General features: G+C 37.7%; 48 protein-coding genes and 1 pseudogene (1 of these 49 running past the window's edge). 16 read left to right on the forward strand and 33 right to left on the reverse strand.

Features of this window, described 5'->3' with window-relative positions; translation table 11 throughout:
• Window positions 1-282 precede the first annotated feature (282 nt).
• The gene (locus VLZ86_RS05270) at window positions 283-933 is read right to left on the reverse strand and encodes a fasciclin domain-containing protein (protein WP_325449458.1); all 651 of its coding nucleotides are present in this window, start codon (window positions 931-933) and stop codon (window positions 283-285) included.
• Between the two features lie 295 nt (window positions 934-1,228).
• Here VLZ86_RS05270 and VLZ86_RS05275 point away from each other — a divergent pair, with 295 nt between their 5' ends.
• From VLZ86_RS05275 to VLZ86_RS05325, 10 genes and pseudogenes are all read left to right on the forward strand, one after another.
• The gene (locus VLZ86_RS05275; protein ID WP_325449460.1) at window positions 1,229-6,229 is read left to right on the forward strand and encodes a translocation/assembly module TamB domain-containing protein; all 5,001 of its coding nucleotides are present in this window, start codon (window positions 1,229-1,231) and stop codon (window positions 6,227-6,229) included.
• A 63-nt stretch (window positions 6,230-6,292) separates the two neighbouring features.
• Window positions 6,293-8,575: a BamA/TamA family outer membrane protein gene (locus VLZ86_RS05280; protein ID WP_325449462.1), complete on the forward strand. Its 2,283-nt coding sequence runs from the start codon at window positions 6,293-6,295 to the stop codon at window positions 8,573-8,575.
• Between the two features lie 64 nt (window positions 8,576-8,639).
• Window positions 8,640-8,819 (forward strand): annotated as a pseudogene (locus VLZ86_RS05285) (AbrB/MazE/SpoVT family DNA-binding domain-containing protein); the annotation flags it as partial.
• Window positions 8,820-8,882: 63 nt separating this feature from the next.
• The gene (locus VLZ86_RS05290; protein ID WP_325449464.1) at window positions 8,883-9,362 is read left to right on the forward strand and encodes a nucleoside deaminase; all 480 of its coding nucleotides are present in this window, start codon (window positions 8,883-8,885) and stop codon (window positions 9,360-9,362) included.
• 114 nt (window positions 9,363-9,476) lie between these two features.
• The gene (locus VLZ86_RS05295) at window positions 9,477-9,812 is read left to right on the forward strand and encodes an arsenosugar biosynthesis-associated peroxidase-like protein (protein WP_129017385.1); all 336 of its coding nucleotides are present in this window, start codon (window positions 9,477-9,479) and stop codon (window positions 9,810-9,812) included.
• Window positions 9,813-9,963: 151 nt separating this feature from the next.
• Window positions 9,964-11,016, forward strand: a complete 1,053-nt coding sequence (gene arsS / locus VLZ86_RS05300) for an arsenosugar biosynthesis radical SAM (seleno)protein ArsS (RefSeq protein ID WP_325449467.1) — start codon at window positions 9,964-9,966, stop codon at window positions 11,014-11,016.
• A gap of 382 nt (window positions 11,017-11,398) precedes the next feature.
• Complete coding sequence (locus tag VLZ86_RS05305) at window positions 11,399-12,073, forward strand: TIGR04282 family arsenosugar biosynthesis glycosyltransferase (RefSeq protein ID WP_325449469.1); 675 nt, start codon at window positions 11,399-11,401, stop codon at window positions 12,071-12,073.
• Window positions 12,070-12,882, forward strand: a complete 813-nt coding sequence (locus VLZ86_RS05310; RefSeq protein ID WP_325449471.1) for a purine-nucleoside phosphorylase — start codon at window positions 12,070-12,072, stop codon at window positions 12,880-12,882. Before VLZ86_RS05305 ends, VLZ86_RS05310 begins: the two co-directional genes overlap by 4 nt.
• A gap of 3 nt (window positions 12,883-12,885) precedes the next feature.
• Window positions 12,886-13,047, forward strand: coding sequence for a hypothetical protein (locus VLZ86_RS05315; RefSeq protein ID WP_325449473.1), 162 nt, complete (start codon window positions 12,886-12,888; stop codon window positions 13,045-13,047).
• 869 nt (window positions 13,048-13,916) lie between these two features.
• Window positions 13,917-14,804, forward strand: coding sequence for a sterol desaturase family protein (locus VLZ86_RS05325; RefSeq protein WP_325449477.1), 888 nt, complete (start codon window positions 13,917-13,919; stop codon window positions 14,802-14,804).
• Between the two features lie 12 nt (window positions 14,805-14,816).
• Here the strand turns inward: VLZ86_RS05325 and VLZ86_RS05330 are convergent, their stop codons facing one another.
• Both VLZ86_RS05330 and VLZ86_RS05335 read right to left on the reverse strand, forming a co-directional pair.
• Window positions 14,817-15,587: a metallophosphoesterase gene (locus tag VLZ86_RS05330; RefSeq protein ID WP_325449479.1), complete on the reverse strand. Its 771-nt coding sequence runs from the start codon at window positions 15,585-15,587 to the stop codon at window positions 14,817-14,819.
• Window positions 15,584-16,561 (reverse strand): glycoside hydrolase family 113, encoded by a 978-nt coding sequence (locus VLZ86_RS05335; RefSeq protein WP_325449481.1) that lies wholly within the window; start codon window positions 16,559-16,561, stop codon window positions 15,584-15,586. Before VLZ86_RS05335 ends, VLZ86_RS05330 begins: the two co-directional genes overlap by 4 nt.
• Window positions 16,562-16,697: 136 nt before the next feature.
• On the opposite strand from VLZ86_RS05335, the gene VLZ86_RS05340 reads away from it, so the two are divergent.
• From VLZ86_RS05340 to VLZ86_RS05360, 5 genes are all read left to right on the forward strand, one after another.
• Window positions 16,698-17,996 (forward strand): FAD/NAD(P)-binding oxidoreductase, encoded by a 1,299-nt coding sequence (locus tag VLZ86_RS05340; protein ID WP_325449483.1) that lies wholly within the window; start codon window positions 16,698-16,700, stop codon window positions 17,994-17,996.
• A gap of 62 nt (window positions 17,997-18,058) precedes the next feature.
• Window positions 18,059-19,657: a 4Fe-4S binding protein gene (locus tag VLZ86_RS05345; protein ID WP_325449485.1), complete on the forward strand. Its 1,599-nt coding sequence runs from the start codon at window positions 18,059-18,061 to the stop codon at window positions 19,655-19,657.
• Between the two features lie 363 nt (window positions 19,658-20,020).
• On the forward strand, window positions 20,021-20,713 hold the full coding sequence (locus VLZ86_RS05350) for a glycosyltransferase family 2 protein (protein WP_325449487.1): 693 nt from the start codon (window positions 20,021-20,023) through the stop codon (window positions 20,711-20,713).
• Complete coding sequence (locus VLZ86_RS05355; protein WP_325449489.1) at window positions 20,710-22,200, forward strand: cellulose synthase family protein; 1,491 nt, start codon at window positions 20,710-20,712, stop codon at window positions 22,198-22,200. The genes VLZ86_RS05350 and VLZ86_RS05355 overlap by 4 nt, the downstream gene beginning before the upstream one ends.
• 359 nt (window positions 22,201-22,559) lie before the next feature.
• Window positions 22,560-23,951 carry a mannosyltransferase gene (locus VLZ86_RS05360; protein WP_325449491.1) on the forward strand — a complete coding sequence of 464 codons (1,392 nt, stop codon included), beginning with the start codon at window positions 22,560-22,562 and terminating at the stop codon, window positions 23,949-23,951.
• Between the two features lie 2 nt (window positions 23,952-23,953).
• Here VLZ86_RS05360 and VLZ86_RS05365 read toward each other — a convergent pair whose 3' ends face one another.
• The 26 genes from VLZ86_RS05365 to msrB form a co-directional block, all read right to left on the reverse strand.
• A complete protein-coding gene (locus VLZ86_RS05365; RefSeq protein WP_325449493.1) occupies window positions 23,954-24,322 on the reverse strand; it encodes a hypothetical protein in 369 nt (122 codons plus the stop codon).
• 136 nt (window positions 24,323-24,458) lie between these two features.
• Complete coding sequence (locus VLZ86_RS05370; protein ID WP_325449495.1) at window positions 24,459-24,872, reverse strand: VOC family protein; 414 nt, start codon at window positions 24,870-24,872, stop codon at window positions 24,459-24,461.
• 205 nt (window positions 24,873-25,077) lie between these two features.
• The gene (locus tag VLZ86_RS05375; protein ID WP_325449497.1) at window positions 25,078-25,443 is read right to left on the reverse strand and encodes a hypothetical protein; all 366 of its coding nucleotides are present in this window, start codon (window positions 25,441-25,443) and stop codon (window positions 25,078-25,080) included.
• Between the two features lie 2 nt (window positions 25,444-25,445).
• A complete protein-coding gene (locus VLZ86_RS05380; RefSeq protein WP_325449599.1) occupies window positions 25,446-26,426 on the reverse strand; it encodes a deoxyhypusine synthase family protein in 981 nt (326 codons plus the stop codon).
• Entirely contained in the window at window positions 26,413-27,357 is a 945-nt protein-coding gene (gene speB, locus VLZ86_RS05385; protein ID WP_325449499.1) for an agmatinase, read from the reverse strand. The genes VLZ86_RS05380 and speB overlap by 14 nt, the downstream gene beginning before the upstream one ends.
• Before the next feature lie 71 nt (window positions 27,358-27,428).
• Window positions 27,429-28,838, reverse strand: coding sequence for an arginine decarboxylase (locus VLZ86_RS05390; RefSeq protein ID WP_325449501.1), 1,410 nt, complete (start codon window positions 28,836-28,838; stop codon window positions 27,429-27,431).
• Window positions 28,839-29,290: 452 nt separating this feature from the next.
• Window positions 29,291-30,202, reverse strand: coding sequence for a pseudouridine synthase (locus tag VLZ86_RS05395; RefSeq protein ID WP_325449503.1), 912 nt, complete (start codon window positions 30,200-30,202; stop codon window positions 29,291-29,293).
• A 67-nt stretch (window positions 30,203-30,269) separates the two neighbouring features.
• Window positions 30,270-31,172 (reverse strand): geranylgeranylglycerol-phosphate geranylgeranyltransferase, encoded by a 903-nt coding sequence (locus tag VLZ86_RS05400; RefSeq protein WP_325449505.1) that lies wholly within the window; start codon window positions 31,170-31,172, stop codon window positions 30,270-30,272.
• 60 nt (window positions 31,173-31,232) lie between these two features.
• Complete coding sequence (locus VLZ86_RS05405) at window positions 31,233-32,162, reverse strand: mevalonate kinase (protein ID WP_325449507.1); 930 nt, start codon at window positions 32,160-32,162, stop codon at window positions 31,233-31,235.
• Window positions 32,163-32,292: 130 nt separating this feature from the next.
• A complete protein-coding gene (locus VLZ86_RS05410; protein WP_325449509.1) occupies window positions 32,293-33,411 on the reverse strand; it encodes a diphosphomevalonate decarboxylase in 1,119 nt (372 codons plus the stop codon).
• A gap of 77 nt (window positions 33,412-33,488) precedes the next feature.
• On the reverse strand, window positions 33,489-34,034 hold the full coding sequence (locus VLZ86_RS05415; protein WP_325449511.1) for a DUF1697 domain-containing protein: 546 nt from the start codon (window positions 34,032-34,034) through the stop codon (window positions 33,489-33,491).
• A gap of 2 nt (window positions 34,035-34,036) precedes the next feature.
• Entirely contained in the window at window positions 34,037-34,309 is a 273-nt protein-coding gene (locus tag VLZ86_RS05420; protein ID WP_325449513.1) for a hypothetical protein, read from the reverse strand.
• Window positions 34,299-34,544, reverse strand: a complete 246-nt coding sequence (locus VLZ86_RS05425) for a hypothetical protein (RefSeq protein ID WP_325449515.1) — start codon at window positions 34,542-34,544, stop codon at window positions 34,299-34,301. Before VLZ86_RS05425 ends, VLZ86_RS05420 begins: the two co-directional genes overlap by 11 nt.
• 336 nt (window positions 34,545-34,880) lie before the next feature.
• Entirely contained in the window at window positions 34,881-36,104 is a 1,224-nt protein-coding gene (locus VLZ86_RS05430; protein WP_325449517.1) for an NAD(P)/FAD-dependent oxidoreductase, read from the reverse strand.
• Window positions 36,101-36,889 carry a glycerophosphodiester phosphodiesterase gene (locus VLZ86_RS05435; RefSeq protein ID WP_325449519.1) on the reverse strand — a complete coding sequence of 263 codons (789 nt, stop codon included), beginning with the start codon at window positions 36,887-36,889 and terminating at the stop codon, window positions 36,101-36,103. Before VLZ86_RS05435 ends, VLZ86_RS05430 begins: the two co-directional genes overlap by 4 nt.
• Window positions 36,890-36,903: 14 nt before the next feature.
• Window positions 36,904-37,767 (reverse strand): acyl-CoA thioesterase II, encoded by an 864-nt coding sequence (locus tag VLZ86_RS05440; protein WP_325449522.1) that lies wholly within the window; start codon window positions 37,765-37,767, stop codon window positions 36,904-36,906.
• 65 nt (window positions 37,768-37,832) lie between these two features.
• The gene (locus VLZ86_RS05445; protein WP_325449524.1) at window positions 37,833-39,149 is read right to left on the reverse strand and encodes a DUF2254 domain-containing protein; all 1,317 of its coding nucleotides are present in this window, start codon (window positions 39,147-39,149) and stop codon (window positions 37,833-37,835) included.
• Window positions 39,150-39,188: 39 nt separating this feature from the next.
• On the reverse strand, window positions 39,189-42,890 hold the full coding sequence (locus VLZ86_RS05450) for a metallophosphoesterase (protein WP_325449526.1): 3,702 nt from the start codon (window positions 42,888-42,890) through the stop codon (window positions 39,189-39,191).
• Between the two features lie 210 nt (window positions 42,891-43,100).
• The gene (locus VLZ86_RS05455; RefSeq protein ID WP_325449528.1) at window positions 43,101-44,321 is read right to left on the reverse strand and encodes an alpha/beta fold hydrolase; all 1,221 of its coding nucleotides are present in this window, start codon (window positions 44,319-44,321) and stop codon (window positions 43,101-43,103) included.
• Between the two features lie 12 nt (window positions 44,322-44,333).
• On the reverse strand, window positions 44,334-44,852 hold the full coding sequence (locus VLZ86_RS05460; RefSeq protein ID WP_325449530.1) for a peptide-methionine (S)-S-oxide reductase: 519 nt from the start codon (window positions 44,850-44,852) through the stop codon (window positions 44,334-44,336).
• Window positions 44,853-44,858: 6 nt separating this feature from the next.
• Window positions 44,859-45,140 (reverse strand): DUF427 domain-containing protein, encoded by a 282-nt coding sequence (locus VLZ86_RS05465; protein WP_325449532.1) that lies wholly within the window; start codon window positions 45,138-45,140, stop codon window positions 44,859-44,861.
• 116 nt (window positions 45,141-45,256) lie between these two features.
• Window positions 45,257-45,751 (reverse strand): peptide-methionine (S)-S-oxide reductase MsrA, encoded by a 495-nt coding sequence (gene msrA / locus VLZ86_RS05470; RefSeq protein ID WP_325449534.1) that lies wholly within the window; start codon window positions 45,749-45,751, stop codon window positions 45,257-45,259.
• Window positions 45,752-45,810: 59 nt separating this feature from the next.
• A complete protein-coding gene (locus VLZ86_RS05475) occupies window positions 45,811-47,373 on the reverse strand; it encodes a protein adenylyltransferase SelO (protein ID WP_325449536.1) in 1,563 nt (520 codons plus the stop codon).
• 98 nt (window positions 47,374-47,471) lie between these two features.
• The gene (locus tag VLZ86_RS05480; protein WP_325449538.1) at window positions 47,472-47,741 is read right to left on the reverse strand and encodes a GNAT family N-acetyltransferase; all 270 of its coding nucleotides are present in this window, start codon (window positions 47,739-47,741) and stop codon (window positions 47,472-47,474) included.
• Between the two features lie 24 nt (window positions 47,742-47,765).
• Window positions 47,766-48,350, reverse strand: coding sequence for a peptide-methionine (S)-S-oxide reductase MsrA (msrA, locus tag VLZ86_RS05485; RefSeq protein ID WP_325449540.1), 585 nt, complete (start codon window positions 48,348-48,350; stop codon window positions 47,766-47,768).
• A gap of 18 nt (window positions 48,351-48,368) precedes the next feature.
• Window positions 48,369-48,827, reverse strand: a complete 459-nt coding sequence (msrB, locus tag VLZ86_RS05490; protein ID WP_325449542.1) for a peptide-methionine (R)-S-oxide reductase MsrB — start codon at window positions 48,825-48,827, stop codon at window positions 48,369-48,371.
• A gap of 148 nt (window positions 48,828-48,975) precedes the next feature.
• Here msrB and VLZ86_RS05495 point away from each other — a divergent pair, with 148 nt between their 5' ends.
• Window positions 48,976-50,253 carry a Pycsar system effector family protein gene (locus VLZ86_RS05495; protein WP_325449544.1) on the forward strand — a complete coding sequence of 426 codons (1,278 nt, stop codon included), beginning with the start codon at window positions 48,976-48,978 and terminating at the stop codon, window positions 50,251-50,253.
• On the opposite strand, the gene VLZ86_RS05500 is transcribed toward VLZ86_RS05495, so the two are convergent.
• The 4 genes from VLZ86_RS05500 to VLZ86_RS05515 all read right to left on the reverse strand — a co-directional run.
• Window positions 50,250-52,622, reverse strand: a complete 2,373-nt coding sequence (locus VLZ86_RS05500) for a GAF domain-containing protein (RefSeq protein WP_325449546.1) — start codon at window positions 52,620-52,622, stop codon at window positions 50,250-50,252. The two genes, VLZ86_RS05495 and VLZ86_RS05500, sit on opposite strands and share 4 nt — an antisense overlap.
• 144 nt (window positions 52,623-52,766) lie before the next feature.
• Complete coding sequence (locus VLZ86_RS05505; protein ID WP_414652541.1) at window positions 52,767-54,428, reverse strand: alpha-amylase family glycosyl hydrolase; 1,662 nt, start codon at window positions 54,426-54,428, stop codon at window positions 52,767-52,769.
• A 2-nt stretch (window positions 54,429-54,430) separates the two neighbouring features.
• A complete protein-coding gene (locus VLZ86_RS05510; RefSeq protein ID WP_325449551.1) occupies window positions 54,431-55,852 on the reverse strand; it encodes an alpha-amylase family glycosyl hydrolase in 1,422 nt (473 codons plus the stop codon).
• A 5-nt stretch (window positions 55,853-55,857) separates the two neighbouring features.
• Window positions 55,858-57,671, reverse strand: partial view of a TIM-barrel domain-containing protein gene (locus VLZ86_RS05515; protein WP_325449553.1) — the 3' portion only. 580 nt of this gene lie beyond the right edge of the window; the window shows 1,814 of its 2,394 coding nt (coding positions 581-2,394); its start codon lies beyond the right edge, outside the window — the gene reads right to left on this strand; its stop codon occupies window positions 55,858-55,860.

Genomic DNA, 57,671 nt, shown 5'->3' on the forward strand with positions numbered 1-57,671 from the left:
CCATAGATACTCCATGGATAGTATATGGATAGTGGACACCCTTTTTGTCATTAATATCTCCACTTGATAAGCCTCTTCAAAATTCCAAATAAGGGGCTTTATGAGCTCTAGAATAACCGTAGGTCCACGTAAAATCTGTTCGCTCTTGAAGACTTTTAGCCAGATGATAATAGAACGCCATAGTGTCGATTTCCAAAGACTATTTAGCCTGGGCAATTGGCTCCAATAAAAAAAGACCCAACTTCACGCTGGGTCTTCATCTTTTAAAAGTAAAATCTATTATTATTTCTTAGCCATCAATACAGTATCAATAATATAAATAATCCCGTTTGAAGCTGGTACGTTACCTAGAATAACCTGTGCTTTTTTACCAGAACCATCTTTGATTACAAATTGATCACCACTCATAGAAGCCGTCAACTCCTCCCCTTTTACAGTTTTAAAAGTATAGGATCCATTGGCGCCTTTAATAGCAGCTGCAAGTTTATCAGAAGTAATCACTCCTGGAACCACGTGATAAGTCAACACATTGGCCAACGTCTCTTTATTCTCTGGTAACATTAAATCGTCACGCTTTTTTTGTGGTAATTTCTCAAAAGCCTGATTTGACGGTGCAAAAACCGTGTACTCACCCGGTTCAGACAACATCCCCGATAAATCCGCAGCTTGCAAGGCACCCGCCAAAGTTGATAAATCTTTGTTCATCATGGCTTGACCTGCAATACTATTGGCTCGTGCTTCTTCTTTAATTTTGGCTTCTTTCGCTTCTTTGGCTTCCATTTCCAACTTAGCGTTTTCTGCAGCCTCCAATTCTACACGTTCGGTTTCAATTCTCAATTGCTCTTCTTTCTTTTTGCCATCTTCACAAGATGACATAAATACGAATGCTGTCAAGGCAGCGGCAAATAATATACTCGATTTTTTAATAATCATAATTTACTTATTTATTGGTTTATGTCTATATATACGTATGGAATGGGCTATTGTAGTAAATTTAGCACAACTTTAACATAAAACCAACAAAATCAGCAAAAGTTGTTAATTTTACCCAATATTGAGATTAGAGATAGTAATAATCGCTTTAAGCGACGCCTGACAACGTCTAATATGATAAATTTGTAATCCTAGAGCAGACTTATTGGAAGAGAGCAACGTCGATAAAAAAAAACCTACAAAGAAAAATTATAGGATCTTCAGAATATTCGGAAGAATCATTCTAGGTCTTCTCGTGTTTTTAATTCTCTTAGTCTTATTTATCAGAAGTCCGTGGGGACAAGGCATTATCGTTGACAAAGCCACATCCTACGTTTCCAATAAAACCCATACCAAAGTTGAAATTGAACGCCTGTTCCTCACTTTTGATGGCAACCTCCAAATTGACGGTTTGTTTTTGGAAGATACAAAAGGTGATACGTTGATCTACTCAAAATCCTTGGAAGCCAACGTGCCACTTTGGGCCATCATTCGTGGTGAAGGCATAGGCGTTGATGCACTAAAATGGGATGGTCTTCGTGCCAATATCATGCGGAAGGATTCTATTGAAGGTTATAATTTTCAATTTCTGATTGATGCCTTTGCCGCTAAGGATACAACACCGGTAGCCACAGACACCACCGCAACTCCTTTAAATATTGTTATAGGAAAACTCAGTTTCAGGGATTTTGATATTGTTTTTGACGATGCGGTTGCCGGAATTGACAGCCGATTCAAGATTGGGACGCTCAACGCCACTATGAAAACCACCGATTTGGAGCATATGAACTTTGAAGCTTCGGAACTTAACATCGCTGATGCACGCATCAAATTCATCCAATCTCCCGTCCCCATTATTCCTGAAGAGGATCCCGCACCTTTACCTTCCTTATCGGTTGAGAATCTAACACTGACCAATGTATATGCTGATTACCAATCGTATGGTGATCGTATTGCAGCAGAATTTGACATCACGGAGTTGTTCGCCAAAATCCCGAAGGTAGATTTGGAAAACAGCGATTTTGAAGTGGATGCTTTTCGTCTAAAAAACTCGGCCATCGTCTTACATACTCAGACCGAAACCAACGTCGTTACCCAAAAAGTGGTGGAGGTGACCCAAGACATCAAACAGGACATTCAGGCTTTTGAATGGCCAGAATTAAGACTCGCCATTGGTTCTATTGATCTGGAAAATAATAACTTCAGTTATTTCGTGGCTTCCGCCGAGGCCAAAACAGGTAGTTTCAATCCCAATGCGATTGTTTTGGAAGCGCTGAATCTTCAAGCCAACACCATTAATTTAAAAGATAAAAAAGCTGAACTTCATCTGGAGAACTCCACATTCAAGGAGATTTCAGGATTCAATTTAATAGAATTGAGCCTAAAATTTAGCGCTGACGACCATACTTTAGTGGTTTCCAATTTAAGGACCGCACTCAACAACAATAACTTACAAGCTAACCTACGTCTCGACTATCCTAAATTATCGGCATTGATTGATTCTCCCGAAAATTCTAAGATAGCTATCGATATTCCAACATTCCAAATTTCATTAAAGGATGTCTTCCTCATTCAACCACAACTGAAAAAAAATCCATACCTGAATACTCTAAGTCAACATTTATTGACGGGAAACACCAAAGCCAATGGCTATTTGTCAGACATCAACATCAACCGTTTGAATGCCAATTGGGCAAATACGCACCTTTCGGCTAACGGAAAAGTTAAAAACATTACAGATCCCAATAACATCCAATTCAACATTCCCAACTTTTTAGCCGTTTCCACCCGTTCTGATATGGTTCAATTTGTGGATGAAAGTGAATTGGGAGTGAACCTGCCAAAAGAGGTCAAATTAGCAGGAAACATTAAGGGAAATCTTAACGATATTTACGCAAAGGCAACGTTGACCACCACACAAGGTATCGCAGCTGTAAATGGTCATTTTAAAAATGGAGCCATTTTAGAATTTGATGCCGACCTTTCCATTGAAGACTATAAACTAAATGAGTTGCTCCAAAACGAACATTTGGGGAGCTTAAGCCTTCTAGTAAAGGCCAACGGGAAAGGTAAAAACATCAATGATCTCGATGCCCATGTGGAAGCAATCGTTTCCAGTTTCAAATACAATAATTATGATATCACCGACTTAAAGCTTATTGGTGACATCAAAAATGGCCGAGGGAAAGTAACCTCAAAATACAAGGACTATAACCTCGACATGGACTTATACGCCACAGTGGTATTGGATTCCGTGTCGCCTGAAGCCAACGTCGAATTGAATATTATAGGTGCGGACCTAAAAGCCTTAGGACTCATGCAACGCGAGATTAGAACAGGCATGAAAATCTATGCCGATTTTAAAGGAAATGCCATTAATTATGATGTGGCTGCCATTGTGGATGAAGGCGTTGTAGTGTACGACAACAAAACCTATTTGTTGGGAGATTTGAATGCGCTTGCCCACGTGAGAAAAGATACCACATCAGTGTCCATCAAAAATAAATTGGTAGATGTTTTATTGCAATCCAATACCGATCCTGAAACGTTCAGCAAATCCATAAGACGTCATGTTTTAAGCTACTTCTACCATGACGAAGAAGTTCCTGACAGCATTACCAACCCCGTTAATTTGATATTGCGAGGGAAGATTATTGAGGCGCCAATTTTAAACGACGTCTTTTTAGTCAACGTCAAAAAACTGGACACTGTTAAATTTGATGTTGATTATGTAGAAAAAGAGCGGCAACTCACAGCTAGGATTACAGCGCCACATATCAATTATAGTGGTAATGAGCTGGACAGTTTGGTGTTTTCAATGGATACGGATAAGGACAAGTTTATTTTTGACCTAGGATTCAACAGGATTAAGGCAGGACCATTGCACATCCAGAAAACTAGAATAAGTGGCGACCAAACTAATAGGGAACTCGCTTTGGCATTTACTGCTTTTCATGAAGAGGACATACTAACTCAGATTACCAGTAAGATCACAGGCAATAGAAAACTCTTGCGTTTTCATGTCAATCCGGAAGATTTGATTTTAAATAAAACGCCGTGGAATACGCCAGAAAACAACGAAATTCTGATCAGTGATAAAAAAATGGAATTTAATGAGTTTATTTTCAGCCATGAAAACCAATCTTTTGAGATTACTGACGACCTACCGTCCGTTTCCAAAACTCACATTGCCGTTGATTTCAAGAATTTTAAATTGAGCGAATTTTTGAATTACCTAAATCCTGATGAGGAATTGGCAACGGGCAACCTCAACGGCGATTTTGTATTGGTCGAACCGTTTTCAAACACAGGAATTATTGCCAATTTGGACATTTCAGAATTGAGTTTTATGCAAGTGGATATGGGCAATTTCAGTCTTGATGCCAAATCTCTTGGAAGTGACAGTTATGATTTTAATGTGGTCATGAAAGACGGTGAGATTGACTTGGACTTAAAAGGTGATTATGTTGCAATCCCGGGTGGCGCCAACATCGATTTGGATTTGAATATCAATCAATTCAACATGAAAGGGTTGACCGGATTGTCTCAAGGTGAAATCACAGATACCGACGGTAGTTTCTCGGGAAAATTCAAATTGAACGGCACCTTGGATAAACCCAAATATGAAGGCAGTTTGACTTTCAAAGATGCCGATTTCAAGATCAAGGCTTTCAATACAGCATTCACTTTGGCCAAGGAGACTTTAAACATCACTAACGAAGCCCTTTCCTTGGACAAGTTCACTATTACAGATGAAAATCAGAACACTTTGGTGGCTTCAGGTAAAATTGGAACGGAATCCTTTATCAATCCAACCTTTGATTTACAGATCATCGCAGATAATTTTCAAGTACTCAACGCCACCAAAGAAGACAACAACTTCATTTACGGAAAAGTCACTTTTGATGCCGATGCAAAAATCACTGGCGATTTACAGATTCCGATAATCGATTTAAAAGCCACGGTTGGCTCAGATACCGATGTGACTTATGTGTTGCCATCCGCTACTGTAAATGTTGAGCAGCGTGACGGTGTGGTTATTTTTGTGAATCGTGAGAACCCGGATGCCATCCTGACCAGAACGGAAGAAAAAACGGCCACCATTACCGGACTTGATCTGAACGCTTTATTGAAAATTGGAAAAGATGCCGCGGTCACTATCGTTATTGATGAGTCCACGGGAGATAATTTTAAGGTATCCGGAGAGGGAGATTTGAACTTTAACATGAAACCAAACGGCAACATCACCCTTTCTGGCCTCTATGAAGTTCAGAGCGGTCATTATGAATTGAATCTTTACAATCTTGTTAATCGCAAATTCAATATTGTTCCAGGAAGTCGTGTTACCTGGTCCGGCGATCCGTTTGATGCCAAACTGGACGTGACCGCACTCTATGAGGTCAAGACTTCAGCAGCAGCATTGATGGCGCCAACAACGTCTAACTTGGATGCTTCCGCTAAAGGCAAATTCCGTCAAGTACTTCCTTTTTATGTGTACCTTAATATTGACGGCCAATTGATGGAACCTAAAATAGACTTCAACCTCGACATGCCAAAAGATGAGCAAGGCGCTATTGGCGGACAGGTTTATGGAAGGGTGCAGCAACTCAACCAACAGGAAGATGAACTGAACAGACAGGTGTTTTCATTATTGGTATTGAACCGCTTCTATCCAGATCCTGGAAGTGATGGTAGTACTGGTGGTATGGCGTCCATTGCACGAGATAATTTAAATGATGCTGTATCTGATCAACTCAATATTTTCTCTGATAAGTTATTGGGCAATTCTGGCTTTGAACTTAATTTTGGTATTGATAGTTTTACAGATTATCAGGGCAGCACACCTACCGATCGTACACAATTGGACATTGCAGCCCAGAAAAAAATGTTCAACGACCGATTGATCGTGAGTGTTGGTAGCGAAGTTGATGTGGAAGGCGGGAGCCCTACTGGTGAAGAAACACCAATCATTGGAAATGTCACCATTGAATATATCTTAACCGAAAATGGCCGTTATAGATTGAAAGGCTTCCATAGAAATGAGTTTGAAAATGTCATTGACGGACAGGTTATCGTAAGCGGAATTGCAATAATATTCACTCAAGAATTCAATAGGTTTGCTGAACTTTGGGACGCTTTGGTAAAGTCCTCAACAAAAGCAGAAAAAAGAGAAAAAGCCAAATTAAAAGCCGCTAAAGAAGCTCAAAAAGACCAAGAAGAGCATATTGATGAGAGTATTGAAAAGAAGAAAAATTAAAAAACTATCTCTTGCTAGTATGATAATATTCTAGAGTTAAAAAAACCATAAACAAAGAACACCTTGAAATTCTATTTAAAATACCTGTTTTTTTTCCTTTTCATATTCGGAAGTTTCTACTCCTGCAGTATTGCCAAATATATTCCTGAAAATGAAAGATTATATACTGGTGCAGACTTGACCATTGTCTCAGATTCTGTTATCAACAATGAAGCAGGGTTAAGAACGGAATTGGAAACGGTCCTGCTTCCTGAGCCCAACTCAAAATTTTTGGGCATGTATCCTGGACTTTACTATTACTACAAGAACCAAAAAGAAAAACCAGGGTTCATCAACCGATGGTTATATAAGAAATTAGGAGAAAAACCGGTGTATCAATCGGATGTAGAAACATTTGAAATTCAAGACCTGTTGATCAATCGACTTGAAAACAGGGGATTCTTTTACAGTGCTGCTTCTTCAGAATTTATAGAATCTGAGAAAAGAGCATCCGTTATTTACACGGTAAAAGTGCCTAAGCCTTATCGGATGGAAACTTATCAGTTAGATTCTTTACCGGCTCCAATCCACAAAGAAATTGATTCTTTGGTCAAGGAGTCACCACTCAGTAAAGGGATGCGCTTTGATTTGAATAAGATGAAATTGGAACGCCTACGTATTGATGCAAATCTTAAGCAAATAGGCTATTACAATTTCAATGAAAGTTTTTTGATTTTTGAAGCCGACACCAATCGGTATGACAATAAAAGCTTCGATTTATTCCTCAAATTAAAAAACGCAGTACCTAAAAAATCCATCATTCCTTATAGAATTTCTAAGGTCAATGTATATCCAAATTATGAAACTGCCGATTCCATCCAAACCGATATCATTCGTTATAACGATAAAAATTTCATTCAGAAAGAAGTGTTTTTCAAGCCAAAACATTTAGATCCTTTCATAAAACTGAGAGAAGGTCAGCTCTACAATCCTGAAACCTCGCGTAATACCGCCAGACGACTCTCAACCATTGGTGCCTACAAATATGTCAATATCCAATACAGAGAAATTGACACCTCGGCCACAGACAGCCTAGGCCTGTTAGAAGCGAATATTTATTTATCGCCATTAAACAAACGGGCCTTTTCTGCCGAGTTACAGGTAGTCACCAAATCAAACAGTTTTACAGGCCCTGCATTAGCGTTGACCTATAGCAATAGAAATGTGTTTGGAGGCGGCGAGACTTATAATACAACCGCAAAAATTGGTTATGAAGCGCAGATAGGTGGAGGGAATCAATCAGGCGATAGCAGTTTGGAACTTGGCTTGAAGAACGAATTGATTTTTCCGAGGGTCATTTTCCCAGTAAAGATCAATGATGATTTTTTCAAATACTCTATCCCAAAAACTAAAACCTCAGTGAGCCTTGATTTTCAAGATCGGAGAAAATTATACACGCTAATCTCAGGCACAGCATTATTTGGCTACATCTGGGATGCCAATAGGTATGTGACCCATCAAATCAATCCGATCTCCGTGAGTTATACGGATCTTATGAAGACAACTCCAGAATTTGAGGACATCTTGGATGAAAATCCCTTCTTGAAACGAAGTTTTGAACAGCAGTTTATTTCGGGTCTTACTTATTCCTTCACATATAATGAGATGGTGGACAAACAAAAAACACATCAAAAATATCTCAATTTCACTTTGGATGTGGCGGGCAACTCGATCAGTTTACTTGGAAAAGATCAAGGTCCTGACGTTCCAAAAACATTCCTGGGCATGGAATATGCACAATACGCCAAGGCCGACGTCGATTTAAGTTACCATTATAATTTTGGCAAAGAACAAACCATTGCAGCCCGCCTTTTTGCGGGTTACGGATTGGCTTATGGCAACTCTGATGTGATTCCTTTTGTAAAACAATATTATGCCGGCGGACCTTATAGCGTTCGGGCCTTTAGAATCCGCTCTTTGGGTCCAGGAACCTATAATGTAGAGGAAGACACCAATAATACCAGCGACAGTTATTTTGACAAAACAGGTAATATCCGGTTGGAAGCCAACCTAGAATACAGATTCCCAATTGTCTCCTTCTTAAAAGGTGCCGTTTTTGCGGATGCCGGTAATATCTGGAACTCCAAAGAAAATCCTGTTTTTGATGGTAAAGATAAATTCTCTAAAGATTTTATAAGTGAACTGGGCATGGGTGCTGGTGTTGGTCTGCGCGTCGATATTCAAAGCTTTGTCATCCGTTTTGATTTGGCAGCCCCATTCCATGACCCTTCACAAGAAAAGGGTAAACGCTATAACTTTGATGTGAGCAATCCTATTTTAAACTTTGCGATTGGGTATCCATTTTAAAAACTTCCGAATGTGTTGTTTTCTGAATCAAAATGTAATAACCTTGTAAATACACGTTAAATCCATGGAAGCAGCAATTATGAAAATCGGAAATTCAAAAGGACTTCGTTCAAGTAAGACCATTTTAGAGAAATATAATACTCAGGAAAAGGCACTTTTGATCCTTGAAGATGACCAAATAATCTTAAGACCTATTCATGAATCGCGAAAAGGATGGGAAAAAGCATTTAAAAAGATGAATGCTTAAGGCGACGTCAAATTATTGATGAATTCTGTTTTTGAGGATGAACTTATTTAAACCATATAAATGAACAAAGAAAACAAAAATAAATTCATGCTTGAAGCTGTTACTGCAGCACTTAAAGGCATGGACAATAACGAAGGGGGGCCATTTGGATGTGTCATTGTAAAAGACGGTAAAATTGTAGGACGCGGCAACAATAAAGTTACTTCCCATAACGACCCCACCGCGCATGCCGAGATTATCGCCATCCGTGATGCCTGCAAAAACCTCAATTCCTTTCAATTGGACGGCTGTGAAATTTACACTTCTTGCGAACCCTGTCCCATGTGTTTTGGGGCGATTTATTGGGCAAGACCAGATAAAGTTTTTTATGGATGTAGCCATCAAGATGCAGCAGATATTGATTTTGATGATGCATTTATCTATAAGGAAATTGAATTACCTTATCACAAAAGGAGCATTCCCTTTGAACAAACAGCACGAGACATTGCTTTGGAACCTTTTCAAAAATGGAGCACCAAAGACGATAAGACTGTCTATTGATTTCTTAAACGCCGATTTTAAATATTATACCTTGAAGGTGTAATCTTGAGTGATTCTCTTCGACTTAAAATAGCAACTTATTTAATTTCATAAGTTCAACTAACAACGAAACACATGCAAAAAACCTATTATGATCCAGCAGATTTAAAGAAATTTGGAAAAATTACAGAATGGAGTGAAGAGCTTGGCAACAAGTTTTTCGATTATTATGCTAAGGTTTTCGAAGAGGGAAAACTTTCTGCTCGTGAAAAATCATTGATTGCTCTAGCGGTTGCCCACACTGAACAGTGCCCCTATTGTATTGATGCCTATACCCAAGATGGTTTGCAACGTGGTATTACAAAAGAGGAAATGATGGAAGCCTTACACGTAGGTGCCGCTATTAAAGGTGGCGCAACCTTAGTTCATGGCGTCCAAATGATGAATAAAGTCAATAAATTGGAAATGTGAGCAGAGAACCAAGACGGAACAGATGATGGATGACATAAGTTTGAATTCAAATTTTGACGCCTTGAAAAATTCGATCTTGAATTGTTAACTTTGAATCTTGAACTCGGAATCATAAATTTTGAACTTAGAACTTAGAATCTAGAACATACAAATGATTAAATCCCTACATAAAAGAAAAAGTGAATTAGCGAATAGTCAAAGACAGCTCGAAATCTTAACGAACGGAATTTTTCAAAATGGAGAATTGCCAAAATTTAAAGATAAAATTGCTGAGACAAACCAATTTCCATTAAAGGCTAAAAAACTTGAAATCCTCCAAATTAATGTTGGTTATATGTGTAACCAGGTTTGTGAACATTGTCACGTAGATGCTGGTCCAGACCGTAAAGAAATCATGACCAGAGAAACCATGAGACAATGTCTCGAAGTCATCAAAAACACGGGAGCCCATACCTTAGATTTGACCGGTGGCGCTCCAGAAATGAATCCCGATTTTAGATGGTTTGTAGAAGAAGCTTCAAAGGTTGGCGTTAAGGATTTTATAGTGCGTTCTAATTTAACCATCATCAGGGCCAATAAAAAATACTACGATCTAACAGAGTTTTTCAAAAAACATAATGTCCATATCATGTCTTCCATGCCACATTGGACCAGAGGTAAAACAGACAAACAACGCGGCAATGGCGTTTTTGACAAATCCATAAGAGCCTTACAAGAATTAAATGCGGTTGGTTATGGGATGCCGGAAAGCAACCTAAGGCTGGATTTGGTTTATAATCCGTCGGGGGCATTTTTACCAGGAAATCAAGCCAGTATGGAGAAAGACTTCAAAAAAGCCTTGATGGACGACTTCGGGATCAATTTCCATAATTTATTCACCATTACAAATCTACCCATCAGCCGGTTTTTGGATTATTTGATCGCTTCTGAAAATTACGAAGATTATATGTACGCCTTGGTGGAAGCATACAATCCGCAAACCGTAAAAAATGTGATGTGTACCAATACCCTCTCGGTCTCATGGGATGGCTATTTGTATGATTGCGATTTTAATCAAATGCTGAATTTACCTGTAAATAGCAACGTCAAACATATATCAGACTATAACGAAGAACTTTTGGAAGGAAGAACGATTATGATTTCGCAACATTGTTATGGTTGTACAGCAGGCGCAGGAAGTAGTTGTCAAGGGAGTGTGACCTAGATAAAGTTGAAATTGAAGTCGAGGTCGAAGTTGAAGTTTGAAGTATGGTGTTACTTATCCAAAAAAGTTTTAAAAATCAAATTTAAACCATAGACTCATTAATATTGGACAGGTCTACGCCAGAGCGTGCTAGTTTTCATCTTCATTTTCATTTTCAAGGTGGATTTCTTTGCTTTCCTCGCGCTCCTAGCGGAAAACTTCGCGACCATTGCGGTGAAATAATCACCTTTCTCATTAAGTTTTCAGTTTCCCGCCTTCGCAAATGCTACAGACGGGAAGGCAATTTCTCCCGATAGTTTATCGGGATACAACTTAAATTTAAATCTCTTCACATTCCAATCATTTTCCCGAACTTTGAATATTAAACTTTGAACCTCCACGAATGGGTATACTTTCATCCAAACATACTGACGGCGATAATGAAATGGCCACCGATTTCCATTTTCCAACCTCTAAAAAAGCATTGATCATTTTCACCCGCAATCCAGAATTAGGTAAATGCAAAACAAGATTAGCTAAAACGATAGGGGATGATAACGCGTTGGAAGTTTATAAATTCCTTTTAAATCATACTGCTTTAATTGCCAAAGAGGTTAAAGCGGATCGTTATGTTTTCTATTCTGAAAACATTCTAAAAGACGATCTTTGGAACATAGGAACTTTTCGTAAAAAACTGCAAAAAGGCAACGATTTGGGCCAACGGATGCAGAATGCATTTATGGAATTATTTGAAATGGGATATGAAAAAGTCGCTATAATCGGCAGTGATCTTTTGGATTTGGAGGCTGAAGTCGTCAATACCGCATTTACACAACTCGATTTTAATGATGTGGTCATTGGCCCAGCGTCAGATGGAGGGTATTATTTATTGGGCATGAAAAATCTTTATCCCAAGCTATTCGAAAATAAAGTTTGGGGCAGCGCTTCGGTATTGCAATCCACTTTGAAAGACCTCCAAAATAGCAACGTCTATTTATTGAAAGAATTGAATGATATCGATACCTTTGAAGATATGAGACATTACGAACAACTTAAAAAATTTCACAATATACGATGATGAAATATATCACTGAAACTACAGAATATTTAATAAAAAAAGGTTTCGATAATCCAGAAATCGGAATTATCCTGGGCACGGGTTTGGGTCAGTTGATCGATGCCGTAGAAATCCTTCATGAAGTCAGCTATAACCACATTCCTAATTTCCCAACCGCAACGGTCGAATTTCATAAGGGGAAATTGATTTACGGGATTATAGAAGGTAAAAAAGCCATCATCATGCAAGGACGATTTCATATTTACGAAGGATATTCCCTGCAAGATGTGACCTACCCCGTTCGGATCATGGAAAAACTGGGCATTCATACGCTTTTGGTTTCCAATGCATCGGGCGCCATCAATCTCAATTTCAAGAAAGGAGAATTAATGCTTATTGATGATCATATCAATCTCCAAGGTAGTTCACCTTTGGCGTTTAAAGGTGTGGAACATTTAGGTGAGCGCTTTGCGGATATGAGCGCCCCTTATGATGCAGAAATCAATTCGAAATTTCAGCAAATTGCCAAAGCAAATAACATCACTCTCCATACAGGAGTTTATGCGTCTGTGGTGGGACCCCAATTGGAAACGAGAGCAGAATACCGCATGTTAAAGATCATTGGAGCTGATGCTGTTGGAATGAGTACGGTTCCTGAGATTATCGTGGCCAATCACTTAAAATTAAAAGTGGCCGCGGTGTCAGTTTTAACGGACGAATGCGATCCAAACAATCTTAAACCTGTAGATATTTCAGAAATTATTGCCATGGCTGAAAAAGCAGAACCGGATATGATTGTATTGTTTAGGGAATTGATAAAAAGTTTGTGAATTTTGAAACCATACCTTTCAGGTTTCAAAAAACTGAAAGGCCTCAAGAGCTTAAAAAAGAGATTCCTGCCTGCGCAGGAATTGAGATCAGAAATTATCGCCATGACTGAAAAAGCAGAGCCTGATATGATTGTGTTGTTTAGGGAATTGATAAAGAGTTTGTAAATTTTGAAACCACACCTTTCAGGTTTCAAAAACCTGAAAGGTCTTGTATAAGTACATCTTTCATAATGGAGAGAATTGAAGAAAGTCATTACTACCACATTTATAACAGAGGAAATAATCGAGAAGATATTTTTTTTGAACATGCTAACTATTTGTATTTTATAAAACTTCTTAAAAAACACATAGAGCCAAATTGTAGTATATTTTGTTATTGTCTTCTCCCTAATCATTTCCATTTGTTATTGAGAATTAATGACAATTTATCAAACCCTTCACAGCAGTTTTCAAATTTATTTAACGCTTATACCAAAGCCATGAATTTGAAATATCATCGAACTGGAAGTATATTTCAAAAACCATTTAAAAGAATCAAGATAAATAAAGAAGATTATTTAAGATCACTTGTTTTATATATTCATCTGAATCCTGAGCATCATAATATGAACGATAATTTCTCACAATATCCATATTCTTCTTACAATTCATTTTTATCAAATTCAGCTACTAAACTAAAAAGAGAAGAGGTAATTTCTTGGTTCGACAACCTCGAAAATTTTAAATATGTTCATAAGCAAAGAAAGCTTTTGATGAATAAGGAAATCGAAAAATTATATATAGAATAGAATTAGGACCTTTCAGGTTTTAAAAACCTGAAAGGTTTCATTATGCCATCAATAATCTTTCTAAAAGAAGATTCAGTTTTAGAATTGAAACCTCTAAAGATTAGAATAAAAACAGTCATGTTTTGGAAAAAAGAAACAGCCGTAAGTAATTATAAAAAATACGACTATCCTATATAGTTTCACCTTTCAGACGAGAGGTGTTTTTAACGTTTTAATTATGAGATTCCTGCTTTCGCAGGAATTAGTATGGAAAAATACATTGACATCATTTTAAAGTCCTATTCCGGATATTGGAATTACCTCAAATATGAGTTAACGCACGTTTACCATTGGGACAATTACTTTTATGGATTAATTGGAATTTCGTTATTGGTTTGGCTATTGGAAATACTGTTCCCTTGGCGCAAAGACCAATCGATTTTCAGAAAGGATTTTTGGTTGGACACTTTTTATATGTTCTTCAATTTCTTCTTGTTGAATTTAATTGTTCTCATTGCACTGTCCAACACCACGGCAGAATTCTTTAATGATATTCTAGGTCTTTTTGGTTGGCATGTGGAAAGTTTACAGCTTTTTAGCGTGAGTGAATTACCAAAATGGTTAGGCTTGCTGATCTTCTTTTTGATCATCGACTTTGTCCAATGGAACACCCATATTTTATTACATCGCGTGCCCTGGTTGTGGAATTTCCATAAAGTGCATCATAGCGTAAAAGAAATGGGATTTGCCGCACATTTACGTTACCACTGGATGGAACCCGTGGTCTATAATTCTATATTGTACATCCCTGTTGCTATTATTGGAGGTTTCAATGTACAGGATGTTTCCATTGTTTACTTTTTCTCCATCATCATTGGGCATTTAAACCACGCCAACTTAGGATGGAATTACGGCCCTTTGCAATATATTTTCAACAATCCAAAAATGCATATTTGGCATCATGTCAAAGAATTGCCTGAGCATAAAAAGTATGGCATGAATTACGGGTTGACTTTAAGCTTATGGGATTATATTTTTAACACACATCATGTCCCACATGACGGCAGGGATATTGAACTCGGATTTCATGATGAAGACGATTTTCCAAAAACATTTGTGAAACAGACCATATATCCGATAAAGTCTAAAAAATAATCATTTTCCTAATTAGTTGGCAGATCTTCTCTTGCCTAAAATCTGATTTAAGGAACGTTCATTACGGCCTTTCTCATCAGGATACAGCTCCATTAGCGGGTCACTTTGAAAAACCTCTTTTGAATGGATGTCCATCGCCGATAATTTGCCATAAAATGCCGCACCTGTATCTACATTCCAGACATTAATGGCTTGTAATGGCTCGTCGGAATTGAAATAAAGTGTTGGGGTGTGCCCGATATAGATTTCGTTATAAAGTGTTAGGCGTTTTGGAAACAAATCGGAATTTTCATCAATCTTTTTATCCAGATGCAATGCCATTTCCCAAAGGGTACGATCAAAATAGAAATTGCTTTCTGAAGGTTCTTCTTTTACGCCTTCCTCAGATGTAAATCCCCCATGAACAAACAAACGATTCTGCCCATCTAAATAATACAATTTCATTTGTTCAAAAAATTTGAGATGTGCTTTTTTTTCACCTTCAGAAAAATTCGAATAACTTTCAATCGCTCCTCTTCCGCCATGATCTAACCAGGTTTTATCTGGTTTGTTGGTTCTAAGCCATTTTTCACACCATACATCATGATTTCCTTTAATAAAAATGCACTCTTTTAAATGGGACAATACCATAAGATACTGGATGACCTGCGCCGATTCGCTCCAGCCATCCACATAATCGCCCATAAAAATCAATCGGTCTCCATCTCCAACTTTTGCCCGATCCAACAGTTGTTTCAACCCTTTCAATCCACCGTGAATATCTCCAATAACCAATGTTCTCATAAATCATATTTTTTATAAAATGTCCGAATGACGTCCTCTGCAGGTTTGTTTTGTGGGGTAAATCGGTTGTCATCCTTTCCACCAACGGCATCATGCTTATGAAACCATTTCCAAACAAAACCACCCGCAAACCAGTCTTCATGCCAAAATTCTTCAAACAGCGCTTGGGTCAAAATGGCCTGAGCTTCAAGATTGACCAGTTTATCCACCCGATCAACCGTCCATGGCGCTCTTCCGGCAAAATCAATGCTACGATAACCATATTCAGTAAACAAAATTTGTTTCTTGTGTTTTGATGAATAGTTTTTCATTTCTGCTTTGTGCTTTTGCCATCCGTTTTTTGTACCCTCCATAGATGGCGATTGTTTCGAATCTACAGGAAAATAAGCATCAATGCCAATATAATCAAGATCGTCCCAAAATGGCGTGCGTTCATATTCATTCCAATTGGCGGCGTAAGTCAATTTGCCTTTATATATTTTCTTCACCTCAACAATGAGTTGCTTCCAAAAGTCAGGCCGTTCATCAATAAAGTTTTCTAATTCTGTGCCGATGCAGAAAATCTCGACATTCAATTCCTGGGCAACTCTTGCATAAGCTAGGATAAAATCCGAATACGAGTTTTCCAAAACGTTCCAATCGTCTTCATGTGCCATTTTGATAAAACCGGTGAATTCGCCACGCCAGACCCATATTTGCGGCTTCAGCATCACCTTAATTTGGTTTTTATGTAAGATGTCAACGTATTGCTTCACCCCTTTTTCAGTTTCACCAAACCATTGCCTATTGGTATTAAAACTGATTTCCGGATGTTCCAACTCCTTAACAAATCCAAAAGGCATAATTGCTGCGTAATTGGCTCCAAGATTGATCAAGGGATCAACATGCCGTTGATCAATGCTATCTCTTGACGCCACATAACTGACACCATTAATTTTCTCCGGTCTGTCAATAGTAGCGCTACACGAGAGCATAAAACAAAGGGATATAAAACATAAAATCCGAAAAATCATTCCCATACCATTTATTTATTCCTAAATTTAAACAAACTGAAATTAAAAATTTAAGTTTTACAAAAAACCTACGACAAACCACTTCTAAAGGCACAAAATGGAACATATCGTCATTATCGGAAATGGTATTTCTGGCGTTACTGCGGCAAGACATATAAGAAAACTTTCCAATCACAAAATCACTATAATCTCTGCCGAAACCGAGCATTTTTTTTCTCGTACTGCACTCATGTATATTTATATGGGCCATATGAAATACGAACACACCAAACCTTATGAAGACTGGTTTTGGAAAAAGAATCGGATTGACCTAAAATTCGGATTTGTTAAAAACATTGACACAGACAGCAAAACTTTATATTTTGAGGATGGGGAGATTTTATATTATGATAAATTAATAATTTCCACGGGGAGTAAATCTAACAAATTTGGGTGGAAAGGTCAGGATTTAATCGGCGTTTTGGGTCTGTACAGCAAGCAGGATTTAGATCAACTGGAACTATTAGCGCCTAATAATGAAGTTTGCCAGCGCGCGGTAATTGTTGGTGGCGGCTTGATTGGGATTGAGTTGGCAGAAATGCTTCATACCCGGAAGATTCCTGTTACGTTTTTGGTGAGAGAAAATAGTTTCTGGGATAATGTTTTACCCAATGGTGATGCGCAAATGATCTCGCGCCATATTTTAAGCCATGGCATTGATTTGCGATTAAAATCCAATCTCAAAGAAATTCAATCGGATGAAAATGGACGTGCAAACGCCGTCGTAGTTGAAGAAACTGGTGAAGTCATTAAATGTAATCTCGTGGGATTAACACCTGGTGTGTCTCCAAATATAGATATGATCAAAACGACTAAAATTGAAACTGACCAAGGTGTTTTGGTCAATCGGTTTTTGGAAACCAATATTGAAAACGTTTACGCTATTGGCGATTGCGCCCAACAACGCAAACCCATTGGCAATAGAAAAGCCATTGAGCCTCTTTGGTATACTGGCAGAATGATGGGTGAAACTGTTGCTCAAACCATTTGCGGCAATAAAATGAAATACAACCCCGGACATTGGTTCAACTCTGCAAAGTTTTTTAATATCGAATATCAAACTTATGGCTGGGTGTTTCCACAACCAAAAGATGGAAATGCACATTTTCATTGGAAACATGATGATGACAGCAAATGGATCACCATAGAATATGAGAGCGCTACCAATCTTTTTTTAGGCATCAACACCTTCGGCATCCGAATGAAACATGAGGTTTTTGACCGATGGCTGACAGAAAAACGTTCCGCAGATTATGTCATCGAACATTTGAAGGAAGCCAACTTTGATCCTGAATTCTATAAAACTTTTGAATCAGAGATTTTAGAAAGTTATTCTGAACAGTTTAGGCTGGTATAAAATTAAGTTGAATATCCAACCTGCGAGGTTTTTGAAACCGTGCAAGTCAAATAAAAGAAATCATGAGCAATAAAACAAACCCCAGCATGTCTCTTGCCAAACCCGATTCGCAAGCACTTTCCAAAACACAAAAAATTGGAGTCGCCATTGGCGTTATAGGACTTTTCATTATGATATTGGCTTTTTTCAATGTTGATTTCCCTAATAAAACCTTGTTCCTATCCTTATCATTGGGGATGATCACTGTGGGGACCATCATATTTTCTAACAATGCCTATTTAACAAAACAAGCGGGGATTCAAAATGATGGTGTTTGGTTCAAATCCATTGCATCACGAGGGTTTTGGGGGTGGATATTGGGCATTGTGCTGACCCTTTTTTATATCGTTCTCTATTTTAAAGCCGAATGGCTTGGATTGGCAGAAAAAGGTGAACCAAATAGCGGATTGGTAGCATTATTTGATCCTTTAAGCCGGTTATTGAATGGTGGACCAGCAAGCCAATGGTTTGTATACGGAACGTTATATACCGTGGCGATTTTAGTTTTTGGCTATAAGTTTATGCTGAAATACCGGCATAATAAATATGAACAATTAAGAACGGTATCTGTGATGTTCTTTCAATTGGCATTTGCCTTTTTGATTCCGGAATTTATGGCGAGACTAAATTCAGAAACCTTTAGCCTTCCCTATTATGACCTAAAAAATATTTGGCCGCTTAATTATTACAATTTTGACAAATATCGGGTGGACTCCATGATTGAGGCAGGGGATATTGGATTGGCATTATTGATTTTTGGAATTGTTTCCATATTCGTCATTACGCCAATTTTGACTTATAAATATGGGAAACGTTGGTATTGCTCATGGGTTTGCGGGTGTGGCGGCCTTGCCGAAACTGCTGGGGATCCTTTCAGACATCTGAGCGACAAAACACAAGTGGCTTGGAAGATTGAACGTTGGGTGGTCCATAGTGTCGTTGTTTTTGTAACCCTCATGACTACTGCCGTTATTTATTCCTATTTAGGGAGCGATTCAAGTAAGTATTGGTTAACAAAGGATGTTTTTCTCCTCAGCGTAGCTGGTTTATTAACCATCGTATTTGCATTGGTCATGATTTTTAAGCGCAAAGAATTGGCAAAAGATGCGCAATATGGTGCCATTGGTTATTTTGTAATCATCATGGCAATCATAGGTATGCATTATTTTAGTGGCACCAAACATGTCTTTTTATTCAATACGTATTTTCTTCAATCCTCCTACGGATTTTTAATCGGTGCGATATTTTCAGGAGTGATTGGCGTAGGCTTTTACCCTATTTTCGGAAACCGTGTGTGGTGCCGATTTGGTTGCCCTATGGCCGCAGTGTTAGGATTCCAGCAGCGTCTATTTTCAAGATTTAGGATTACCACCAACGGCGGCCAATGTATCTCTTGCGGCAATTGTTCAACCTATTGTGAAATGGGCATTGATGTTCGGGCTTATGCCCAAAAGGGTGAAAACATTGTCCGAAGCAGTTGTGTGGGTTGTGGTATTTGCGCTGCAGTTTGCCCAAGGGGTGTTCTGAAATTGGAGAACGATTCCTTGAAAGGACGTATTAACCCCAATGATATTTTACTGGGAAATGATGTGGATTTAATGGACTTGGTGAATCAGAGATAGTTTTTCAGTCTTCAGTCGCAGTGCACAGTCGCAGTTTTAAGTTTGACAGGCAACCTTAATTTTTAAATGAAAGTCCCATAAAACCTCTGCGCATTTCTGTGTTAAACTCTGCGAACCTCTGTGTTACCTTTTGTGTCGCATCTCAAATATTTTCCTGCAGATTTTAGCAGAAGACGAGGAATGTCAGGATTCAGTCGCAATAATCAGTCACAGTTTTCAGTTTGACATTCGACATTAATTTCAAAATTTTCAGTGTTTCTTAACCGAAAAACCTCTGCGCATCTCTGTATTAAACTCTGCGTTGCTCTGTGTAACTTATTTCAATAAACAATTCTTACTTTTGCCCCAACTTTAAATCTTCAAATGCCCAATATCAAAGTCATTATCCCCGCCTTTAACGAAGCCGATTCCATTGCGCTAGTCATTAAGGACATCCCATCTATTGTGAACGAAATAATTGTCGTCAACAACAACTCAACCGACAAAACCGCTGAAGTCGCCGAAAAGGCTGGGGCTACGGTTTTATTAGAGACACAAATGGGCTACGGCTATGCCTGTTTAAAAGGCATGGAATATGTCTCAACATTATCTGAAAAACCAGAGATCATTGTTTTTATGGATGGCGATTATAGTGACTACCCAGAAGAACTGATCCAAATAATCACTCCAATTCTTGAAGATAATATCGATTTTGTTGTTGGTTCACGCATTAAGCGATTACAGGAAAAAGGTTCCATGACACCGCAACAACATTTTGGAAACTGGTTGGCTACCTTTTTAATGCGAATTCTATTTGGTGCAAACTTCACCGATCTTGGACCATTTAGAGCCATAAAATATCAAAAACTCCTTGATTTACAAATGCAGGACAAAACTTATGGATGGACCATTGAAATGCAATTAAAGGCCCTCAAACAAAAGTTGACCTATGTGGAGATTCCTGTAAAATATAAAAAAAGAATTGGGGTCTCGAAAGTATCAGGAACCATAAAAGGTTCTATCTTTGCGGGCGTAAAAATCCTAGGTTGGATTTTTAAATATAGTTTTAAGAAATGATTCTAGAAACCTTAATAATAGTTGTTTACACGATTGCTCTACTACTTATTTTAATGTATGCACTTGCACAACTGAATCTATTAATTAATTATTTAGCTGCCAAAAAAAAGAAGGATACTTCAGAAGTCTTTGATTTTTCCAATCCAGAAGAAATTCCATTTGTCACTATTCAGCTCCCTGTTTATAATGAAATGTATGTGATGGAACGGCTTTTGGATAACATCGCTTTGATGGATTACCCAAAAGACAAATTGGAAATTCAGGTCCTTGACGATTCTACCGATGAAACCGTGATCACCACCGCTGAACATGTAGAAAAACTGAAAAAAACCGGCTTGGATATCCAACATATCCGAAGAACGGATCGGAGTGGTTTTAAGGCTGGCGCCTTAAAAGAAGGCCTTAAAATTGCTAAAGGCGAATTTATTGCCATTTTTGACGCCGATTTTCTACCAAAACCAAACTGGTTAAAACAAACCATCCCCTACTTTAAAGATGAAAAAATTGGCGTGGTCCAAACCCGTTGGGGACATATCAATAGAAATTACTCCCTACTAACAAAAATTCAAGCGTTTGCTTTAGATGCCCATTTCACCTTGGAGCAAGTTGGCAGAAACAGTAAAGGCCATTTCATTAATTTTAACGGCACCGCCGGTGTATGGCGTAAAACCTGTATTCTTGATGCCGGAAATTGGGAAGGTGATACACTTACGGAAGATCTGGATTTAAGCTATAGAGCACAACTTAAAAACTGGAAATTCAAATATTTGGAAGATGTTGAAACACCTGCCGAATTGCCTGTGGTCATCAGTGCAGCACGCTCACAGCAATTCCGTTGGAACAAAGGTGGTGCAGAAAATTTCAGAAAAATGATGTGGCGTGTCTTGACCTCCAAGAATATTTCTCCAAAAACCAAACTTCATGGCCTTTTGCACCTTTTAAACAGCACCATGTTTTTAAACGTCTTATTGGTGGCCATTTTAAGCATTCCAATGCTTTATATTAAAAATGAATACGCGCATTTAAGATTCTATTTTTATTTCATGAGCTTTTTCGTGCTGAGCACTATTATCTTTTTTGTGTGCTACTGGATCATGTATCGGGAGATTTACGGCGCTGGATTTAAAAACTTTTTCAATTATGTCTTCTTGTTCTTTACGTTTTTCTCCATTGCAATGGGTTTTTCACTTCACAATTCCATTGCCGTTATAGAAGGACATATAGGCAAGCGTAGTGAGTTTATCAGAACACCTAAGTTTAATATCAGTACCTTAAAAGATACTTGGAAGGGCAATAAATATTTACGCAAAAAAGTGTCCATGCATGTCATTTTTGAAGGTGCACTCATGCTCTACTTTGGGTTTGGCCTTTATCTTGCCTTTGTTATCGGAGATCAAGGCGGAGATTTTGGTCTCTTCCCATTCCATCTCATGCTCTTTGTAGGATTTGGCTATGTATTCTTCCAATCGTTGACCTCTAAAGTGTAGTTGTTATTGTTATTTGGGCGTTACCTTCGGCCAATAAAAATCAGGCGTTATTATCAAATTAAAAGCGGGCCTCAGGTCGCGCTATCCACTCTATCTTTTTAAACCGATAGCCTCCTTTCAGTCAGCCGCCGGCTTAAAAAGGATGCCCTTTCTATCGCTAACGCAAATTCGTACGTCAACAACAATTTGATTTAAATTTTCTCAGACCTGACAGCTTTTTAAAACCTGTCAGGTATTTTTATTTGACATCAAAATAAACAACTTATCTTGCAACGTCAACCAAATCCATCTCTTCCTTGTTGAAGCTGGACTTTTTTTAACATTTAATGTTCAATCCAACATTTTTAAAATTAAATAGAATGCCGGTTTTTTTTGCATTTGCAAGTGTTGTCCTCTATGCCTTATTTGCCTACGACTTAGTAAGAACAGAATACACAAAACTCATTATATTATACGCTTTATTATTTGTTGTATTCTATCAGCTGTTAAAAAGACACTCGGGTAATTTTAAGCTTTTGGTCATATTTTCAATAGTCTTAAGAGTCGTGTTTTTATTGGCAACCCCAAATCTCTCGCAAGATTTCTATCGTTTTATTTGGGATGGGCGGATGATTCTTGAAGGTTTCAATCCCTATCTTTTTACGCCCGAATCCTTCATCAGTATGGGCCAATTCCCCGTTGCACAAGCTCAAGAACTCTATCAAGGCATGGGAACACTTAACGCAAGCCACTTTACTAATTACCCACCAGTAAAACAAATCATTTTTATGATTGCTGCTATTTTCTCTGGAAAGAGTATTTTAGGCTCAGTAGTGGTTTTTAGAGTCTTTATCATTGCAGCAGACATAGGAACATTATATGTGGGAAAAAAGCTTTTAGAAGGCTTGAAATTGCCTGTCCATAACATCTTCTGGTTCATCCTTAATCCGTTTATCATTATTGAATTAACGGGGAATCTACACTTTGAAGGCATCATGATTTTCTTTCTACTCTTAAGCTTATATCTTTTGCATTCGGGAAAATGGAAAACTGCCGCAGTGATTTTTGCCCTTTCTGTCTCCGTTAAATTAATTCCGCTGTTGTTCCTTCCGTTATTTTTGCAATATTTTCTCAAAAACAATCAGAGCATTGATCTCGTGAAAAACGGAAGTAATAGTTCAAGTACGTCCCCACTTAGTTTCACAAAACTGATCGGTTTCTATGGCATCATTGGCATCACAAACTTACTTCTATTTGCGCCTTTTTATTCTTCAGAATTTATATATAATTATTCAAAAACAGTGGGACTGTGGTTTAGTACGTTTGAGTTCAATGCGAGTTTGTATTATATAGCAAGAGAGATAGGCTACAGGCTAACGGGCTATAATGAAATTGCCATTATTGGAAAATATATTCCTTTAATTACCATTTTCACACTTTTAATATTGACCTTCTTTAGGAAAAACACAACCACAAAACAACTTATTGTAAGCATGCTTTTTGCGGTAAGTATTTATTTTTTTATTTCTACAACAATCCACCCCTGGTATTTGGCAACACTAGTAATCCTGTCTGTGTTTACCAATTACAAATTCCCTTTGGTTTGGTCGTTTGTGATTATTCTTAGCTATTTGGCATACGCAAATTCTGGAAACACAGAAAATCTTTGGATCATTGCTTTCGAATATTTGGTAGTTTATGCCGTTTTTATTTGGGAAGTCTTCATAAAAAAAGACCACCGTGAGGCAGTCTTTCAAATTAAGAAATGTTAAGGCTATAATGCTTTTAGATGGGTTATGGTATAAACCTCCTCCTCATTATCGAAGCCATTTTCGTCTTTGGTTACCAAGGCTTCAACAGAATACGTGACTTCAAATTTTTGATTTACAAACAATTCGGCATCCAGATCGAACTCTTTCAGCACAGCGTCATTTATTTTTTGAAAGGTCATGGTAAATTCAGAACCATCATCTTTATGTGTCGTAATAAAATTATAACCATAACCTTCATTGCCATCATAAACGCCCTCTATTTTCGACTCCTGAGCGTTTGAGGAAGCTACGGTTAAGTCTGCTTGAAAAGGCGTAACAGACATTAAAAAAAGGCATAGAACCGGAATTGCCATTGTGAATTTTATTTTCATATTATTTTTAATTTTGGTTAGAAACTATTCGTTTTTCGGAGGTTAGCCACAACAAGTCCGTACTTTTAGCATCTTCATCCTGATGAAGTCTGCACGTGGGCATCAATTGCTGATAACGATTATAAGAATCTAATATTTAGCCGTTGAAAATGTCTGATAACTCAGTAAAACATTTAAATTCTACTGTAAAATCATTTGGGTCTTTGACAAAGAAGGACTGATGCTCTCCAGTCTTATTTTCCAAAAATTTCACCTGGGATGCCACAGGCGTATTGTGAGACTCCAAACGTTTAAGAGTTTTGTTCCACTCCTCTTTTTTCAATATCACGCCAAAATGAAATGACGGTAAAATATCACCATTAAAATTATAGCTTTTAGAGTCAAATTTAAATGGGCCACATTCCGTAAATGTAATTTGATGTCCAAACAAATTGATGTCTGCCCATTTAACCGCGGAGCGACCAATCTCTGCTCCCAGAACATCTTTATAAAACATTCGCGTTTTGTTGATGCTTACACAAGGTAAGGCGAGATGAAATTGTGTTGCCATAAGTTGTTTGTTTTCACCTGATTGTTAATAGCGTATGTGTTAAAGTTACGTTATTTTTTGACATACAATTATGTTTCCAACAACTATTTTAGATTCCAAGGAAATGTCTTAAACAAAAAAAGTTGCCCATGTTTGGGCAACTTTTAAGTTCATATGATATCATGATCTATGAAAATAGTTCATGGAATTGTAATTTAATCTCGAACTAATCTATGTCGTCGTCGTCATCAACATCCACATCCTCTAGTTCAATTTCAATATCCGGATCATCTTCTCCCAAATCTGGGTCTTGGACTGCATCTGGATCATCCCCTTCAAAATCCTCATAATCATCCTCATCATAATTTTCCATAGTCATCTGAAGTTTGGTACTCACTTTCACCAAATATTTAGTGTCACTGGTAGTCACTTCAACGGCCTCTACGATTTCATTGTTGGCATTTTTGAAAGTGATGATATTATCATCATCGTATCCATCAGGATACTTTTCAACCAACAAAGAGAGAATTTCGGGTGTCAATTTCTTAAAATCAACGATGACGCGTTTTAGATTGTCTCTTTGTTTACTCATAATTACATGTCTAAGATATAGGCAAATATAAGTGGTGCCACAATAGTAGCATCACTTTCTATTATAAATTTTGGGGTGTCTATATTTAATTTCCCCCAAGTTATTTTTTCATTAGGTACGGCACCTGAATAGGATCCATAACTTGTTGTAGAATCACTGATTTGACAGAAATAACTCCAGAATGGTGTATCCGGGCGTTCCATATCCTGGTACAACATTGGGACCACGCATATTGGGAAATCTCCCGCAATACCACCACCAATTTGGAAGAAACCAATCCCGTCTTTAGAATTCTCAGTGTACCAATCTGCCAAGAACGTCATGTATTCTATTCCTGACTTCATTGTACTGGCTTTCAATTCTCCTTTAAGAACATAGCTGGCGAAAATATTACCCATGGTACTGTCTTCCCAACCTGGTACAATTATAGGTAAATTTTTCTCTGCTGCAGCAAACATCCAAGAATTTTTTATGTCAATTTCATAGTATTGCTCAAGCACACCACTCAATAACATTTTGTACATAAACTCATGTGGGAAAAAACGTTCGCCTTTATCTTCGGCATCTTTCCAGATTTTAAAAATATGCTTCTGCAAACGCCTAAAAGCCTCTTCTTCAGGGATGCAGGTATCTGTAACACGGTTTAACCCTTTTTCCATCAAATCCCATTCATCTTGAGGTGTCAAATCACGATAGTTTGGTACACGCTTATAATGTGAATGCGCTACCAAATTCATGATATCTTCTTCAAGATTGGCACCAGTACTTGAAATAATCTGCACTTTATCTTGACGGATCATTTCTGCAAAAATCTTACCTATCTCAGCAGTACTCATCGCACCTGCCAAAGACACCAACATTTTGGAGCCGTTAGCCAATTGCGCTTCATAGCCCTTTGCAGCATCTACCAATGCAGCAGCGTTGAAATGTAGATAGTATTTTTCAATAAATTTAGAAATCTCTCCCTTATTAGTTGTCGTCATCATTATCGAATTTAGAAAATTTGTTTGTGCTTGAACCTGTTTCGTTAAAGTTACTTTCGTAACCATCTTCTACATTATCGTCCAAGAATTTATAAGTTAACATTTTGTAATACAATTTGGCGGCAAGAAAATCGGATGATTTTTCTTTCGGATCCGGACAAAGTTCAACAATGTCAAATCCTACCACATTTTTTTCTTCAAATACCTTTCTTAAAAAGTCCAAAGTCTCATACCAGAGCAAACCACCTGGCTCAGGAGTTCCGGTTGAAGGCATAATGGAAGGATCAAAAGCATCCAAATCTATGGTGATAAACACATTGTCCGTCATTTGATCAATGGCACTGTCCATCCAAAACTCATCATTGACCATATCATGGGCAAAGTATGTTTTTTCTTTGTCCATTACTGTGGTTTCAATAACGTCCATACTGCGAATACCTACTTGGATCAAATTGGTGTTTTGACTTGCTTCATATACAGCGCAGGCGTGATTGCATTTGCTGCCCTGATATTCTTTACGTAAATCAGCATGTGCATCAATTTGAAGTACGGTCAAGTTATCAAAACATTCATTAAAGGCACGAATGGTTCCAATAGAGATGGAATGTTCTCCTCCAAAAGCGGTGACAAACTTGTTGCGCTTGATATATTTCTTTACAGTTTGGTGCACGGCATCCACCATCTTTTCTGGAGATGAATCCTCTGTCACGGCATCTGCAAGATAAACACCTTGTTTGTAAACCTCAGTTTCTGTTTCAATATCGTACAGCTCCATGTTTTCCGAAGCATCCAAAAAGGCTTTCGGACCTTGATCTGAACCTTTTTGCCAGGTACTTGTACCGTCGTAAGGCACAGGAATCAAAACAATTTTAGCAGTCTCTAATTTGGAATATTCCTCTGGTATTCCGGCATACGTTATATTACTGTTCATTTTGCAATATTATTATTATTTTAAAGGTAAAAGGCAATTGGTTATATTATGTTTAATTTCTTCAGAAACCATTAGTTTCCGTTCGGGTCATTGTAACCTAGAATATTAAGTAAGTCCTCACTTTTTTGCTGTTCTGCAAAGATTCTCGTGGTCAACTTACCATTTTCATCTTTATCAATCAGAATATGTTTTGGCGAAGGTATTAAACAATGTTGCAATCCACCAAATCCACCGATAGTTTCCTGATAAGCGCCTGTATTGAAAAAACCAAGATATAAAGGTTTATCCTTATTATACTTCGGAAGGTAAATAGCATTCATGTGCTGCTCACTGTTGTAATAATCATCACTATCACAGGTCAATCCTCCCAGGAGGACACGCTCATAAGTGTCATGCCAACGATTGATTGGCAACATAACAAAGCGTTTATTGATGGCCCATGTATCTGGAAGTGTCGTAATAAACGATGAGTTGATCATGTTCCACTTCTCTCTATCGTTCTGTTGTTTTTGATAAAGCACTTCATAAATAGCACCACCACTCTCACCTACAGTAAAACTTCCAAACTCTGTAAAAATATTTGGTACTTCTACTTCTTCTTGCTCACAGAACTCTTGGATTTGATTAATGATTTCGTCCACCATATATTCATAGTCAAAATCAAAAGCCAACGAGTTTTTTATTGGAAATCCGCCACCAATGTTCAAACTATCCAACGACGGACAAATACGTTTCAAATTGGCATATACTTTTAAACATTTGGAAAACTCATTCCAATAATAGGCATTATCACGGATGCCTGTGTTGATAAAAAAGTGCAACATTTTCAGTTTTACCTTTTTATTATCCTTGATTTGGTTTCTATAAAATGGCAAAATGTTTTTATAGCCAATACCCAAACGAGAGGTATAAAACTCAAATTTTGGTTCCTCTTCTGAAGCTATTCGGATGCCAATATTGAACTTGCCTTTGATTTCCTGTGACAACAAATCAATTTCTTCATAGTTATCAATAATAGGAATGCAATTCTTATGGCCGCCATTGATCAATCGTGCAATATTACTAACATATTGCGCCCGTTTAAAACCGTTACTGATGACATACGTCTTGTTCGTTATTTTCCCTTCTTCTTTAAGTTTTTCAACAATGTCAATATCAAAAGCAGACGAGGTTTCAATATGAATATCGTTTTTCAAAGCTTCATTCAACACATGTTTAAAGTGCGAACTTTTGGTACAGTAACAGTAATGGTACTTACCCTTAAATTTATGTTTCTTGATGGCTTTGGCAAACCAATCCTTAGCACGACCAATATTATTTGAAATTTGAGGGAGGTAGGTAAACTTTAAAGGAGTACCGTAGTCTTCCACTAATTGCATCAAATCAATATCGTGAAATTGAAGGGTTTTGTCTTCCAGCTTAAATTCATCTTGTGGGAAATAAAAGGTTTGATTGATGAGATCAATATATTTTGTATTCATTATGATTTATTAAGGTTTAAAATTCTGAAAAAAAAATTAATTAGAGTACTAAATTCCTGATAAATAATGAAAGTATCAAACTTGGATTTGTTGATGCGAAGGAACAGACACGATAACTAGGTGTTTCCATTCAGATAATTTAGAAGTAAGCTTTAAAATTTGGCGACTTATCTGATAAGTTGCTTTTGAAAATGACTTCTTAAATTTCAAAAGCCCAAACATAGAAACACGATTCAAGGGTTCAGCTAAATAAAGTGCAAAAGAACTATAAAATTTTTACAAAACAAGGCGCAAAACATAAAAATATGAATAAGCACTTCATGTCCCTAAAGTTTGTGACTTTTTTAAGATTTCATGAGCATTAAGCTTTAATAGATTGAAATTAAAATTGCATCCGGATATCGCTATCGGATGCTGTTGAAAGGTCTCAACATTTAACTTTTGACCATAAACTATGACAACATCTTGAGTGTATTGACTTCTTGCTCCGTAAGATGTTTCCAATGTCCACGCGGAATGTCTTTTTTGGTCAATCCGGCAATGGCCACACAATCAATTTTTATAATCTCATAATTTAGATGGTCAAAAATGGTGCGTATAATGCTACTTCCGGTATTTTTTATTTTCAGACCGATTTGATTTTTAGACTCGCCAGCAACAAAGCTAATTTCCTCTACCGTGACCAATTTACCATCAATCTTTAAACCTTCTTCAATTTTCTTAAGGTCTTCAAACTTTAAATTCTTGTCCAATTCTATTTGAAATAACCGCGGAACGCCATTTTTCGAATTGGTAAACTTCTCCATCAAAGCATCATCATTTGTAAACAAGATCAATCCTAAAGAGTTTCGACCCAAACGACCAATTGGTTTAATACGCGATGTGGTAGCATTAGCCACCAAATCCATTACTGTTCTACCTTTACCTTCGCTTGTTGTAGTTGCAAACCCTTTTGGCTTATTGAGTAAAACATAGGCTTTTTTCTCTGGGTTAATCCGCGAACCGTCAAAACGGACATCATCTTCCAACTTGACCTTATAGCCCATTTCGGTGATAATCTTTCCATTAACGGTCACACTCCCGGTGGCGATATGCATATCAGCATCTCGACGAGAACAAATACCAGAATTGGCTATATACTTATTCAGCCTAATTTCGTCTGTATTTGACTTCTTACTAGGTGCTTTTTTATCTGGAGTCGGTTTTGAAATGTCTTTAGTAACCTTTCTCATTGGCGCATTTCCCCTAGAAAAACTCTTACCTTTAGAGTCATCACGTCCCCTTCCTGAAGTTTGAGAATTGTTCTTATCCTGACCTCTTCCTGATGATTTTCCTTTTCCACTACTCCCTTGATGTCTACTCATGACTTGAAATTTTACGCAAAGATACTTTATTATATAACTAATTATGAGCTTTCAATTTACGATTTTCCTAAATCCTATTCAACACTACATCCACATTGATCAACACAATACAAAATACACCCGTCACAATGATAAATTTTAAAATGTTGTGTAAAATAAGGTAATGCAATTTTGTTTTTGATTTCCACAACAATATAATAAAAGCCAGTAATAAAAATGTACTTAAATAAAAGAAATAATTCATGTGGCCAATATCAAAATAGGCAATGAGCAAGAGCGTTGGTATTAAGGTAAACAATGCCAAAGAGGTCAGCATTGCTTTTGAAACATGTTCTCCATACACTACAGGTATGGTACGGTAGTTTTGTGCCAGATCGCCTTTGATATTCTCCAAATCCTTAGTCAATTCTCGCATGGAAATAATTAAAAACAAGAACATCGCATGGAAAAATATGACGGTTTCGAAATTTCGATAATAGATGAAAATGGCGAAAAAAGGGGTTATGGTTAAGATTGCAGAGGTGAGATTGCCAATAAATGGTAGTCTTTTTAATTTATGTGAATACAACCAGATTCCGAAAATGTAAGATGAAAAGAAAATGACCGTGTTAAATGAGACGTAACTGGCCATCACCACGGCCAAGAAATTCAGTACAAAGTAGAACGATAATTTTGTGTTCTGGCTCACCAATCTGTCCAACATTGATTTATTGGGACGATTGATCAGATCTTTTTCTGAATCGTAAAAGTTGTTGATTATATAGCCTCCTGCAATGGTACATGCCGATGACAGCACCAACATAAAAAGATTCAGATCAAGCACCACTTCCCTCAAGGGCCTATCAGGTGCCAAAATATAAATGGAAGCCAAATATTGAGCAAGGACAATAACCAAAATATTATAGCCCCTGATAACAGAAAACATGCTGAAAAACTTGAGCAGAAGGTGTTTTTGTTTTCTGGTTAGCATAAAAACAGGGTTAAAGCATTTAGACTAGAACAGCACCAGAAGTTTTGGAGGCACATTGGTTTAAAAATTGTAAACCACTTCTAGCTTGTAATCTTTAAGAGACTGTCTCGCTTTTTCGATATCCTCGGTAAATCCCAAGATATAACCGCCACCACCTGAACCGCATAGTTTTAGATAATAATCGTTGGTGTCGAGGCCGTTTTTCCACAGGGCGTGGAATTGTTGCGGAATCATTGGCTTGAAATGGTTCAAGGCTACTTTGGATAGTTTTTTTGTATTAAGAAATAAAGATTTGAAATCGCCCTTTAAAAAGTCATCCACACAAGCATCGGTGTGTTTAATAAACTGATTTTTAAGCATTCTTCTAAAACCTTCCTGCTTCATGTTTTCCATGAAGATACTGACCATTGGAGCAGTTTCGCCAATCATGCCACTATCCAATAAAAACACGGCACCTTTTCCATCACTTTTTTGCGAAGGAATTCCAGTGGCCTCAATATTATCTTTTGAATTGATCAAAATAGGAATACTCAAATAACTATTTAACGGATCCAAACCAGAAGATTTTCCGTGGAAAAATGACTCCATTTCAGAGAATATAGTTTTAAGGATCAATAGTTTTTCACGCGTCAAATTCTCTAAAACGGTTATTTTTTCTTGGGCATATTTATCATAAACTGCAGCTACCAAAGCACCACTACTCCCTACGCCGTAACCTTGTGGAATAGAAGAATCAAAATACATTCCCGCATTGACATCCTGTTCAAAGGATTCTATATCGAAAGTGACCAATTCAGGATTGATACCTTTAAGATATTCAACGAATCTCTTTAAATTATTGTTGGATTTTATGGCATTTTCAGAATCAAGTCCATCGGTCTTCAACGCACCATTATAAAAATTGTAAGGAATGGATAAGCCTTTAGAATCTTTAATGATCCCATACTCGCCAAAAAGTAGAATTTTAGAATAAAATAGAGGTCCTTTCATCTTCTTTTAATGAAAAATTAATAACGCAAAGTTAAGAATTAATCTTTAGATGTGTTTATAATAAACACTAATAGTCTCAATATTAATGAAAACCTTGGGCCCAAATGTCTTTCAGCAACTTAAAGATAACTTATTCGATGTTAATCAACTCGGCTCCAAAACCAATTTGGTCGCAAATATAATGCCCGTTTTGACAAAAGTCAACCAACTCGCTCTCAATAAACTGTAGGATTTCCTGACTTTCGCGTTTTGGATAAAGCACGTGCACATTGGCTCCCGCATCCAGTGTAAAACTGATATGCAATCCTGTTTTTTCTCTAAATTCCCATATTTTATTGATGATTTCCAAAGTATTTGGTTTCATCAAAATAAAATAAGGCATGCTGGTCAACATCATCGCGTGCAAGGTCAAAGCTTCACTTTCAACCAAAGCATTAAACGCTTTCAAATCTCCCAACTCCAAAATATCCTTAAGATTTTCAATATTTTGATGGGCTTGCTCAAATCTATTTTGCGCATAAGGATGGTTGTGCATTAAATTATGGCCAACAGTACTGCTCACTTGCTTTTCTCCCTTATCGACCAACAAAATAGTGTCCTGAAAACCTTTGAAGTTCTCGTGGACTTTATAAGGATATTTTATCCCAAACAAATCCGTACTACCTTCAATCGATTTGGTTTTCCCCCATACTATCAAATCGCCTTCAATACTCCTACACGCACTTCCTGACCCCAAACGTGCCAAAAAAGAAGCTTTTTGATTAAAATACACCTCATTAATACCGTCTTCAACGGCGCCTACGATCACATCAGATTTTATCAGTTGCTTTTCCACACTCATTAAACATAAGGCCAAAGCGCTCATGCCACTTGCCGAAGAGGCAATTCCTGAACTGTGCGGAAATGTGTTTTCTGTTTTTATTATAAATTGATACTGTTTCAGAAATGGCAGATACACTTCTATCCGCTCAAAAAAAGTCTGAATTTTAGGCTTAAAATCGTCTTTTTTTTCACCATCCAAATACACTTCAAATTCAAAATGATTATGATCCCCTTTTTTAGTAAACTCGAGTGTAGTAATCGTTTTGCAATGATTCAATGTAAAACTAATGGAAGGATTTTCTGGAATTTGATCCTTTTTCTTTCCCCAATATTTCACCAGAGCGATATTACTTGGCGATTCCCAAGTGACACTCCCTTTTTCTAAAGTGGTGTCATAGATATTGGGTCTAAAATCGTGTTCAGTCATGTGTTTTTATCTTGTGGTACAGGCTATCCTAAAAGACAGATTTTAAATTTAAACTTAAAGTTGCAAAAATAGGAAATCTAGTGGTCTTTTTCTTCGGTCGCGGACATTGCTATCAATTTAACCATAGTATTATAGTTTCTCGCAGTTCCTTTTACTTTCAGTTTTCGTTCGAAAGCATTCAAACTGAATTTTGCCTGGCCATACCCCAATGGACTGTAAAAATAAAGACACTTCTCTTTTATGACGAATTCTTCATTTTCATAGGCTATTTTGGATACTTCCTTAATTAATTCAATTGAAGGGATCTTATCAAATATTATGAAATAGCTCTTTTCCTTTTTTTCATTTGAAAATGGACAAGCAGAAAAAACGCTTTGGATTTCATCTCGCGTTTTTACAATTACCAAAACTTCAAATCCGAAATGCGAATAAATGACTTCTTGGATTCTATCTTCGATCTTCTTGACATCATCTATCGAATCGAAAATGACATTCCCACTTTGAATGTAGGTCTGCACGTTCTTGAGTCCCTCTTTGGTCAAAAGTTGGCGCAACTCCGCCATGGCGACTTTTTTATGTCCGCCTACGTTGATGCCTTTTAACAATGCGATGAGTTTTGGCATGATTAAAAGTCTTGATTTTTATTGAGAAATCGATACACCAAAACACCGTCAGGTTTTGGAATATAGTGAATAGAGTAATTAAACTGATCGAATGACACTATCCTGATATCTCTATACCGTACCTGAAAGGCATATGGAAATTGCAGCACTAAGTCTAATTGCTTATCTATATCTTTCCTAAAAGCGTCTTCCTTCTCTAAAAACTCCATGAAACATTTAGCCTTATGAAGTTCTATTCTGGCCTCTTCTGAAAACCTCACGATTTTAACGCCCATACTGCGCTTTAATTTCGTCCCAACTATATGTTTTCAATTCTCCTTTGTCATCCCTATGAATCATATCATCCATCATCTTTTTATACTCTTCAGATGGCTCACTATAGCGTATGGCAGTATCTTCTAAGGTGTATTCAATGTAGTTTTTTAAAGAGCGTTTTTGAAGTTTCGCCTGTTTCTCTAAGATCTCAATGGTCTTATTGTCCAATTCGATCAGTTTTTTTGTCTTGCCCATGATATATAGATTTTATATAAAAAATATCAATATCAAGTTCAAATATATATCACGATTATAAACCTGGCACTTCTAAATTCTGACGAAATCTAAAACAGAACGTGAGAATTTTCCAGAACTCTAAATTATCATTCTTGAAATAAAACCTAACAAACTGAAAGACTGCTATGTGAAATAGACGGTAAAGTTTACCAGAAAACACAATGTTATTCATGTTCCAGATAGCCATCGGGACGTAGTTAAAACATTTATCTAGGATAAAGTAACTACTAAGAAATTGAAGAGTTTTAGTCTTTAACTAGATAATAAAACCGAATATTCTTCTAAGCTTCTATTTCAAATCGCTTTAGAAACAAGGTAAGCGCCGGTCCATGCATTCTGAAAATTGAAGCCTCCCGTTACTGCGTCCACATTGATGACTTCACCGGCAAAATAAAGATTCTTATGTAATTTGCTTTCAAAGGTTTTAAAGTTCACTTCTTTAAGCTCAACGCCTCCGGCAGTTACAAATTCCTCTTTAAAAGTACTTTTTCCATCCACTTGAAACACGGCTTGCGTCAGTTGGGAAGATAAATTTTCCAACTGATGCCTGTTCAAATCTGCCCAACGGGTTTCCTGATCCATTCCTGAAGCTTGAATCAATTTGTGCCAAAGGCGTTTTGGCAAATCAAACTGTGCCGATTTAAATACGGTTTTCTTGGCGAGCTCTTGTTTTAGGTTTTTTAAATTTTCCAAACAATCGTCAAAGGACTGTTTAATGAAGTTTATTTCAATTTCAAATTTATAGTCTCGTTTGGCAAGTTCAATGGCACCATAAGCTGAAAGTTTCAAAATGGCAGGTGCACTCATACCTACATGGGTAATGAGCAATGGCCCTTCAGAAAATAATTCGGAGCCAACAACTTTTACTTCTACATTTTGCGCCACTACGCCCGGAATATCTTTAATCCGATCATCTTTAATATTAAAAGTAAACAGCGATGGTACAGCGGGTGAAATACTATGGCCCAAACCTTCTAATAATTTCCATATTTTAGGATTGCTGCCGGTGGCAATAACAAGTTTATTGCAGTAGAATAATCCCGACTGTGTTTCTACTTTAAAATGATGATCAACATCGTTGGTATCATCCCTAAGCGCTATCTGTTTGACACTTTCATTGTATAGTACCTCAACCTTATGTTTTTTGGCTTCGTTTAAGAAACAATCGATGATGGTTTGTGAAGAATCTGTGATAGGAAACATCCGGCCATCGTCTTCAATTTTAAGCATGACGCCCCGTTTTTCGAACCATTCTATAGTATCTCCCGTCATGAATTGATGAAAAGGGCCCAACAATTCTTTTTCACCTCTCGGATAATTCAACACCAATTCTGAAGGGACAAATTCCGCATGCGTCACGTTGCAGCGACCTCCACCGGAAACTTTTACTTTTTGGAGCCCTTCTTTCCCGCGCTCGAGTATAGCAACTTTTAAATTAGGGTGACGCTCTGCAATATTGATGGCCGCGAAGAAACCAGCAGCGCCACCTCCAATGATAATGATATCTTTTACGTTCATAATTTATCAGGATAATCTGAAATGATTCCATCAACCCCGAAAGTTTTCATAAGCGCAATGCTTTCAACAGTATTAACGGTCCAAGTATTGACTTTATATCCTGATTTTTGAAATTGTTTTACATTATTATGATCCAACAACATATAATGGGGATGGATGGCCGTAGCCTTAATAGTTCTGGCGAAATCAGCAGCTGAATCAAGATCGGATTCAGTCAAAACGGCTAAAGGGATATTCATGTTGATACTATAAACGCTTTTCAATGCATCATAGTTAAAGCTGGACACGATAAAATCATCAAATTTCCAACCCTTTGTTTCGGTATATAATTGGATGCTTTTACAGGTTTCGAATGCTGTTCCATTTCCTTTAAGCTCAATATTCAGTATGCATTTTTTATCGATGAGGTCTAAAACTTCCAATAAGGTCGGAATTTCAAATTGGCCATTAATTTTTAATGATTTGAGCTCGTCAAGAGATTTCATGGCAATTTCGCCAGTGCCATCCGTCAATCTTTCCAAAGTAAAGTCATGATAAACTACCAATTCTCCGGTTTGACATAAATGCACGTCGATCTCGATACCGTCAACACCAAAATCCATTGCCTTTTGAATGGACTCTAACGTGTTTTCAGCAATATGTCCTTTGGCACCTCTATGGCCGATTTTTAAGGGTTGATTCACAATTGGTAATGTTTCTTTTTTCAGTTGTTTCCCGCCTCCGCAAAAGCTACGGACGGGCAAGCTTATTTCTTGGCCCTCTATTTCCTCATTGGAATTTGACATTCGGCATTAAGGTTTTATCCTTTCGGTCTCAATAATCCCTCTTGTGCTACAGATGCGATGAGCTTCCCATCTCTGGTAAAGATATTTCCTTTGGCAAGTCCTCTGGCACCTGAGGCATTGGGCGACTCGATGGCATATAGCAACCAATCATCAAAATCAAAATCCCTAAAATACCACATAGAATGGTCTAAACTAGCGGTTTGCGTGTTTCCCCAATGCGCTTTACTAGCATGACGGTTCATGACCGTAGCCAAAATATTATAATCTGAAGCATAGGTTAGAATTTGCTGTTTTGTAGCCAAATCAAGATGAGATGCATCGCCTTTTAGTTTGAACCAAGTATTGGTGAATGCTGGCAAATCTTTTTTATCAAAAGGATTTACAAGCTCCACCGGCTTAAATTCGATAGGTCGATCGGCTTCCAAAAATCCTTTTGTTTTTTTAGGAATAACTTCTCCAAATTGATCCAAAATTTCTGTCCAACTCATTAACTCTTCCGGCTGTTTTATCGACTTATTAATTTCAACTTGATGATTGTAACCGTCTTCTATAATTTGAAAAGAGGCAGAAAGGATAAAAATGGTCAAACCGTTTTGTTCCGCCGTAACACGTCTTACAGAAAAACTTCCGCCATCTCTGATGATACTAACATTATAAACGATGGGTACCTCCAAATTTCCTGCTTCCAAAAAGTAAGAATGCATGGAGTGGAGCACACGCTTATTGGTAATAGTTCTCGTGGCCGCATTGATAGCTTGAGCCAAAACTTGACCCCCAAACACATTAGGACTTCCTACAAAACTACTAACACCTTCAAATTGCGTTGGCGTGATTTCTTTTAAAGCAATGAGTTCAATTAGCTCTTGAACATTAGTCATATGATGTATTTTTTAAGCTTTTTCAAAGGTACCCAAATGAACCTAAAAAGGAAACTAGAACTCTCTTAAATCGTAAAATCTGAATTATTTAAAGATTTAAGCTTGGACATTAAATTTTCTATGATGGATAAATCGGCGTCATTTTTTTGATTTTCAAGGGCATCTTGATACAAATTTCTGATTTCCTTTAGAATGGTTTTTTTGTAATCTTGATCAGAATCAAGAGCTTGTTGCAACAAATACTCTAACATCATGAATAGTTTTTGAACTACAATAATATCGTGCTTACAATACGTACGCATTGCCGCCATAACGCTGTACATCAGTGTTTCAAAAGTCACCGTTTTAATACTTACATAGGCATTATCATCGTCATCAAACAAATAGCTGCTATCCCTTTTTTTCATCCGAAGTGAAAACAATTCCGTCATATAATCAATGGCATTAATAGCTGTCCCTGGATCATTAATACCAGGCGACATGGCTTTCAAGGCTATTTCTGTGATTTGCTTAAACGCCAAGACATAATTTTCCTCTACAAGCTCATTCTTTGAAAAATGAAAACATTCCAACACATTGGTAATGGCATCGTCATCCAATTGGGCTCCAGAATAATTAAGAAGCGGCTGGCCTTTAAAAACATAGGTGCCCTTAATTTGAATAATTTCAATTTTTACTTCTTTTTCTTTTGCAAATTCAGCTAAGGAATTTAAGCTCACATCTTGAAAATATCCAGATTTTGCACATACCACTGCATTCCAATCGGAAGTATCCGGAAACCTGATTTCGGTAGCTTTCTCATTCTCGATAAGTGCACTCAATCGTTGATTTGCCTTATCGAAAATCTTATCCATAATAGTCCCCACCTGTATTTGTTGCGATATGGAATGGATAAAGTATATAAAAGCAGCCAAACAAACGGTCATGAAGACAATGGCCAACAACACTGAAAATCCAGGAAGTTGGTATTTATCACCATGCGGTGTTATAGAAACCAAAGTGAAGATGCAGTATAACAATGTGGAATTGTAAATCCCTAAAATAATCTGATGTCTTCGGTTCGATATCAGCCCTGGAAGTAGACGTGGCGAAAAATTACTAGACGCCTGATTGAGCAAGATCATGACCAAAGAAAAGCTGAAAACCATAATAGAGATCAAACCGCCGATAAAAGTGGTCAAAAGATCTCTTGCCGTATCAATATTGTTAATCACTAATAGCGGTGCGTTTTCAATCAAATATTCCGAAACGCCCCAACTTTCAAGATAATACATAAAAAAAGCAAACAACAAACCCACCAAACTGATTAAGGATGGATAGAACGCAATATTGCTCTCCAACTTGACAATATATTCCAGAAGATTGTAAAGATGCTTTTTCATAATTTAATTTAATGATTGCCCGTTTGGTAATAGGACTTTTTAAAAATTAAAACCGAGACCAAAGGAAAATCGCGATCCATCTTCGCCAGTAAATAAATTGATTGTTCCTGATAACGATTTAGCCGCTGTAATTCTCAGGCCTCCTCCATAATCGTTATGCCATTTACTGGAGTAATCACCTTTCATCCAAACCCTTCCTAGATCTCCCCCGGCAAAGATGGTGATTTGCAAAGGTAATAATCGTGTTCTTATGGACGGAAAACTATAACGCACATCTGCACTTGTTACCAGGGCGTTTTTTCCTGTAAACCGTTCTGCCCTGTAACCTCTCAGTCCCGATTCGCCGCCAATATTTGCTGCCTGATAGAAAAGAAAGTTATTTCCAAATCGGAACTGGGCGCGTACATCCGTCTTGAGCACCAAGGTGTTATCTTTGGTCAGGGCGTTATAGAAACCAATATTGGAATTGAGATACCCATACACCTCATCAATATCCTGCAGATTGGTTTTGGCACCCATATTTAAATTAAAAACCATGCCTTTACTGGGATTGATTCGGTTGTCGGCCGCAAAGTAGTCATACTCAGCCTCCAATGCCCCAAAATAATGCCTTTCATAATACTCTTCATTAGTTGCGGGCTGTAAAGTAGTTATAAACCGATCGGGAGAATCGTCTAATTGAATGCCTTCAAAAATGGCTCTGAAACCATAATCACTACCAAATGCTGAACGCTTGACTATACCAATCTGACCACTATAGAGACTTTGTTTAACACGGTTAAAGTCATAATTATCGGCATCATATACCGTTTCATTGCCATAACCAAAAAAATTGGTCGTGTAAGTTGGGGTTGTAAATGCACCTCCAACGTTCAAATTCCAGTCTAAGAAGAAATTCGCAAATTCCCCTTCATAATCTAATCTAAATCCATTGGTACCGAAAGCATATTGCGCATCAATAGCGTGTTGTTGCGAATATGGATTGCGCTGAAATCCGTTAACCGTATAGACTGCCGAAGCGCCCAACAAAACACCAACGTCAGGATTGACACTCAAGCCTGGTGTCATTGAGAATGTTTTTGTTCGGGTTTTTTCGAAATTATAGACGTTCAAATTATAGACATCTGTAAATTTAACGGTCGCCCCACCTTTTTCTACAATGGTATTCTCTTTCGATTTATGGTCATAAATCTTAATTCTTTTACCGTTTTTAATATCGTAAACATCGTGACCTTGGCCACCCACGATCCGCGTAAAAATTAACTGTTTGCCTTTCCCATTGACTTCAAAATGATCGTCGCCATTCAATCCATAAATCCAAAGTTCCTTGGTTTCATTACTATCATAGGTGCGATCAAGAAATGGTTCATGGATAGCACCATTATGGAGTCTTGAAATTTTCACTTGCGTTAAGCCATTATCAAGTCTGGTAATTTCAAAGTGGTCGTCCTTATCTGTTCCGGTCAATACAACCAATTCATTTAAGTAGTCATAATATCGCGTCGCAATATCCTCTAAATTCCCTCTTCGCCCTTTTAACTTTATTTTGATGTCATCAATGATACTGTCTTGTACTTCAACAGGAATATTTTGAAAAGCTTCCTCTACGACATTATCTGTAATGTTTTCTTGAAGAAACTGGGCTTGTTTTAACCACGTCTCCCTTCCAGATTGTTGTAAGAGCGCCCGATCAAGTTTTACACCTGCGCTATTCATCCATTTTATATCGTCCAGAGTTTCATCATATACCTGGAGTTGGCGTGAAGATCCCGAAATAATTTTTACGAGATCCAACAAAACCCCGTCAAAATTTGAAAACACTTGATCCCGATGCCTTGGAATGGGTTTATAGACCCTATCTCCGTTTTCCTGGTTAAATCGCGCCCACCGCCACTGATCTTGATGCCGGTCCCAATCACCTACAAGCATATCAAATAATCGGGCCCTGACATACGCATTTTCATCAATTTTATATTTTTCATCTTCCCTCACTTTTTCAAGAATATCGTAGGTACTTTCTATATCATCAGCAAATCCAAAATTACGTTCGTCGGTATAGGTTTCCTCAGGTCGCTCTTCTATCATATATAACTGACCCCCGTATTCCGTGTTGAATTCACCCAGATAATGATGCTTTGGAATGTAAAATATTTTTGGATTGGTATGGTATATTTTGGCAGCATCAGATAAATCCGGAATTGCCATAAACGCATACGGATGCGCAGAAGTATAAAAATCTAAAATGAGACTTTCAATTTCTGTTTGCTCATAAGTATCAGGGATATAAGAGTTTTTGGAAAGTATCTTTTCTAAATATTGCGTACTGCTTTTACGCAATGCCCTCATGTTCAATTCTCTTCCATCTTCCGTTTGGAGTCGTAAAGATTTGGCTTGGTGCCCACCTCCGGACCGCAGGACTTTAAGCCCTCCGTAAAGGGTGTCTAAAGTTGCTACAGGCACTTTTATAGGCGTACTGTAAACCTCCCGATAGTCTTCTCCTAAAAGTAATGTGTATAATGGCGATGGATCTGTTTCGTCATTAGAATAAATGGGAACTTCAACCTCATTCGGAAAAGATTCCGGTAAGATTGATGTATCAAAGGTTTTTTTAGGCGGATACACTTCCTTTTGAAACAATAAATGAGGTTTGTTGTTTTCGGCACCAAAATATTGTACCCAAGAGCTGCCATCCTTAAACACGGTTAGCACAGCAAAACCTTGAAGACCATAAGCAAACACGCCGTGTTCCTTTAAATTGACCTGCCCAGTTTTTGAACCAGCACCGGATACAATTTGTTTGATGTTTCCGTTGTCAATGTACTGCAGTGTATGCTCATGGCCAGAGACAAATACAATATTTCCATTTTCAGTTGCCAAATTTTCCAAACGAATCATCAAGTCATTATAAAGTTCATTATACCGATCCTGAATGGAAACACCACCTTGAGCTCTTATTTGCGCCACTAAGGATGCCAATCCAGGCATTGGGATTTTTTTCTGAATGGGAAATAAATGTTTTTCTAAAGCAAACTGACCGCCATGGGTGCTGTTGGTGTACATGGGATGGTGCATCGCAAAGACAATGGTTTTACCTTGCGCATTTTTTATCTCACTCTCTAATTCCAACATGAGACGTTCTCGAGTTTTAATGACACAATCGTCATTTATGGTGGGATGATGGTCCCAGTTTTCGAGATACCATTGGGTATCGATGATGATCAGATGAATGGTTTCGCTTACATCAATCGTTTTGAGAGGACATCCGTTTTCAGGAAAAAAGCTATTTTCATCAAGAGCCTCCTTGATGTACTGTTCTTGCAAGCGCACGCCGGTGACCCCGCCTGAATACCATTCGTGATTACCGGGAATAAAGATGCTCTGGCCCTTAAAAGGCTCTACCGCTTTCACTTGGGCATTCAACATGTTTTCGGCGGCACCTCTGTATTTATGTTCTATATGAGGAAGCCCAGCAGGATAAATATTATCTCCTAAAAATAAGGTGTAATCGTCCTGAGTCTCCTTATCGGAAATAAAATCTTTAAATGCAGTCAAACCTTGTGACATCCCATTCATGGGAGACAAACCCGCGTCACCAACCAAATAAAAAACCTTGTCCACTTCCTTCTCTGGAAATATATTTTGTTGGTCGTTTGGATCTAAATATTGTGGTTTATAGGAGGCACAGGCATTAACAAATAAGACAGTTAAAAGAATTAAGGGAAGTTTTTTAAACGTGTTCATTAATTTAAACTTATTTTTTTTTAAATGTCTTTTCCGATTGCGGTTTAATAGGTAAAAAGAAATAAGTGCTACGTAATTTGGAGGCATTTATATTCACTTATTTCAAGAATTTTTATAGAAGGAAATAATTTTTAACAAGAAACATTTCAATTTTATTAGCAACAAATTAATTTATTTACATGACCTTTCAAAATTGCATGTCTTCTTATTTTAACGAATAATTTCAGTTTCTATAACAATTTCGCTTAATAAGGTTCTGTGAACTGGACATCTTGAGGCAATTTCCTTTAATCGTTCTTGCTGTGCATCATCCAGGTTACCCACAAATTTAAGTTTTTTCAAAAGATGATCAAAACGGGCCGGCTTATCCAAGCCTTGCATCAAATCTTCACTATGTTTTTTAGAATAAGTGATGTAAACAAACACTTCTTGAAGGTCCCATTTCTTTCTTTGTGCATAAAGTTTTAAAGTCATAACGGTACATGCGGCAAGTCCCGCACTTAAATAATCGTAAGGGGAAGGTCCATAATCATCGCCTCCGAAACTCTTAGGTTCATCAGCAATAAAGCTGTGATTTTCAGTTTGTATAGTGGTTGTGAAATTATTTTCCAAAAGATTCAAATGCCCTACCAACTGCTCACCTTTTGTATCCAAAATAGTATGGTTACTGGTATCGAAATAACCTTGTACCCAAGCTCCAATCAAATTACCTACATAATTACTATCTTTTTCATTTAACAATAAATGATCGGCATCATTTAAGCTAATAAAACTCTTAGGGTGGAATGCATTAATGAAAAGTTTTTGTGCATTATCAATGCCCACAACCTTGTCAAACGGTGCGTGCATGATCAGAAGAGGCTTTCGCAGTTTTTTTGTGATTTGTGGAAGGTCTGTTTTATCAAAATCATCCACAAATTTTTGATTTATTTTAAAAGGTCGACCGCCAATATTCACCTTCACATCTCCTTTTTGGGCAATCTCATCAAACTGGTGTGAAAAGTGTTTTTTTACATGTTCTGTGGTTGCTGGCGCACCAATTGTAGCCACAGCTTTTACGTTATCAAGTTGTGACGCTGCTACAATTACAGCCGCACCGCCAAGAGAATGACCAACAAGTAAAGAAGGCGCTTCATAATGCTCATTTAGATACTCATTGACTGCTAATAGGTCTTCCACATTAGCTGAAAAATGACTGTCCGCAAATTCGCCTTCACTTTGGCCCAATCCAGTAAAATCAAAACGAACCACACCAAAACCATGAGCGGTAAGCGCCCTACTAATATTTATAACTGGTTTTAAACTACTACTGCAGGTAAAGCAATGCGCAAAAATGGCAAAGTTATTAGGTTTTTGATTCGGAGGAAGTTCCAAATAAGCTTGCAATTGAAGCCCTTTGGCATTTTGTATATTGAGTTTTGTACTTTGCATAATAGAATTAGTTTAATTTTTTACTTGAACCATTTTGCTAGGATCTACAAATCTTGAGAATTGTTGTAATAGCAATCTCAATTTTGGATTGATAAAGGTCTCACAAAAAGGTTTTTCAGGATTTTTAAAATAATAGTTTTTAAAGTTTTCTTCCGAGGATTCAAAATATTTAAATGGCAACACTTTTGTAATCAATACATCATTGAAATGGCTTTGAAACTCCACCATTAAAGATTCCACAGTCTCCTGTTGTGCGTGATCAAATGTATAAATAGCCGATCGGTATTTTTTGCGCATGGAATGGTTGGAGCTACTGCTGTGCGTTGACAAATGTATTTCAATTAAGGTTTGAAGCGTGATGCATCTACTATTAAAATGGACAATAACGGCTTCGGAAAGGTCACTATTTGGTTTCGTGGAAGCCACATAACCTTGTTCTACTTTCAAAACACCAACAAGCGACTGAAAAACTGCTTCAGTGCACCAATGACATCCTCCACCTAAGGCTATTTTAGAACTTTCTCCTCGCATTAAATCCTACTTTTTGACCTCAACGCCTTTCCAAAACGCAACGTGGTTTTTGATAGGTTTAGCTTTTTCTGATACTTCAGGATAATACCAAGCAGCATCTTTATTCCGTTTGCCATCAACCTCGATAGTATAATAGGAAGCTTCGCCCTTCCAAGGACAATGGCTGTGGGTTTCGCTCGGCTTGAAAAATTCCTTCTTAATACTGTCATGCGGAAAATAATGGTTATTTTCGACTACTACAGTGGCGTCACTTTCTGCAATAATTTTGTTGTTCCATCGAGCTTTCATAGCTATTTCTTTTTATATTTTTACTTCAACCACCGTAAGGGGTGCAATGGCTTGAGACCATGTTGACTAAGAGTATCCTTGATTGTTTGAAACATGAAAAATTTTCAACGTTGAGTTTATAGAAAGGGTTGATCAAATCTTTCGTAATGGCAAGTATAGCCGTCGGGCTTTCTCAACAGATAATCTTGATGCTCAGGTTCTGCGGGCCAAAACTTTGAATAAGGTTCTAAGGTGGTTACTACTTTACCATCCCATATATGAGAACGGTTCACAATGTCAATAACTTCTTCTGCTTCCGTTTTTTCTTCTTCATTCTGAAAAAATATGGCAGAGCGATAACTTGAACCAATATCATTTCCTTGTCGGTCAACGGTGGTAGGATTATGAATCCTAAAAAAATAATCCAGAATATGCTTAAATGAGGTGACATTGGGGTCATAAGTGATTTCAATACCCTCTGCGTGACCAGGATGGTTTCTGTAAGTTGGATGCTCGTTGTCGCCTCCAATATATCCAACTTCTGTGTCCACAACTCCTGGGCGGACTCTAAACAAGTCTTCCATTCCCCAGAAACAGCCACCGGCTATATATGCTTTTTTATTAGTGCTCATTGTTTGTATGTTGAATTAATTATTAATTTTTATGGTTACTCTCATTATACTGTATTGTGTTATGAACTACACGACAACATGGAAGAACCTACTTTGTGCCGTGCCCATTCTGGACGCTTTGCAAACCATTTTTGATGGTCAGGCTGATCTTCATAAGGCCGTTTCAACAGTTGAAATAATTCATCAATGAGTGTGTAATCTCCTTCATCTGCTTTGTCAATGGCCAATTGTGACATATAATTTCGAAGTACATATTTGGGATTAACAGCGTCCATGTGAACTTTTCTTTGTGAATCTGAAATTGATTCTGTCAGCAGTCTATCCGCATAGCGAATAAACCAAGCATTCCATTGTTCTCTTATTGTGTCTGATAGCTCTGTGGGATTATAAAATGCCTCGTCGATTATTATAATCCCTTTTGAAGGTTCGTCTTTTTCAAAATCACTCAAATTCCGAAAGAAAATTGTCATATCAGTTTCTGTCAATTGCAATAGATCTTCTAAATCTTGAAACAATAATTGATCTGACTTAACCTCAGATTGTAATCCTAATTTTGAACGCATCATCTTTAAGGATTGCGATTCAAAGTCGATGGTATATTGTTCTAAAATAGCTTCGATAGCTTTCGCATCCTCAATCAACGGAAAAAGTGTATTGGCGAGCTGGTATAAGTTCCACAATCCCATATTGGGCTGATTGCCGTATCGATAGCGTTTATGCTGTCTGTCTGTAGTATTGGGTGTCCAACCAAAATCAAACCCTTCGAGCCATCCATAAGGTCCATAATCAATGGTCAGCCCCAGGATGGACATATTATCGGTATTCAAAACCCCATGCACAAAGCCAACGCGTTGCCAATGAATGATCATTTCCAAGGTGCGTTGCGTAACTTCAGCAAAAAATTGGAGATAGGTTGTTTTGGATGGTTTTCCTAAATGGGGAAAATGCTGGTTTATAGTGAAATCAACCAAGATTTTTAAATTCTTGTAATCCTGTCTTGCCGCAAAGATTTCATAGCTTCCAAATCGCAGAAAACTTGGCGAGACCCGGCTGACGATCGCGCCTTTTTCAAAATCGGGATGGCCGTCGTACATGACATCTCGCAAAACCTTATCTCCAGTCAAGGCCAATGACAAAGCTCTTGTGGTGGGCACACCTAAATGATGCATGGCCTCACTGCATAAATACTCTCTAATTGAGGAACGCAAGACTGCCAATCCATCGCCAGAACGGGAATATGGGGTTTCTCCAGCACCTTTTAATTGTACCACCCAACTTTTATCTTCATGTTCGACCTCAAACAAATTAATGGCCCGCCCGTCTCCCAACTGACCAGCCCAATTCCCAAATTGATGCCCGCCATAACTCATGGCGTAAGGTGTGGTGTTTTCCAAAACCTTATTTCCGGTCATCACCTTTAAAAACTCTTCAGATTTGGCATCAGCCTGTGTAAGGCCTAATTTAACAAGCATCTCTGGTGACACATGCAACAATTGCGGATTAGAGGTCTGTTTTGGAGTTACATAAGAAAAACACGCTTCAGTCACCTGTCGTCTTGTGTTCTCCAAATTTGGATCTGCCGGTAATTGTGTAGTGAATTTATCTTTGATGTTGAGTTTCATTAATTCTATTTTTTGTTAAGACCTGTCCGCCCCGATAGCCATCGGGACTGACAGGTCTACTTATATTTCAAAATGTGAGATTTTTGGAATACTAACAATTAACCGATTATGGTATTCCATTTTTCACTATTTCTGGCGACGGATTTTACATAGCCACAAACCGCAACGGCTTCATAGCCTTCATCTGTCAACTTCTCAAAAGTCTTTTCTACAAGCACTTTGCCAATGCCTTGACCACGGATATTAAATGGCACTTCACTATAATTCAAATACATTTTTCCGTCTTTTAATGCATAATCTACCTTTGCATTCTCACCATCAACTTCCATGGTGAATTGATGCTTGTCTTTATCGTGTATAACTTTCATGTTTCTGATGTTTAACAATTGAAATTACAAGGTTTTTACCTGTTCGCCAAAGGAGGAAAACCTTGCTGGTTGGATGATTTTATCTGCATGCATTTTACGTAACCTGATTAGTTTAGGAGTTATGACCGCACTACAATAGCCTACGGTTTGGTTGTTGGCGTAATAATTTTGGTGAACATCTTCTGCTTTATGAAAAGTTTCCAATGGACTAATTTCCGTCATGATAGGTTTCTCATAAAAGGGTGCAATTTCATTGGCCACCAATTCGGCAATCTGCTTTTGTTTATCATTATGATAAAAAATTACAGATCGGTATTGGGTTCCGACATCTGCCCCTTGGCCGTTCAATGTGGTAGGATCATGGCTGGTCATAAAAATGATCAACAAATCTTCATAACTGATTACTGAAGGATTGAAATTTACCTGAACAACTTCGGCATGGCCAGTCCATCCAGAACATACTTCTCTATAGGTAGGCGTTCCAGGAACCGTGCCTCCCATGTAGCCTGACACTACTTCTTGAACCCCATTAACTTCATTAAAAATTGCTTCAATACACCAAAAGCAACCACCACCAACTGTCATTAATTCTAATTTTTTATCTGACATAACCTTTCTTATAAGTCCTTACACTTCCTTATTAGAAGTTTCCATTACCAAAGATTCAGAATTGACGCAATAACGCAATCCACTTGGTTCTGGTCCATCAGGAAACACATGTCCCAAATGAGCATCACACACATTACACATCACTTCTACCCTAATCATTCCAAACGAAGTGTCTTTTTCATATTTTATGGCATTCTCCTTAATAGGCTGCGTAAAACTTGGCCATCCTGAACTGGATTTAAATTTTATAGTGGAGTCGAACAAAGGCGTATTACAACACAAACAGTTGTATTGACCTTCATCATAAACATTGCAATGAGTTCCTGATCCTGGAGCTTCAGTTCCTTTTTTTCTAGTTACCCTAAATTGCTCGGGGGTTAGTAATTCACGCCATTCAGCCTCTGATTTTTCAACTCTCTTTTCTGGTTCTGGATTTCCATTTACGGCAAATTCCATCACATTCTTCCATGTAAGCATATCGTTTAAGTATTTTTCTTAAAGTTAAAAAATATTATATGCATTTGGTCGGGTTTTAACGTTTTGCATTACAAATAGTCGGCAATGCATCCAATTTCTTCACTTATTTTTTAGTACTTTGTTAGGAGAAATTTTTTACACCGAATTTATGGCCAATATCATCGTAAAAACTGAAGATTTTGTATTCAAACTTTTTAAGGAGAACCTACCTAATACTTTTCTTTATCATAATTTCACACATACAAAACGTGTGTTGCGAAGCGTAAATGAGATTATTGCAAATTCTGAGATCACCGCTGATGAATCCAAAATTCTCCAACTTTCTGCTTTACTTCACGATACAGGATACATCAAAACAAGAGAAGATCATGAAGAAGAAAGTGTTAAAATAGCCACCAAGTTTTTAGAGGAACAACACGTTGAAAAGCATATTATTGACGCCGTCAATGAATGTATCATGGCAACTAAATTTAAGGACACTCCAAAAACTGATCTCGAAAAAATAATCAGAGATGCTGATGCGTCCCATTTTGGTAAGGACTATTTTAACGAAGCAAGTGAGTTTTTACGAAAAGAGCTAGAATTACAAGATGTAAAAACCTTTACAACGTCAGAATGGTTGACAGAAAACATTGAAGTACTGTCTCAAAAACATCAATTCTATACTGATTATGCCTTAAGAAATTGGCAGCAACAAAAGGAGATTAATCTAGCTGAACTTATCAAATCCAAAAGAAAAGAAAATAAGACAAAGAAGAAAGAACAAATGAAGGCGCAGTTTAAAGCTAATGCCAAAGATGCCAGTCCAGAGCGCGCCATACAATCGTTTTATAGAACTGCGTTGCGGAATCACATCAAATTAAGTGATATTGCCGACACAAAAGCGAACATCCTATTGTCAGTCAATGCCATTATCATCTCGTTAATGCTCTCCACTTTGTTCTCAAAATTTGACAATCCAGCCAATCAGTTTTTAATTGTCCCTACTATTATCCTAATGCTCTCCAGCATTACGTCTATGATTCTATCTATCATCGCGACACGGCCTAATATCACCAGCGGCGAGTTCACCAAGGAAGATGTCCAGAACCAACAAGTGAACCTTACCTTCTTTGGAAATTTCCACAAAATGAAACTTGAAGATTTTGAATGGGCAATTACTGAGCTCTTAAAAGATAAAAATTACGTCTATAGTTCTTTGACAAAAGATCTTTACTTTTTAGGAAAGGTATTGGATCGAAAATATCGCATTTTAAGAGTCACCTATACCGTCTTTATGGTGGGTATGATTATTTCTGTAATTGCTTTTGCCGTATCTTTCAAATTTTCACCAACTGCAAATTTGGATGAAGTGCTGAAATCAGAAGAACAAGCTTTAAACAATATTGCACCTCAGCAAAAAGCCTCAGAAAATTATTATTTCTAGGATTGGATTTCCTTCATCAAATCATCATAGGTATAATAGTGTTCTCCCTTACGATGATTATACAATATGGGTACACGTATGGCCTTTAACCCAGCGATGCCCTGAAGATCTTCCAATTCCAATAATTCGATAGGGGTGTCAAATATTTTTTTAAATTGTAAGAATTTAATGTATTTCAGGTAAGCTTCCTCATCCTCCTTTTGTGAATAAATGATGGTCAACTTTCCATTTACTGTCACACGTTCATCTGTGCCTTTAATCAGCGCTTTATCAACTCGCTTTTTAACCACTTCATAACTTGCATTGTAGGTGCCATAAACGTCAAATTGTTTTTCATCCATCCTAAATTGAATGGTCAAGGGTTTATTGAATACCAGAATCATGGACGCTACATCAACAGATGACGGATAGTCTTGTTTATTTCTATAAAACTCATTCTCCATTTCGCACATGACTTGCAGCTGCCAAAGTCTTAAATTATAAAGATAAATCTTATGAAAGCCGTGCTCCCTTGTAATAGATTCCCCGATATACATATTGTGCTCCACACCATCTGTTTTATAGCGTTCAAAATAATGTGGATACATCTTTTGGGCTTCCACCTGTTTATGATCAAGAATATGTGTCATATTTTTATTGATCATAGTGATGGTTTTATCATAGTTTTTTCGATAGTAATAAATGAGATTTAAACGCTTGTCTATTTTCTCAAAGTAACTCTCTATTTTTGTACGGAGGTATTCATTGTTTTGCTCAAAAAACTCGAACAAAGGATGGATTTCATTTTCAAAAAAACTACTAATTTCTTGCTCACTATCCACAATAAAATGATAGTTCAATGTATTTAAAAAGCCCTCTAATTGATGTAACAGTTGCTCATAAATAGGTAAACTATCTGTTTTTAATTGCGCTTCAATAATTTGTTTGGACAAGCTTAATTGTAAGGACAAGTCTTGTCGAGTGGCTTCATTTCTTTTTGCCGATGAGCCTATAACGTCAATTTGTCCAAAGAGGGGATAGACGTCTTCAAAAGTTATTTCTTCAAAAGCAACGGATTTACCTTCGGTTCTGTTCTTATCCAGAAAAGCGCGGGCAGCATCTTCAAACCGCCAAGACACACTCGGGTGAATGGAGGTACATTCTTGTTGGATAATGGCTTCAATCAAATGCTTTTCCTCTTCCTTTGAGCGCAATAATGAAGATACAATGAAAGGCATGACGTCTCTCAACAAATTAGCATTAACGCTGTTGAGCTCACCCACTTTATGGGAAACAATCTCCAAAACCCCCAACAACTCTCCTTCACTCGCGATAGGCGCAAAAATAGCACTCTTTATCCCTTGATCATGTAAGTTTTTATAAAATGCTTCGTGCGATTGATGATAACATTCCTCGACATCTAAGATGGAAAAATAATCTTTTTTCGTAATAAGCGACTTGTATGAATCGCCGCAAAGTGCGCTTTGACATGGGACAATCGCAACGTCGGGAAGAAGATAGCTCTCCACGAACTTGCCTTCAACCCGTTCAAAAGTCTGGCTTTCCTTATTATAGATTACAAATCCAGCCTTAATGTCCTTAATATTGAATAAAGACTCAAACGTCACCCTGAAATCTTCAATGAAGTTAATGTTGGTTCGTTTTCCAGCAATCAATAGCGAAGATTTGATGTCAGAAATGGACCGATCATCCGTCACATCAAAGATATTATTGATGGTAAACCCTTTATAAATATAGCTATGGGGAGGGAATTTCTCTCGCCATAAATCGATATCCTCAAAATTACTCAACAATAAACGGTAGTCCTCTTCTGTAATTTGGGGAGCTTTTTCTGTTTTGACAACCTCAGCAAAATCAGCGTTAGACAAGATCTTATAAGTTCGTAAAATGCCCTTGGCATCCGGAATTTCGTAAAACAAAGACCTTTTAAAGCTCATCTGATAGCCATAATAAAAGTATAAAATGATGGTACAGGCCACCCTATAATGATCATCTGTGGGCATATTGGAAATTCTCAGACGAAAATCCGGACCAGCATTTTCAACGATGGATTTGAATCGGGATGAAGCATTGAAATTTAGATCGTGCAAAGGCATTGATGCCGTCTTAATTTCGTTTTTAGTGAGCACCTCACTAAACGAATCCTCCAGGATAATTTGAATTTCTTTTTGATAAGTATCAAGCAATTTAGGATCGCTAAATCCATCTCTGAGTTCAGGAATTGAATTTCCAGCATTTAAAACCCGTTCCGCTTTTTTGACCAGAAAAGGATCATCACTTTGGGCAAGCGCTTCATAACGCTCCAAAAGCTTGTCAAAGCTTATTTTGAGCGTTAATGGCGAATCCAATTGGTCATTGATATCTTTCATAACTTTTATATCTTCTCAAATTTACGCATTTTTGAAGATGCAGTAAAAAAAGAATCGTGCAGCTTCAAATGAAACCCACGATTCTTTGTTCGGATATGGTCAATCCACTAAAAATGCATAACTCAACTCTCAGCACAATTGCTTTTATTTCAGTTCTAAAAGCACGATATCAAATTCGGAATCCATCTGAACGACTCCATTTTCAACTATTACATCTTGATCAGAATAGGCGTCATACAGTGAGGTACCTTCCTCAAATAATCTGCCAACATTTAATATTTTAGAACCTATCGGAAGGTCCAAGCCTATAATGACCAAATCATCATAATCATCTTTCTTATAACTTCTGTAAAACACATATGGACTTTCAGTTATCATTTGATGCACACCAGCGCCTACTGCAGGATGGTATTTTCTGAATTTCCCCAGTTTCTGCCAATGGTTTAAAATCGATCGGGTATTTTCGTCAGATGCCATCTGATCCCAATTCATAAAAGATCTTAAGGTGGCATCACCGACAGTTCCTTCTATAACCAAAGATCTTGCCGATTCATCACCATAATAGGTTTGTGAAGTTCCAGGAGCTAATAATAACTTTGTAGCGGTTTCAAACGGTTTTTCTCGTTTAGGATCAAAAGGCTCTCCATCGTCATGTGACGATAAATAATTTAAAACGCCAAAATCTTTCAAAGGCCCATTAAGTTTATTGGTGTATTTAGTGAACAGACCTTCGTAATTGAGTTGTGCCGCATCATATTTAAATTCAAAATTAATTAGACTGTTAAATGCCTTCTCAAAATAATTAATGGAAGTACCACCAAGATCATAAGCTGTTCCTGATGAAATACCATAACCATAAACCTCTCCCACTAAGTAAAATTCGTTATCATCCAACACTGCTTCTGGGTTGTTAGTTTTCCATTCGTTAAATGCAAAATCACATTCCGTCCTAAATTCTGACCAAACAGTTTCCTCAACGTGCTTTACCGTATCTACGCGATACCCATCAATACCAAACTCGGTAATATAATCCGTTAGCCATTTTATGATATAGAAACGTGGTGCTCGGGGGTATCCGGTACGTTCAAAAAAAGCATCCAACTCGGCAACTTCCTGTTCATAACGTCCTTCTGATTTCCATTTTTCAACAAGTTGTGGCGGCAAATCAACGGCCTCATCACTTTCTGTTTTAATATCTGGAAGATTTTTAACCAGCGTACATGAAATGGTCGAATCATAAGATGTATAATCGCAGGTAGGGTCCGTACGCACCCACTCGTCGGGCCAAACAGGATCCACTGGAGTGACCGGTCCTGTGTGATTAATTACGGCATCCAATAAGATGCGAATTCCTCTTTTATGCGCTGCGGCAACCAAAGCCTTTAAATCGTCCTTGGTTCCAAAATTGGGGTCAATGGCGGTCCAATCTTTAGTCCAATAACCATGAAATCCGTAAGTAATGCCCGTACCTTCATCGGTACCCCCATGGATTTGCTCCACAATGGGCGACATCCAAATAGCATTGACACCCAAGTCGGAAAAATAGCCATCCTCTATTTTTTGGGTGATCCCTTTTAAATCGCCGCCTTCAAAACCTCTTAATTTACCGGTTTCTTTTGTCCGATTAAAATTCACATCATTTGAGGTATCGCCATTATTAAAACGATCCGTCAGTAAAAAATACAGGTTGGCAGCTTCCCATACAAAAGGCACTTCTTTTTTCTCTTTCATTGTCATCAATTTATTCTCTTCCTTGCAGCTTAATAAAACGAAACTACAAAGAAAACACCAAAAAAAATTCCTCATAATTAATTTGTTAAGATTCGATATTCCCATGGCTTTAAAACAAGGATATTGTCATTCATCTCAATAGGTTCATTGCTCATATAATCGGTAAAACTTCCTTTTAGAGGTGCAGAAAACGACTGTTCTTTATTAGAAAAATTACCCACAAAAGTGACGGTGATATTGTTTTTGCTGCGCTGAAACGCTAATACCTTCTCATTAGTAGTTTCCAAATTCTTGTAGGTTGCCGGGTCTTTTCCTCCGTTCAATGCCGGATTTGTATTTTTCAGCGTCCCAAGTTTTTCAAGCAAAGGCCACATTTTTGCTTTCGTTTTAGGAATGGAATCTTTTTCAAAAAACTTCAATCGGTGGTCCAAATCATACTCCATGCCTGAATAGATCAACGGCATTCCCGGAATCACGTAACTGAATGCGGTCATTAACGGTGCAGCGTCCCTCATTCGCTCATTGATGGTGCCATTCCATGAATTCTCGTCGTGGTTGGTCACAAAGTTCATAATGATATCATCTTTTTCGTAAATGGACTCAATTTCCGCCCAGCGGTCCTTCCAAGCTTCTAAACCCTTTTCGCCTTTAGCTATAGCATTCATGGCGTGATGGGTGTCCCATCCATAAACCGCATCAAATAAATCGTCTTTTGCCAATTCAGGTTCCCATGCTTCAGCCAACATAAAGATGTCTTTTGTTTCTCTGAGTTGCGGAATCGCCTCTTGCCAAAAATCTGTTGGAACAGATCCTGCCACATCACATCTAAATCCGTCAATACCTTCTTCCTTCAACCAATATTGCATGTCGGCAATCATTTCTTTGCGCATGTCTTTATTGTCATAATTTAAATCGGCTACATCCGTCCAATCCGTATCTACCGGATGTGTAATGTTGCCATCTTTATCCTTTGTATAATAATCTGGATTACTTTTGATCCATTCATGATCCCATCCCGTATGATTTGGTACCCAATCCAAAATAACGTAAATACCATTGTCGTGCGCAGTTTTGACCAGATTTCTAAAATCTTCAAGGGTTCCAAACTCCGGATTTATTTTTGTGAAATCGGATACGGCATAGTAGCTTCCAAGGTATTTGGATTGTTCCGCTTCTGGAAAATCGGAGGCAAATTTACTATCCTCTCCACCGGTAGCCTTACGTTTGGTTTCACTAATTGGAAAAATTGGCATCAACCAAATCACTTTAACACCCAATTCTTTTAACTGCGGAATGTCTTTGGTGAATTCATCAAAATGTCCCGAAGGTGAATATTGACGAATGTTGGCTTCATAAATAACTGCGGTTTCCAGAACAGCGTCGGAAATGGGTTGAAATTCTTCCTGATTTGTTTCTTCAATGAAAGCTTCAACTTTCTTTTCCTCTTTGCAAGCAACAATCAGCATAAAACTGAAGACTGCCAAAATGATATTTTTCATGGTAATTAATTTAATTTGATGTTTAGTTTTAATTCTTTTGATGTATTCCATTCTAACGGAATAGTAATTGTTTTTTGGTCTTCGTTATAAGTGAAATCCAATTTTTTGCGACTGATCTTAACCGATTTAGGTTTCAGGCTTATGTTGTGAAGGACAAGCTCAATGGATTTTGTTTGTGTTTGAAAATCCGAGCCAAGCTCAGCTTTTATTTCAATTTCAATTTCTTTCGCGCTCAATTTTGATGAAAAGGCCATCAGTTCATACTGTCCTTTCTCATAGGCATCGGCCGTCAATCCATCATCATTATATAGTTGGCCTTGACTTTCTAAAACTGTGGGATCATAATAGTAATGCAATTCAAAAGTGTTCCCATCATAATTCTTGGTACTCTGCATCGGTTTTGCCATAGGAATAATAGCACCACCACGTACAAACGTTGGAATATGATCTTCGGCAACTTTGACGGTGACACTTTTTCCGCCTTCAAACATTTCAGTCGTATAAAAATCAAACCAATTGCCGTTTTTAGGGAAATAAATCTCTTTTTCAGTAACTTGAGAATTGAGAATGGGCGCGATTAAAAAATCATCGCCCCAAAAGTATTCCGATGCCTCAGTTTTTAGCGCTTCAGAATCGTCTTCAAAAAATAACGGTCGCATTAGTGGCGTCCCTTTCTTGTGATTTTCAAAGCTTAGATTATAATTATAAGGCAACAGTTTGTAACGCAATATGATGGATTTCTTAGCCAAAGCCATGGTTTTAGAATCCCAAAAAACAGGCTCTGCAGGCACTTCTTCCTGAGCATGCGGACGGTAAATAGGCTGGAACACGCCATACTGTAACCAACGTGTATAAAGTTCCGCATCTTGATTGTCGCCCGCAAATCCGCCCAGATCAGAGTGCATGTAGCCCAATCCTTGCATGCCCATTTGCAGCGCAATTTCGGGTTGACTTTGTAATCCGCCCCAAGTTCTGTTCACGTCGCCAGACCACGGAATCATGCCAAATCGCTGAGATCCCGAAAATCCAGCACGCATTAAAATAAACGGACGTTCGTTGGGAAAATCAGCTTTATAACCTTCTGCAATCAATCCTGCCCAATCATGGCCGTAAATATTGTGGACTTCATCTGCTGTTCCTGTGGCATGGAGTAACTTTTCGGGATGGACTTCAGGTTCGCCCAAATCGCCCCAAACTCCGGTTACGCCCATATCCGCAAGATTTTTGTAAATATCCCAAAACCAAGCTTTCCCTTTTGGATTATAGATATCAATCAATCCGGTATTTCCAAAATAGAAATCGAAGATATAGGGATTTCCAACAGAATCTTTTGCCATGACCTCTTTGTCAACGACTTCTTGCCAACGCTTGGAAGTGGTCAAAATAAAAGGTTCTGTCACCAAAATGGTATTGATATTATCAGACTTTAAATCCTTGATCATTTGGGTTGGATTTGGGAAGGAGTCTTTTAAAAACTCCAGATTTCCCATATGGCCTTGGATGTCCTTTCCAAACCAAAAAATATCGATGATTACCGCATCCAACGGAATTTGTTCATCTCTAAATTTCTGAACTGTGGCAACCACTTCTTTTTGGGAATGGTAACCAAATCGGCTTGAAAAATTCCCCAAGGCCCAACGCGGTGGCAAAGGTTGTTTCCCAGTTAAATCAGTGTAATTATCGATCAAATCGGTCCAAGAATCACCCACAATGACTTGATAGGTTTTTCTACCGGAAATGGTTTCATAAGTTAGGGTGTTATCTTTTTTACTGTCCAAATCTAAAAATCCGATAGGTGCATTATCAAAATGGATCATAT

The organism is Gelidibacter sp. (genome assembly GCF_035515035.1).
In the GTDB taxonomy this organism is placed as follows: Bacteria; Bacteroidota; Bacteroidia; order Flavobacteriales; family Flavobacteriaceae; genus Gelidibacter.

Coding starts and splice junctions, on each gene's coding strand:
- VLZ86_RS05500 (WP_325449546.1), bottom strand. CDS start 52,622: ATGAAAGATATCAATGACCAATTGGATTCGCCATTAACGCTCAAAATA.
- VLZ86_RS05325 (WP_325449477.1), top strand. CDS start 13,917: ATGGAAAAATACATTGACATCATTTTAAAGTCCTATTCCGGATATTGG.
- VLZ86_RS05330 (WP_325449479.1), bottom strand. CDS start 15,587: ATGAGAACATTGGTTATTGGAGATATTCACGGTGGATTGAAAGGGTTG.
- arsS (WP_325449467.1), top strand. CDS start 9,964: ATGATTAAATCCCTACATAAAAGAAAAAGTGAATTAGCGAATAGTCAA.
- VLZ86_RS05350 (WP_325449487.1), top strand. CDS start 20,021: ATGCCCAATATCAAAGTCATTATCCCCGCCTTTAACGAAGCCGATTCC.
- VLZ86_RS05450 (WP_325449526.1), bottom strand. CDS start 42,890: ATGAACACGTTTAAAAAACTTCCCTTAATTCTTTTAACTGTCTTATTT.
- VLZ86_RS05310 (WP_325449471.1), top strand. CDS start 12,070: ATGATGAAATATATCACTGAAACTACAGAATATTTAATAAAAAAAGGT.
- VLZ86_RS05390 (WP_325449501.1), bottom strand. CDS start 28,838: ATGAATACAAAATATATTGATCTCATCAATCAAACCTTTTATTTCCCA.
- VLZ86_RS05495 (WP_325449544.1), top strand. CDS start 48,976: ATGGCCAATATCATCGTAAAAACTGAAGATTTTGTATTCAAACTTTTT.
- VLZ86_RS05305 (WP_325449469.1), top strand. CDS start 11,399: ATGGGTATACTTTCATCCAAACATACTGACGGCGATAATGAAATGGCC.
- VLZ86_RS05510 (WP_325449551.1), bottom strand. CDS start 55,852: ATGAAAAATATCATTTTGGCAGTCTTCAGTTTTATGCTGATTGTTGCT.
- VLZ86_RS05365 (WP_325449493.1), bottom strand. CDS start 24,322: ATGAAAATAAAATTCACAATGGCAATTCCGGTTCTATGCCTTTTTTTA.
- VLZ86_RS05290 (WP_325449464.1), top strand. CDS start 8,883: ATGAACAAAGAAAACAAAAATAAATTCATGCTTGAAGCTGTTACTGCA.
- VLZ86_RS05295 (WP_129017385.1), top strand. CDS start 9,477: ATGCAAAAAACCTATTATGATCCAGCAGATTTAAAGAAATTTGGAAAA.
- VLZ86_RS05455 (WP_325449528.1), bottom strand. CDS start 44,321: ATGCAAAGTACAAAACTCAATATACAAAATGCCAAAGGGCTTCAATTG.
- VLZ86_RS05410 (WP_325449509.1), bottom strand. CDS start 33,411: ATGACTGAACACGATTTTAGACCCAATATCTATGACACCACTTTAGAA.
- VLZ86_RS05475 (WP_325449536.1), bottom strand. CDS start 47,373: ATGAAACTCAACATCAAAGATAAATTCACTACACAATTACCGGCAGAT.
- VLZ86_RS05445 (WP_325449524.1), bottom strand. CDS start 39,149: ATGAAAAAGCATCTTTACAATCTTCTGGAATATATTGTCAAGTTGGAG.
- VLZ86_RS05345 (WP_325449485.1), top strand. CDS start 18,059: ATGAGCAATAAAACAAACCCCAGCATGTCTCTTGCCAAACCCGATTCG.
- VLZ86_RS05440 (WP_325449522.1), bottom strand. CDS start 37,767: ATGACTAATGTTCAAGAGCTAATTGAACTCATTGCTTTAAAAGAAATC.
- VLZ86_RS05505 (WP_414652541.1), bottom strand. CDS start 54,428: ATGAGGAATTTTTTTTGGTGTTTTCTTTGTAGTTTCGTTTTATTAAGC.
- VLZ86_RS05370 (WP_325449495.1), bottom strand. CDS start 24,872: ATGGCAACACAATTTCATCTCGCCTTACCTTGTGTAAGCATCAACAAA.
- VLZ86_RS05400 (WP_325449505.1), bottom strand. CDS start 31,172: ATGCTAACCAGAAAACAAAAACACCTTCTGCTCAAGTTTTTCAGCATG.
- VLZ86_RS05375 (WP_325449497.1), bottom strand. CDS start 25,443: ATGAGTAAACAAAGAGACAATCTAAAACGCGTCATCGTTGATTTTAAG.
- VLZ86_RS05340 (WP_325449483.1), top strand. CDS start 16,698: ATGGAACATATCGTCATTATCGGAAATGGTATTTCTGGCGTTACTGCG.
- VLZ86_RS05405 (WP_325449507.1), bottom strand. CDS start 32,162: ATGAAAGGACCTCTATTTTATTCTAAAATTCTACTTTTTGGCGAGTAT.
- VLZ86_RS05380 (WP_325449599.1), bottom strand. CDS start 26,426: ATGACGACAACTAATAAGGGAGAGATTTCTAAATTTATTGAAAAATAC.
- VLZ86_RS05420 (WP_325449513.1), bottom strand. CDS start 34,309: ATGGGCGTTAAAATCGTGAGGTTTTCAGAAGAGGCCAGAATAGAACTT.
- VLZ86_RS05355 (WP_325449489.1), top strand. CDS start 20,710: ATGATTCTAGAAACCTTAATAATAGTTGTTTACACGATTGCTCTACTA.
- VLZ86_RS05460 (WP_325449530.1), bottom strand. CDS start 44,852: ATGCGAGGAGAAAGTTCTAAAATAGCCTTAGGTGGAGGATGTCATTGG.
- msrA (WP_325449534.1), bottom strand. CDS start 45,751: ATGAGCACTAATAAAAAAGCATATATAGCCGGTGGCTGTTTCTGGGGA.
- VLZ86_RS05435 (WP_325449519.1), bottom strand. CDS start 36,889: ATGTCAAATTCCAATGAGGAAATAGAGGGCCAAGAAATAAGCTTGCCC.
- speB (WP_325449499.1), bottom strand. CDS start 27,357: ATGAACAGTAATATAACGTATGCCGGAATACCAGAGGAATATTCCAAA.
- VLZ86_RS05415 (WP_325449511.1), bottom strand. CDS start 34,034: ATGCCAAAACTCATCGCATTGTTAAAAGGCATCAACGTAGGCGGACAT.
- msrB (WP_325449542.1), bottom strand. CDS start 48,827: ATGCTTACATGGAAGAATGTGATGGAATTTGCCGTAAATGGAAATCCA.
- VLZ86_RS05395 (WP_325449503.1), bottom strand. CDS start 30,202: ATGAGTAGACATCAAGGGAGTAGTGGAAAAGGAAAATCATCAGGAAGA.
- VLZ86_RS05335 (WP_325449481.1), bottom strand. CDS start 16,561: ATGCTCTCGTGTAGCGCTACTATTGACAGACCGGAGAAAATTAATGGT.
- VLZ86_RS05270 (WP_325449458.1), bottom strand. CDS start 933: ATGATTATTAAAAAATCGAGTATATTATTTGCCGCTGCCTTGACAGCA.
- VLZ86_RS05360 (WP_325449491.1), top strand. CDS start 22,560: ATGCCGGTTTTTTTTGCATTTGCAAGTGTTGTCCTCTATGCCTTATTT.
- VLZ86_RS05430 (WP_325449517.1), bottom strand. CDS start 36,104: ATGAACGTAAAAGATATCATTATCATTGGAGGTGGCGCTGCTGGTTTC.
- VLZ86_RS05480 (WP_325449538.1), bottom strand. CDS start 47,741: ATGAAAGTTATACACGATAAAGACAAGCATCAATTCACCATGGAAGTT.
- VLZ86_RS05465 (WP_325449532.1), bottom strand. CDS start 45,140: ATGAAAGCTCGATGGAACAACAAAATTATTGCAGAAAGTGACGCCACT.
- msrA (WP_325449540.1), bottom strand. CDS start 48,350: ATGTCAGATAAAAAATTAGAATTAATGACAGTTGGTGGTGGTTGCTTT.
- VLZ86_RS05425 (WP_325449515.1), bottom strand. CDS start 34,544: ATGGGCAAGACAAAAAAACTGATCGAATTGGACAATAAGACCATTGAG.